Genomic DNA, 56089 nt, shown 5'->3' with positions numbered 1-56089 from the left:
ATGGAAGTGACGCCGCTGCGACGAAGGTCTTCATTGGTGATGACATAGATAGCGGCAGCGGAATCCATCAGACGCTGCTTTTTTCGGGATACCGACGTGACATCTGGAATCTCCATGGAAATCAGCTCTTCAAGGCTGAGTTCAAAAAGATCCTCGTCTTCCTGTGATTCGGCGATAGCCTGGCTGCCTGCGAAAATACATGAGGCCAGCAGTGTGGGTAGAAATTTAGTGTTCAAGGTTCCGCTCCGTGGATTTAAATCCCAACACTGCTGAAGTTGAAGATTCAAAAAAAGGTCTTCTTTAAACCCTAGCTGACCTGTAGAAATTTGAATTGGAAAAGCCGGATTCTGCACATTGGGCAGATAAAGGTGCTTTCCAGGGGATAAAGGGTGCAGGCTCGAAAGAGCCTGCGATTGGCCATTTATTCGTCTCTGGCATCCAGTACAGCAGCACCGGCATCGAGAATGCCGGCGCCACAACGACGGGTATTACAGGTACCACCAGAAAAAGAACGGGCATTGAGTTTAATGATCTCTTCCACTCTGGCCGGTGTGATATTGGGGTTGACTGAGTATATGAGCGCCGCTACTCCGGCAACATGGGGAGTGGCCATGCTGGTGCCCTGATAATACTCGTAATTATCCCGGGTAGCCGAAGTGGCACCCGCATTGGCTGTGGAAAGGATACCGTTTCCGTAATAGCGAGTCTCTCCACCAGGTGCTGAAATATCCACATGACTGCCAAAGTTTGAATACCAGCTGCGGTTGCCGCTGCGATTAATAGCACCCACTGTAATCACATTTTGACAGTTGGCTGGCGTGACATAAGCGGCGTTGGTGTTTTCATTACCCGCTGCGACAACGACGGTCACCCCGGCATTGACCACTTCATTGATGGCATTTTGATAACTGCGGGGGCAGCCGTAGGAATAACCACCGAGACTCATATTAAGGACTTTTACCGGGTTGTTATTACGAGTCATGCCGTAAACATCCAGTCCGGCTGCCCAGCGCATGGCATCAATAATATCTGAGGTGTAACCGCCGCATCGGCCCAGGGCGCGCAGAGGCATGATTTTGGCATTCCAGGCAACACCCGCCACGCCAGTGCTGTTGTTTGATTCTGCCGCAATGGTGCCGGAGACGTGGGTTCCATGCCAGCTGCTCTCGGTGGGGGACGATGGCACCGGTTCTCCATTGGCATAGCCACAGGCTCCGGCTGAAGTGACAGCATCGCCTGAATCAGTGGCATTAGTGTCACGGCCGCCACCGTCATTGGCCATCCACGCCTGTGATATGAAATCATGGCCTGACACTACATTGCCATCCAGATCCTTGTGATAGACGATGCCAGTATCTATAACGCCCACAACAACATTCGCACCTGTTGTCGTATTCCAGGCGGCGGGCAGATTAATGCCTGCTGTGGATTCAAAATAATGCCATTGCTCGTTGTAGCGTGAATCATTGGGCACGCGCATGATTTGCATAATGTAGTCTGGTTCAGCGAAGGCAATCTGAGGATCGTCTTCCAGACCCTCTGCCAGTGCCTGGACCTCATTAATGTTCAGGCTGCTGCCAATCTCAAGAATGTCTTTCTGCTTACCCGCAGCAACACCAAAGGAGCCATAACTGACTCCCTGCTTGATGAATGCCATGGCATTGCCTTCGGTGGGTTTGGGGTGATATTTAACAATGATTCGGTCGGTAACCTGACGGGGAGCTGTCGCGTTTTCTATTTCCTGGCTCGAGGCCATCAGGGGAGTGAATCCGAGAAAAGTCAGTATTAAAGCAATCCTTGCTTTCATGGCGAGATATCCTTACCTCTGGTTATTATTGGCGTGGTTAAATCAGTATGGTTGAAGATAAACAGCACGACACAGTATCTTCAAAAGAAGTGTCAGCCGGTCTGTAGTTATCTTCATCAATTTCTACTGAGCTTGGAGAGGCCGTTGATAAAGTGGCTGAAGGTTCGCCGACTATTTTTGTAGCTGCATAGATATTCGATTTAGAGATATAAATTCTCCAATAAATGGCAAAAATTACTATATAATTTAACTGAACGGTGCCAGCAGAAAAGCAGCCTTTGTCTGGGATTGCAGAAGTTCTCTCAGAGAAGTCTATCGAGTTCTTTTTATCAGTATCTACTCTTTCGACTGGGATGGCTGAATCGGTGCCAGCGATTTCGCTCAACTTTCTTCCTGGTGTTGTATCAACAATGGAAGCATGAGCGGAAGCTTTTCAGGCAATATCCGGATACGGAGTCATTGTCCGCAGGGAGGCGAGGATGATCCGCACTGCTTATTATGAAAATGCCACTGTTTCTAATCCTGAAGCTATTTTTATAGTCTGGTGTGAACGGCATTTTTTGCTCATGGCTGTATTAGCCCTGATGTTACTGTTCAGTTGCAATGCCATTGCTGACAAGAACATTTATACCGGCTGGTTCAGTAATAAAGCCGTCAGTGGTTACGATACGGTAGCTTACTTTACGGAAGCAAAAGCCGTTAAGGGCAATGCCCGGTTCAAATACAAGTACATGGGGGTAGAGTGGTACTTTTCCTCAGAAAAACACCTGAAGATTTTCAAGAAATCGCCCGATAAATATCGGCCTCAATACGGCGGTTACTGTGCCTGGGCTGTCGCCGAGAAAAAGCAAAGAGCACCGGGTGATCCGAATTATTGGAAAATTGTGGATAATAAGTTGTATCTGAATTATGACGCAGACATTCAGGGAAAGTGGCTGAAGGATATACCGGGCTTCATCAGGCTGGGGGATGCGAACTGGCCAACAATGATGGCTCATTAATCCAGGCAGCGCATGATTCAACAGCGAGGTCCTGGTATCTCGCTCATTTCTCAAATGCATATCGTCACAGTGTCTTCATATCCTGTTCACTGAATTGTCATTAACCCTTTCTAGTCTTGCTAATAAAGTTCAGCTTGTTCATTAAAAAAACAGGAAGCTGGCCAGCCTTATGAGCAGGAGCAAAGCGTTGTAGCTATCTACAGAAGAGGTATGGCTCAAATAGGCCCATAGCTAAAAAAGCGAGAAAGGGAAAATAGGATGACTCCTCAACGTTCTCCGTTCAGACTTCCACAAAAAACACGGTCTGGCTTGCCTGAGGCTGCTGCCGAGTGGCTCCTGGGCCTGAAAACCATCGACCAGATTTATAAAAGAGAGGTGAATGAAGAATACCCCTCAGATGATTTTCTCAAGCTGGTACTGAAAATATTTAATATTCAGCATCAGGTGGCTTCAGGGCATCGGGATTCAATTCCGGCGACAGGCTCATCCGTTATAGTGGCCAATCATCCTTTTGGCGGAATTGAAGGCGTAGCCCTTGCTGATTTATTGTTGCAGGTTCGTCCTGATGTAAAAGTGCTGACGAATGAATTGCTGTGTCGAATTCATGAATTGAAAGAGCTGTTCATAGGCGTGGACATCATCAGCACCGATGCCCGAATGAAAAATGTAAATGCCATCGAAGAAGCCCGAAAATGGGTGGAAGAGGGTCATCAGCTGCTGATTTTTCCTGCCGGAGAAGTGTCCAGTCTGGATCTCTCTCTGAGGCAGGTCACCGATCCCAGGTGGAGAAATACCGCTGCCCGAATTATCCGGCAAACAATGGCCAAAGTGACACCGGTATTCATCGAAGGCCAGAATGGTTGGTTATTTCAGGCCATGGGATTGATTCATCCCCGTTTGAGAACGGCCAGATTGATCAGGGAGCTTCTAAACAAAAGAGGTTCAACCCTGAGCTTTCGCATAGGTCGAACACTGGATTATTCAGACTATCAATCCATGAGTTCTGACTCGGCACTGACCAATTATCTGCGTTTGAATACATACCTGCTATCCACACATGATCCGGCACAGACAAAACGGGTTTCCATGCCTCCAAAAGAACGAAAAATGCAGCCCATTGTCGATCCTGTTTCCCCTGAAAAGGTGAAAGCCAATGTTCAACAGTTGCCAGAGGAGTGCCTGCTGCTGGAAAAGGGTGAAATGAGTGTTTATTGTGCCGGTGCGGAGCAGCTGCTTGAAGTCTTGCCGGAAATTGGCCGTCTCAGAGAGGTGACCTTCAGAGGCGTGGGAGAAGGTACCGGTAAACCCAGAGATCTTGATCAGTATGATGAGGACTATCTGCATCTGTTTCTCTGGAATCAGAAAGAAGAAAAAATTATGGGAGCTTATCGGATCGGCCAAGTTGATCAGGTCCTTCGCTCCAGAGGCATCCATGGCATTTATTCCCGCAGTTTATTCCGCTACCACGCTGAGTTTATTCACAAGCTGGGCAGTTGTCTGGAGATGGGGCGGTCGTTTGTAGTGCCTGAATATCAGAGGAGTTTGAGTGCCCTGATGATGCTCTGGAAAGGGATTGGTGCCTATGTAGTTGCCAATCCATGTTACAAGGTACTGTTTGGACCCGTCAGCATCAGCAGTGATTACAGAGAGGTTTCCCGTCAGTTAATGGCGGGCTGCCTGTCTGTGAATAACTCGGACACTGTGCTTCGTGATCTGGTTCAACCGACAACCCCTCTGAAGCCGGGTAAAGAGCGCTTTTGGAATCAGTCCGATTTGATGGGATTGACGGATTTTGAAACCCTCTCTTCTCTGGTTCAGCAAATTGAGAAAGACAAGAAAGGTATACCGATCCTGTTAAAGCACTATTTGAAACTGAGCGGTGAGCTGGCAGCTTTCAATGTTGATCGCGACTTTAACAATGCCCTGGATGGATTGATTATTGTCGATCTTCTGAAAGTGGACGAAAGAACGCTTAATAAATACATGGGAGCCGCAGGCGCTAAAGCTTTCCTCGAATATAACCGGCCTGCGGCATAAGGCCTGTACTTTCGCTCACGGGTGCTGTGAATCAGTCATTGTTTGGGTGGATTCTTCAGTGCGGGCTCGATGCTGTCTGGTGGAGGTAGCTACACCAAAATTGACGGGCAAACTGACGCCCTCCTGCGTCAGTATCAGGGCGATCAGGGCAAGATGATGGGTGGTATGATTCTGCAGAAAGAGCAGCTCTCTGATGATACTGCTGCTGGTTTCAATGGGACTTCCCGAGTTCGTGACAGCCACCACTGATACGGTTTCGGGGTAATGTGACATATTCTGGCTACCGAGCAGGATGCGGAGATTTTTCAGGTAGTCCATGGCCTGCTCTATTGATTCTTCCAGCAGCTGATTCCGGGGACGATTGTCATAATCAATAGCACCGTAATCGAGCCCTTTGAAAAAGCAATGATAGAACTCAATAATGTGCCTGACATGGGTACCTACTGAACTCGACGAAAGCGATGTGCTCTTTTTATATTGCTCTTCGGAGAGATGGAGGAGCACTGACTCCAGCTCGGAGAGCGTGTTTATATTAAACTGGCGGGCATCGGTTAGTGTCATGATGATTCCAGATTTTTTTGTCGCGGATTCAGTCAGTCTGTCACAGTGACAAGCTCTTTGTACAGGTTCCAAACATGGGTCATGCCAACAGAATGTATTCGTCTTGAATGAAACATTGGCGAAGCCATAGTTTCTGGTTAGAATGCCTACCCTGATAAAAACAACAGCCTTTTCGACTACCTTCAGATAGTTGTGCGTTGCCGTCAGTCAGTGGCCAGCCTTGTGACTGGTAGCGGCTGAGAAGAATCAAATTGTTAAGTGACCAGAGGAATTTTCGATGAGCAGCATTCCATCCGAACTGCGTTATGTACGTTCCCATGAGTGGATCCGAATCGAAGAAGACGGTACTGCCACCATCGGTATTACCGATCACGCCCAGGAAGCTCTGGGTGATGTTGTGTTCGTTGAGCTGCCAGAAGTGGGGTCTATTCTGGCTGCTGAAGATGAAGCGGGTGTGGTTGAGTCCGTAAAAGCCGCTTCTGACCTCTATGCACCCATCTCTGGTGAAGTTATTGCCATTAACGAAGCGCTGGAAGAGGCACCTGAAACAGTGAACGGCGCACCCTACGATGAAGGTTGGTTCTTCAAGGTCAAGATCACCGACGAAGGTCAGCTGAGCGAACTGTTGGATGCTGAAGCCTACTCAGAATTCGTAGAGTCCGAGGCCTGATACAGGGCCGGGTTTGACGTTTCAAAATGAATGATGATCAGCTGCTGCGCTACAGCCGACAAATACTTTTGCCTCAGATCGATATTGAGGGGCAGGAGCGCCTGCTCAACGCCCATATAGTGATTGTTGGTATTGGCGGGTTGGGCTGTCCGGCAGCCATGTATCTTGCAGCAGCCGGAATCGGAAGACTGACTCTTATTGACCCGGATGTGGTGGATGCCACCAACCTGCAAAGACAAATTGCCTTCTCTACCGATGATATCGGACAATTTAAAGTGCATGCAGCGGCGGCAAGAATCAGCGCCATGAACCCGGGTGTTGAACTAGACCTCATTCCCAAAAAGCTTACAGAGCAGGAATTACTGAGTCTGCTGGAGAACAGCGATCTGGTTCTTGATGCTACTGATAACTTTGACAGCCGATTCATGGTGAATCGTTGCAGCGTTCGTTTGGGAGTGCCACTGGTCACGGGTGCAGCTATTCGCCTTAATGGCCAGTTAACGGTATTTGATCGCTGGCAGGAAAATGCACCTTGTTATCGTTGCCTTTACCCAGAAAAGGTAGCTGAAGAACTCAGCTGTTCGGAATCAGGCATTCTGGGACCTGTAGTGGGAACGATCGGTACCATGCAGGCACTGGAGGCGGTCAAGCTTCTAACAGGAGCGGGTAAAACATTGAATGGCAGACTGTTGATGTTTGATGCTGCCAGTATGGAATGGCAAAGCCTTCAGCTGATTGCCGATCCGGATTGTCCGGTGTGTGGCCAGGGAGAGAAGAAGGGCTGAGAGTTTCAGCCCTGATAGTTTTTCACTTCACTGAGCAGACGTTTTTTGTGCTCATTGTCAAGTTCATTCCAGTGGGCCCCGATTAAAGCACCTTCCATTGCATAAAGCAGTACTTTTGATACTTTAAAGCCTCTGTCTCTGACTTTGCAGTAGGCTGCCACGGCGCCTACTTCATGAAGCTGTTCAAGAGTTCGAATACCCACAGCGTTAAGCCACTGCACTGAAGTTTTACCAAGATTTTTTAATTCGATCAGGTCAGTTGCCATACCGGTTTTCCAAATCGTCCCAAGCGTCCATGGAGGGTGTGCTTGATATTTTTCTGAAAGTCAGAGGGAAATTTCTTTTAATGAGTTTAATGATAGACGAGTCTTTGAAGCTGCTCAGAAAACGGCAGCCGAAGAAGGAAAAATAGATCAATTCAATTGCATCGTCAGGTCAGTGAGCAGTTTTTCACGCCAATGCTTACAGGCTGTATCGAGTACTATAGTGTGTTCTTTTTCCTGATCCGAGAGCGGTTCCTCCCACTGACGTTGCTGTTTGATCAGACCTATGGTCGCCTCGGAAGCATCGGTGTTGTTGAATTGACGTTTAATAATTCGGCGTTTAAGAACATCATCGGGTGCCATGCATTTGACAATAAAATAAGGGTATTGAAGTTCGATGGCAGGCTGGCAACATAACGCTCTTTCCTTAAATTTGAGAGAAGCGCCATCAATAACAACAGAAATACCCTGACTTAACAGAGAGCGAGCGGCTTCCTGAATGGTTAAATAAGTTTTTTGGGTGGCGTCCTGTGTATAAATACTCAGCCCGGCTTCATGGCTCGATGCTTCAGGCTTGAGACCAAATAATCTTTTCCGCTCGATATCTGTTCTCAGCATGATGCAGTTGGCGTGTTTCACCAGTTCCCGACCTGCTGATGTTTTTCCGGAACCCGATAGTCCCTGCATAATGGCAAGAAATGGTTTTTTAGTCTGGCAATAGCTTTCAGCCAAATTGGCATACAGGCGATATTCAGCAAGCGCTTGTGATGTCAGTTGATCGTTAAGATCATCATACGATCGGAGCAAGACGATCCTGGCTTGAACCAGTGCTTGGTAGACCCTGTAAAAACTTAATAAACCCAGGCCCCGAAAGTCCCCGCTGATATCCATATATTTATTAACGACAAAAAAAGTTAACTCACAGAGCCCTCTGGCATCCATATTCACACAGAGGAAGCCAAGATCAGCCATGGAGTCGGTGCCGCCCTCCCGTTCTCGAATCAGGGGCCGCAATGCTTGATAGCGGTCCGAGGACCACTTTTCCACTCTGGCAAGCTGCGCAATATCTTCTTCCTGATCCAGCAAAGGTCTTATCTGATCGAAGTTTTGAGCTACCGGAAACCAGACGTGCTCTTCAGAGCCAGGGTGCTGATGGGTAGTAATGACTTCAATTTCCTGATGAAAATAAGCCAGTTGCACGGCCATATCCAGCAAAGGTTCGAGAGTTAATTGTCCCGATAAGCTGAGGGCGTCCAGCCAGTTCTCCTTTAGAAATGGGGGCATCGCTATAACATTCGATAGATTGGGAATGGTCACTGAGTATAGGCAGAGGGCTTGATTAAAGCCTCAATAAAGGAAAATTAAACGCAGGGGTTGTGGTAAACATCATAACTGGAAGCAATACTTTTTACTGATTGCGCCGTGGGAAAGTAATCCGAGATAAAAACACGGCAAACCATAGAGCTATTGCGGAAAGCTATGGCGTATAATCTCGCACCATGGTCACAAAGAAAAAAACACCGTCCCGAGGCAAGCAGTCGTCAGGACGAAAGAAGAAAGCCCAGAATGCAGGGGGGCTCAGGCGCTGGTTTCCGGTTCTGGTAAAGCTGGGAGTAGTCGGCCTGATTTTGCTTGCTGCCTATTCGGTTTATCTGGACGCTGTTGTTACTCAAAAGTTTGAAGGCAAGAAATGGGCGATTCCTGCCCAGGTGTATTCTCGCCCTCTGGAGCTTTATGAGGGACAGCTCCTCAACCCGAATGAGCTGCAGGCTCAACTTCGCCGCCAGGGTTATCAGGCCGTCAGAGATGTCAGGCGACCCGGTACCTTTGCCCGCTCCGGGAATCGTTTCACTATTTACAGCAGGGGTTTTCATTTCCCGGATGGTGCTGAACCTTCCCGTTATGCCAGTGTCGTATTTTCTGGTAATGAAGTCGTCAGTCTTAGAGGAAAAGCCGCCGAAAATATTCCATTGCTAAGATTGGACCCTCAACTGATAGGAGGCATTTATCCCTCAACCTTTGAGGATCGCATTCTTATCCGAGAATCCCAGGCACCAAAGCATCTGACCAAAGCCTTGTTAGCGATAGAAGACAAGAATTTTTATGACCACTGGGGGATTTCACCGAGCTCGATAGCCAGAGCATTTCTGGTCAATCTGAGAGCAGGAGGGGTCATACAGGGTGGGAGCACACTGACTCAGCAGCTGGTCAAAAACTTTTATTTGAGCAATGAACGAACCCTGACCCGAAAAATCAATGAAGCGATCATGTCGGTGCTACTGGACTTTCATTATTCTAAAGATGACATTCTGGAAACCTATTTGAATGAAGTATACCTGGGGCAGCACGGTCGGCGGGCTATTCACGGCTTTGGTCTGGCCAGTCATTTCTACTTTGCTCAGCCCATTCAGGAGCTAAGTACTGCCCGTGTTGCTCTGCTGGTGGGGCTGGTTAAAGGTCCCTCCTATTACGATCCAAGACGTTTTCCCGGAAGAGCAAAGGAGCGCAGAAATCTGGTACTCGATGTGATGGCAGATGAAGGCGTTGTGTCTCGCTCTGAAGCTGAACGATCCAAAAAACTGCCTTTGGGCGTTGTGACCCGTGAACAGCTTAATACCAGTGCTTATCCCGCGTACATTGATATGGTGAAAAAACAGCTCAGGGAAGATTACGACGAACGTGATCTTACCTCGGAAGGCCTCAGAATTTTTACCAATATGGACCCCATTATCCAGCGTTTTGCGCAGGCAAGTATGACTGATACTGTGGATCAACTTGAAAAAGATAATCCTGATCTGCAGGGAGCCATGGTGGTGACCTCCGCCCAGACCGGCGATCTTCTGGCGGTAGTAGGCGACAAAAATCCGGGTTATGTCGGTTTTAACCGGGCTCTGGATGCACGGCGCCCTGTAGGCTCATTGCTTAAGCCAGCAATCTATCTGACGGGGCTGGAGCAGCCTTCGCGCTATACGTTAACGACACCTGTCAATGATTCTCCTATCCAGGTAGATGACGGACAGGGCGGACTCTGGAAGCCTGCCAATTACGATGGCAAGTCCAGAGGCATAGTGCCTTTGCAAGAGGCACTGGCCAGGTCTTACAATCAGGCGGCAATCCAGACCGGTATGGCTCTGGGTCTGAATAATGTTCTGAACACTATTGAGCGTTTGGGGATTGAGAAAAACCTGCCACCCTATCCCTCCGTCATGTTGGGAGCCGCATCCCTTTCCCTTATGGATGTCGCCTCCATGTACCAGACCATCGCCAGTGGCGGCTTCAGGATGCCATTGCGGGCCATTGATGCGGTAGTGGATGCCCGTGGACAACCCCTGAGGCGCTACAGTCTCTCGGTTGAGAGAGCTTTCGACTCTGCTCCTATGGAGCTTTTGCGACATGCCATGGGTCAGGTCATGAGAGAAGGTACCGGGCGTCGTGCATACTGGAGTATCAGTCAGGATATTCAGTTAGCAGGAAAGAGTGGCACCACCAATGACCTGAGAGACAGCTGGTTTGCGGGTTTTACCGGAAATCTGATGGCAGTGGCCTGGTTAGGGAATGACGACAACAGTCCGACCAACCTGACTGGCAGTAGTGGTGCTCTCAGAGTCTGGACACGTCTTATGCAACAGGTGCCAATCAAGTCGGTGCAGCCTTTGAACAGTGAACAGATTGAGTACGTCTGGACAAAACCGGCAGAAAATGTAAGAACAGGGAAGAGCTGTGAGGGAGCGGTAAAAGTCCCTTATATAAAGGGTTCAGAGCCCGAGGATTATCAGGGCTGTGGTCGAACTGTGATTGAGCCCGCCAAAACTCTGTTTGATTCTATAAAATCATGGTTTGAGTGAATGCCTGTAGCGAGACAAAAGTGAAACGATTAATACCTCTGCTCTTTGCAGTCCTCTTAACAGGGTGTTCTGGTATGGGTCATGTGACGTATATGCCACCCTCAGATGTAGAAACTACTTCTCCTCATGGGAGTCGAACGGATGCTGTTGGTATTCTGCTGGATCAGGCATCGAGTGCCATGGCGGAAAATGATCTGAACACTGCTGAAAGTTCCCTGTCCAGAGCCATGAGAATCAGTCCAACCGATCCATCGGTGTATTTCCTGTTGGCGCAACTCAGGAAAAAACAGGGACATTATGGTCAGGCCCGAGAGCTGGCAGACAGAGCTCTGAGTCTGGGGCCGGAATCAGGTCTTAGACGACAGATTAGTAGCTTTCTGACTTCACTCGATTAAAGCGAACGTATTCAGGGAAGTCGCGTGCACTTATCGTTTGAATCCACCGTTGCATAACCCTCTTTGGAGCGGAGAGGATGTCAATCAATTTTCATAGTAAAATACGGTTTGGGTTTTCATGGTAAAAGACAGTTGATGAGTACAGAAGTAAGAGAACTATTGATAGCTCTTGAAGCAGAGTTAAAAAGACTGGACTGCTGGCAGGCTTCGCCACCTTCAGCTCAGGCGCTGGCCAGTACAACGCCTTTTTGTATGGATACCATGGGATTTACTCAGTGGCTGCAATGGCTGTTTATTCCCCGGGTCCATGCCATTCTTGATCAGGGGGCTGACTTGCCGAAAGGCTCGAACATCAAGCCTTATGCAGAAGAAGCTCTGATGGTGGAGAAAATAGAAGCCACTCATTTACTGGTGCTGGTGGAGCGGTTTGACTGTTTGATGAATTGATTTGGATCGCAGGTCAGATGAATACAGACAAAGCGGCAGACAGTATTCATCTGAAGGACTTTACACCGTCATCAGTCGTCTGACTTCCTTTTCATTCATCTCACTGCCTGCTCCTGACAGTACCAGTTCACCACGATCCAGTACGGCATATTGATCTGCCAGATCCCGGGCAAATTCAAAGTATTGTTCTACCAGCAGTATGGCTATTTCTCCCCTGTCCCTGAGCATTCCTATGACGGATTGAATATCTTTGATGATGGAAGGCTGAATGCCTTCGGTTGGTTCATCAAGAATTAATAACTCCGGTTGGGTGACCAGTGCCCGGGCAATAGCCAGTTGCTGTTGTTGGCCACCCGAGAGGTCGCCTCCACGACGATGTCTCATCTCCAGCAAGGCAGGAAAAAGGTCGTATATTTCCCGATCAACTCTCCGCTGAGGACGCGGCAGACAGGCAAATCCTGTTTCCAGATTTTCCTGAACCGTGAGCAGAGGGAAAATCTGTCGACCCTGGGGTACGTAAGCAATTCCCTGACGGGCCCGCTGGTGTGAAGTCAGATTATTGATGGACTGACCCTTCCAGAGTATCTGCCCGGACGAGGCTGAAACTCGCCCGGCAACAGTATTCATTAATGTGGTTTTACCCACACCGTTGCGACCCATAATACTGGTGACCTGACCTTTATCCGCTGTCAGGGAGACAGACTTCAGTGCCTGACTGGCACCGTAAAAAACATCTATGTTCTGAACTTCAAGCATATTATTCTCCAGCACAGCGCTGCTTTTTGGCCTCAGGCTATCTCCCCAGATAGACGTCGATGACTTTTTGATCTTGCTGAACATGATCCAGCGACCCTTCTGCCAGGACACTGCCTTCGTGAAGTACCAGAACCTTACAGTCAAGCGCTTTGATAAAGGCCATGTCATGCTCGACGACCACGACGCTTCGCTCTTCAGACAATTCTCGAAGCAGGTCAGCGGTTCTGAAGGTTTCTTCATCTGTCATACCGGCTGCAGGCTCATCAATCAGAAGAAGCTCGGGGTCCTGAAGCAATAACATACCGATTTCAAGCCACTGCTTCTGACCGTGAGACAGGGATGCTCCAATAAAGTCACGGCGATCCTGAAGGCGGATTCTGCCGAGTGTTTTGTCAATCTTTCTATGACCCTCTGCAGAAAGTGCTTTGAACATAGACTCAAAAGGTGAACGACGACCTTTAAGAGCCAGCTCCAGATTTTCCCAGACCGTCAGGCTCTCGATGACAGAAGGTTTCTGAAACTTTCGGCCAATTCCCAGATTGGCCACTTCTGCTTCATCGTGTTGTGTGAGATTGATAGAACCTCTTGAAAGCCTTGAGCGGCTCTTGTTAAGCAGCCTTGAGCGGCTCTTATTAAGCAGCCCTGAGCGGTTTTTATTAAACAGCACCTCTCCGCTATCAGGTCGGGTTTTACCAGTGATGACGTCCATCATGGTGCTTTTACCGGCACCATTAGGGCCAATGATGGCCCTGAGTTCACACTGGTTGATTAAAAAAGACAGGCTGTTCAGGGCTTTGAAGCCATCAAAGCTGACTGTCACATTGTCAAGATAGAGAAGAGTGTTATCCGATATATGCTTATCAACCACGATCGGCTACCTCCTGTTCCCGAGTCCGGGCTGATGGTTTCAAAAACTTTTCACGAACTTGACTGAATAAACCAACAACGCCCTTGGGTAACCAGAGTGTTGTGACGACAAACAGTGCACCCAGTGCAAACAGCCAGGCATCGGGCATCGCTCCGGTAAACCAGGTTTTGGCATAATTAACGAGCAGTGCGCCTATGATTGCACCATAGAGTGTTCCTCTGCCACCAACGGCCACCCAGATCACCAGTTCAATAGAGTTGACGGGGGAGAACTCACCCGGATTAATAATGCCTACCTGTGGCACATAAAGTGCGCCTGCAATGCCGGCCAACACAGCAGAAACCACAAAAGCAACCAGCTTGTAATGTTCAACCCGATAACCCATAAAGCGGGTTCTGCTTTCGGCATCTCTGACAGCCATCAGAACTCTTCCGTAACGGGAATTCACCAGCCATCGACAAATCAGGTAGCCCAGTCCCAGGGCCAGCGCTGAAAACATCAACAGAGCGACACGGGTTGTATCACTTTGCAGGCTGAAGCCCAGAATATCTTTAAAGTCGGTCAGGCCATTGTTGCCACCAAAACCGAAATCATTCTGGAAGAACATCAGCATCAGGGCATAAGTCAGTGCCTGAGTAATGATGGACAGATAGACGCCGGTGACTCTGGAACGGAATGCCAGCCAGCCAAACAGGAAAGCGAGAATGCCGGGAACCACAGCCACCATCACAATAGTAAACAAGAAAGAATCAAAACCCTGCCAGTACCAGGGCAGTTCCTGCCAGCTTAAAAACACCATGAAGTCCGGCAGCTCAGGATTGCCATAGACACCACGGTCACCAATCTGACGCATCAGGTACATCCCCATGGCATAGCCACCGAGGGCAAAAAAGGCACCATGGCCGAGACTGAGGATGCCGCAATAACCCCAGACCAGATCGAGAGCCAAGGCCAGAAGGCCGAGACAGAGATATTTTCCAAGCAGTGTGACGGTATAACTGCTGACATGCAGGGCAGAGCCTTCAGGTGCCAGAAGGTTGAGCCCGGAGACCATGATGCTAATGACAAAAACCGCTATCAAAAGCCATTTGCCTGCTGGGTCGTCCAGAAGAAAACGACTGAGAGGACCTTTTCCATGCATCTTTTGCCTATGGCTGTTTTTTGGCTCATGGCTCTTTGACGACAATGTTACAGAACTCACGGATCAATCCTCCACCGCACGACCCTTGAGGGCGAACAGGCCTTTGGGTCTTTTCTGAATAAACAGAATAATGAAAATCAGTACCAGGATTTTGGCAACGACTGCACCTGCCCAGGGTTCCAGCAACTTATTGACGACACCCAGGCTCATGGCTGCCACCAGTGTGCCCCAGAGATTTCCAACACCACCAAAGACCACCACCATGAAAGAGTCGATGATGTAGTTCTGGCCGAGATTTGGACCCACATTGGTTAACTGGGACAGGGCAACACCAGCAACGCCGGCAATACCGGAACCAAGGCCAAAGGTCAGTGCGTCAATACGGTGGGTGGGAATACCCATAGAGTTGGCCATGGCGCGATTCTGGGTAACTGCCCGCACATTCAAACCAAATCGGGTGTAGCGCAGGATAAACAACAGAGTCAGAAAGACGGCCAGACTGAAGCCAATGATGTAGACTCGGTTCCAGGTCAGAGATAAAGCTTCATTGATCACCCAGGAGCCGCTTAACCATTCCGGTGTTGAGACTGCCTGGTTCAGGGGAGAGAAGACGGTTCTTACGGCCTGTTGCAGTATCAGACTGATACCAAAAGTGGCCAGAAGCGTTTCCAGTGGGCGACCATAAAGGTGACGTATGACCAGTCGCTCAATCAAAATACCGACGGTACCAGCAACAACAAAGGCGGCAGGAATGGCAATAAACAGAGATTGTTCCAATAATGATGGAAAAGCTGATTGAATGACAAAAGTCGTATAAGCGCCAAGCATCATCATTTCGCCATGGGCCATGTTGATAACCCCCATAACACCAAAAGTGATCGCCAGACCAATGGCAGCCAGAAGTAATACCGAACCCAGACTCAAGCCAAAGAAAACACTTTCTATTGCGGAGTAGTATTCCTGTCTTCGATCCATGTCGGCCAGTGCGGTGTCTATGCCCAGAAGAATTTCTTTGTTCTTAGTCTCTGTTTTCGCTGATTCCAATACTGAACCAACAAAGGGATCATCAGACTCAGACAGAATTTCAAGGCTTTGGAGCTTGAGTTCATCACTACCCTGTTGGATCTGATATAAGGCAACCGCTGTTGTCAGAGCTGAATGAACATCCTCATCGGACTCCTTCTCCAGCATGGTTTTGAGAATGGCCAATGTGTCAGCCTGAAGGTTTCTGGATGTTTCCTTAACTGCCTGAAGGCGCTTTTCCGGGTCTTCAGACTTGAGGTCCCAGAGAGCCAGAGCGGTTCTGATGGAGTTTCGCAGCCGGTTATTGATTCTGATTTTTTTCAAGCTGCGCTTTTTGACTTCACCCAGGGCTTCATCGGTAATCGGGTCAGCAATGAGATACAGTCGACCTGACTTATTGCCCGTGACCAGACGACCCGTGCTCTTTTCAATAAACAGTTGGCCAGATAACCAGAGGGTTAACAGTTTCTGGCTTTTATCATCACCTTTGGCAGAGAGATGGGTTACGGTGGTCTCCAGTTTGTCCCATGACTTCTCACTCAATTGTCTGGCCAGCTCTTCATTGCTTGTGGTGTTGCTATTGGCCAGAGCCTGTGAGGATGAGACAAAGACAAAAAGAAGACAGAGGCATACTAAAGGCAATACTTGCCAGAGTCTCCAGGTCATAAAATTTCCAGTGAATAACTATGTGTTGGCCTGTCTTGTATTGGACAGGCGTTTGGTGATGGCATGAAAAAACTAACTTCTCATGCCATGTGATACCAATCGAACTTTCTAACTCCCTATTGCGCTGAAGATTTGGGCTTTAATCCTGCGTTGGCGATCGTCGCCTTGTCTTAAGGCTCAAATCTCCATGCTCATTACGGGAGTTAGAGAGCACGATTGCTATGACTTCAACAAAAGACGACTAATCAGTAGTTCTGACCAGAGCAGACACCTGATTCCAGGTTGTAGTTGCCACACTTGATCGGGGCTGACCAGTCAGCAACAATTTTCGAGCTTTCGGGCAGATATTGAGTCCAGGCATCACCAATGACGCCCCCTTTGGTTTCCCAGACAATTTCAAACTGGCCATCGTCCTGAATTTCGCCAATCAATACCGGTTTGGTCAGGTGATGGTTGGTGTTCATCACAGCAATACCACCCGTCAGGTTGGGAACAGTGATGCCATACATGGCCGAACGGACGGCATCAACGCTGGTGGTTCCTGCTTTTTCAACGGCTTTTGTCCACATGTTGAAGCCAATATAAGTGGCTTCCATTGGATCATTGGCAACACGCTCTTCATTCTTGGTAAAGGTCTGCCAGGTTTCGATGAACTCATCGTTGATATCACTCTCGGCACTCATAAAGTAGTTCCAGGCTGCCAGGTGGCCTACCAGAGGTGCAGTATCTATACCTGACAGCTCTTCTTCACCAACAGAGAAGGCAATCACCGGAATCTGTTCAGCAGCAATGCCCTGATTAGCCAGTTCTTTATAGAAAGGTACGTTGGCGTCGCCATTAATGGTGGAAATAACCGCCGTTTTTTTACCAGCTTTACCAAACTTCTTGATATCAGAAACAATGGTCTGCCAGTCAGAGTGACCAAAAGGCGTGTAATTGATCATGATGTCCGACTCTTTGATACCCTTGCTCTTCAGGTAGGATTCCAGAATCTTGTTGGTGGTTCTCGGGTAGACGTAATCAGTACCGGCCAGAACAAAACGTTTGACGCTGCCGCCCTCTGAACTCATTAGATAATCAACCGCAGGAATAGCCTGCTGGTTAGGCGCTGCGCCGGTGTAGAAAACGTTTTTGGATGACTCTTGTCCCTCATACTGAACCGGGTAGAACATCAGGCCGTTTAACTCTTCAACCACTGGCAGAACTGATTTTCTGGATACGGAAGTCCAGCCGCCAAAAATGACATCGACTTTTTCTTTTGCCAGCAGCTCACGCGCTTTTTCTGCAAACAGAGGCCAGTCAGAGGCAGGATCAACAACAACCGCTTCGAGTTTCTTACCCAGTAGTCCACCTTTCTTATTCTGCTCGTCCACCATCATTAAAACAGTGTCTTTTAATGTGGTTTCACTGATCGCCATGGTGCCTGACAGAGAATGTAAAACACCTACCTTGATGGTATCTGCAGCCTGGGATATGACCGAAAAAGAGAGGGCGGCGGTTGCTGCAGAAGCTACAACCAGGCCCTTCGAGAGTTTTTTGAGGGAGCTCTTCATAGTTTTTATTAATCCTGTTTTTTATCCTTATGTGCGACAGTGTGACAGCAATGTGCATGCCAATATATTATGTAACTGTCGTTCATTAGGAAAAGCTCTCACTTCTAACAGTTGAGTTAGAGTTAATTTCTTAATATCGTCTTGACAGTAGATGCCTTATTTCAGAACATCCTCGATCACCAATATGGTGCCTATGTATTTTTTTGGTGCTATTTAAGCTGACTTTATGGTCAAGAATGTCAGCAGTCGTATAAAAATAAAATGGAACATCTTTTGCAGGCCAGAGATGACCTTTAACAGTAAGGGCAGAAGTATGGGGCTGGCATTCAATCGACACTCTATCCCGCGATCCAACCCGGATACTGATTCCGATCAGGGTGACGTTGCGTCCGGAGACAGCGGCTGGCGTGCCGGAATTGCTGTGGAGCTGAAATACATGGACGGCCATACCCGCATGGGCCGCACGCGCCATTATGGTCCCCTGCGGATTCAACGTCCGTTCTGGCCAGAAGGTAAAGACCTGGCGCATCTCTATATTCTTCACCCGCCAGGAGGGTTGGTGGCCGGTGATGAGCTGATTCAGAGTTTTGAAGCCCACTCTGGTGCATCCGGACTGGTGACTACTCCTGCTGCAGGGAAAGTCTACTTTAATGGTAATGGCCGTCTTCAGAAACAGCTGACGTCCATGGTCGTTCAAGACAATGCCTGTCTCGAATGGTTGCCTCAGGAAACTATTATTTTCAATGGTGCAGAAGCGGAACTGAATACATCCATTGAGTTGAACGGCAATGGCTGCTACGCAGGCTGGGATATCGTTTGTCTTGGTCGTAAAGCCAGTGGCGAAGCCTTTGAGCAGGGCAGGGTGATCCAGAATCTTCACCTCACTCGTAACGATCAGCCACTTTATCGAGAAAGGCTGGAGCTGGCAGCGGGCTCACCTCTTGCTCAGTCCGTTCTTGGTCTTAATGGCCAGCATGTATTCGGTACACTGCTCATGACCTTTGAACAAGACCCCGGTTGTGATCATCTGCATGAAAGGCTGGAAGCCTGCGGAGGCTCTAAATGTACAGCCATTACCTGGCGAAACGGGGTTTTTATTGCTCGCTATCTGGGCAGCTCACCTGAACAGGCCAGAACACTGTTTACCTGGCTTTGGAATGAGCTTCGTGGCCAATTGAATGGCCGGAAAGGTTGCAAGCCCAGAATCTGGAATACCTGATTGTTGATGCCTATAACCTACCAATAGCGCATTAAAAGACCACAAGGATAAATTGGAGGGCTCTCATGGAGCTGACCCCCAGAGAAAAAGACAAATTGCTGTTATACACAGCGGCACTGGTTGCTGAACGTCGCCTTGGCAGGGGAGTAAAGCTGAATTACCCGGAGTCCATTGCGCTGATTTCGATGCACATAATGGAGGGCGCCAGAGACGGCAAGACAGTTGCTCAGCTGATGAATGAAGGGCGTGAAATCCTGACTCGTGACCATGTCATGGAAGGCATTCCCGAGATGATTCATGAAGTTCAGGTAGAAGCCACCTTTCCGGACGGCACCAAACTGGTGACGGTTCACAATCCCATTGCGTAGAGCAGGAGGTTTTATGATTCCAGGAGAGGTCATTGCCTGCGAAGAGGCAATCGAGATTAATAAAGGGCGGGAGACCTGCGTTGTCTCCGTGGCCAATACTGGCGACAGGCCAGTACAGGTTGGTTCTCATTATCATTTCTATGAAGTGAACCCGGCACTGGCTTTTGATCGGGAATCCACTCTCGGTTTCCGGTTGAATATCCCGGCAGGAACCGCTGTCCGTTTTGAGCCTGGTCAGGATCGACAGGTTGAATTGGTGCGTTTTGCCGGAGAAGGCAAAATCTATGGTTTCCGAGGTGATGTCATGGGTGAGCTTGAGCAGGGAGATAAATAATGGCCAGAATGGAACGTCAAACCTATGTGGACATGTTTGGTCCGACCGTAGGCGACAAAGTACGTCTTGGTGACACGGATCTGTTCATCAGTCCGGAGAAAGACTTTACCGTTTATGGCGACGAAGTGAAGTTTGGAGGCGGCAAGGTTATTCGTGACGGTATGGGCCAGAGTCAGAGAACAGGTGCTGATGTTGTGGATACGGTCATCACCAATGCTCTGATTCTGGATCACTGGGGCATCGTAAAAGCGGATATTGGCATTAAAAACGGCCGGATAGAAAAGATAGGCAAGGCCGGCAACCCCGACGTGCAGGCCGGAGTCGACATCATTATTGGTCCCGGCACCGAAGTGATTGCCGGCGAAGGTCAGGTTGTCACTGCGGGGGGGATTGATGCCCATATCCACTTCATCTGCCCCCAACAGATAGAAGAAGCCCTGGCTTCCGGGGTCACCACCATGCTCGGTGGCGGCACCGGACCTGCTACAGGGAGCAATGCGACAACCTGTACACCCGGTGAGTGGCATATGAGTTCCATGCTGCAGGCTGTGGACAGTTTACCTATGAATATCGGTTTTCTTGGCAAAGGCAACGCCAGCATACCCGCAGCACTGGAAGAGCAGGTTCTGGCGGGAGCCATGGGGCTCAAGCTTCATGAAGACTGGGGGACCACTCCAGCCTCTATTGACTGTTGCCTTGGAGTGGCAGAGAAATACGACATTCAGGTAGCTATTCACACCGACACCCTGAATGAATCCGGCTTTGTTGAAGATACTATTGCCGCATTTAAGGGCAGAGTTATCCACACCTATCATACCGAGGGTGCCGGAGGCGGACATGCTCCCGATATTATCAAGGCCTGTGGTGAAGACTTTGTCCTTCCGTCGTCTACCAACCCGACACGTCCATACACCATCAACACGGTTGATGAGCATCTGGATATGCTGATGGTTTGTCACCATCTCGATCCGAACATTCCTGAAGATGTGGCTTTTGCCGACTCCCGCATTCGTCGAGAAACCATTGCAGCAGAAGATATTCTACATGACCTGGGCGCTTTCTCGATGATTGCTTCGGACTCCCAGGCCATGGGGCGGGTCGGTGAAGTGGTTTGTCGTACCTGGCAGACGGCTCATAAAATGAAAGTTCAACGGGGATTATTGCCTGAAGACTCATCGGCGGGTGTGGATAACTTCAGGGCACGCCGTTATGTGGCGAAATACACCATGAATCCGGCAATAACCCATGGTATTTCTCATGAAGTGGGCTCTGTCGAGCCGGGTAAGCTGGCTGACCTGGTGCTTTGGAAACCGGCATTCTTTGGCACTAAACCTTCTCTGGTATTAAAGGGTGGAGCGATTGCCATGGCACCTATGGGTGATCCCAATGCGTCTATCCCGACACCACAACCGGTTCATTACCGACCCATGTTTGGGGCTCTGGGTAAAACCGTTTCTGCTACCTCTCTTTCGTTTGTTTCGCAGGCCGCTTTTGAAAACGACATTGGCCGTAAATTAGGATTGAATAAAGTCGTTTCTGCGGTAAAAAATACCCGAACGATTCGCAAGAAAGATATGTTGCTGAACACCTGGCAGCCCCATATGGAAGTGAATCCAGAGACCTATGAAGTGCGTGCCGATGGCGAGCTGCTGGTCTGTGAACCGGCCAAAGTCGTACCTCTGGCACAGCGCTACTTTCTTTTTTAATCATTTTTTACCTGAACCTGCGTAAAGCATCGCCCAATCGGGCGGTGATATAAGCAACAAGCCCGTGTAGGGCTTGCAGAACCGGAATCCTTAATTATTTACAGGCGCTTATCGTTTCTGTAATATTCCTGCCATGAAAACTAAACGTGCCTACAAAGAACGATTCTACCCAACGCCGGAACAGGAAATACTTCTTGCCCAGTCGTTTGGTTGCGCCCGTTTTGTCTATAACAACACCCTCCGTTTTCGCACTGATGCCTACTACAAAGACGGGCAATCTATCTCCCATTCCGAGGCAGAAAAGCGGCTTGTGTCGCTCAAGACAGAGTTCCCATTTCTGGCAGATGTATCCAGTGTCATCCTGCAACAAACACTCAGAGATCAGCAGGAAGCCTTCAAGAACTTTTGGGCTGGCAGGGCGAAATACCCTAAGTTCAAAAAAAGACATTCAAGACAAAGTATGCGGCTGACAAAGGCTGCTTTCAGCGTTAAAAACGGCCACCTGTTTATAGCCAAAAGCAAAGAGCCTCTGAACATTCGCTGGAGCAGAGAACTGTCTTCTGAGCCTTCCAGTGTCACTATCAGCAAAGATCGGGCAGGCCGGTACTTTGTTTCTATGTTGTGCGAATTTGAAGCTAAAGCAATGCCTATTAGAAATAAGACAGTGGGCATTGATTTAGGTTTGAATGATCTGTTCATCACTTCAGACGGTGAAAAATCCGGTAATCCAAGGCACACCAAACGCTACGAGCGAAAGCTCGCCTACCTTCAGCGTCAGTTGTCGAAAAAGCAGAAAGGCAGCAGCAACAGAGCTAAAGCAAAGCTCAAGGTTGCTCGTATCCATGCAAAAATTGCCGATTGCCGGATGGATGCTACTCACAAGGCATCCCGCGAATTTATAGACGAGAACCAAGTTGTTTGCGTAGAGTCTCTGAACGTGAAGGGTATGATTCAAAATCCAAAGCTGGCCAAGCACATAGCCGATGCAAACTGGGGAGAATTTGTCCGACAGTTGCAATACAAGGCGGAGTGGGCAGAAAGAAAGGTTGTTCAGATTGACCGGTTCTTTCCAAGCTCCAAGCGTTGCTCCGGCTGTGGGTTTGTCCATGAAAGCTTGCCGTTGTCTATTCGTGAATGGGAGTGTCCAGAGTGCCGCACTCATCACGACCGGGACATTAATGCAGCAAAGAATATCAAAACCGCCGGGCTGGCGGGGTTAGCCTGTGGAGCGACTGGAACGGGGATGGCTGCGAAAGCAACCATCTAGGGAAGGCGTGACGAAGCAGGAAGGTTCTTGGAGCGATCTAAGAACCCTCGCCCGATAGGGCGGGGAGTGTCAGAATAAATAGCCCAAAGCCAATCAAGCAAAGGAAAATAAGAAATGCTGAAGTTAACCAGGCGCCTGCAGGAAACTGATGTTCAGCACAATGATGAGCTATTGCTGCCATTTGATGAGCGCAAGAGAGGTCGTTTAAAAGCGACCACCCAAGGAGGAAGAGCAGCGGGAATATTCATCGAGCGCGGCGATGTTTTAAGAGACGGCACCCTGCTTCAGGCAGACAGCGGTGAAGTCGTATTGATTCGAGCCAGCGATGAAGAGGTCACAACCGCCAGTTGTGAGAATGCCCTGACGTTTGCCAAAGCCTGCTATCACCTTGGCAATCGCCATGTTCCGTTACAGATAGGTAATAACTGGCTTCGATTCCAGAAAGATCACGTTCTGGATGAAATGGTGATGTTACTGGGGCTGACGGTAGATCACACGGAAGCTCCTTTTGAGCCCGAAAGCGGTGCTTACGCCAGGGGGCATAGTCATCACCATCATCATCACCCTGGTGAGCACAGCCATGAGCCGGTAGAAAACCATGAATACTGAGGCATTACTTGGCCTTTTGCATCTATCCAGTCCAGCCCTGCCTGTTGGGGCTTTTGCTTACTCTCAGGGTCTGGAAACCGCTATTGATCGGCAATGGTGTTTTGATCGTGAGTCCACCTGCCATTGGGTCTCTCAGTTGCTCGGGCAGGGAATGGGTCGTCTTGATGTTCCGGTATTCTTTCGACTTTACGACGCTTTCCGGTCTGACGACAGGCCATCAGTTGAGCACTGGAACCGTCAATTGCTCGCCTTTCGAGAAACTCGAGAGCTTTATGATGAAGACTGTCAGGTGGGCAGGGCATTCAAAACCTGGCTGAAGTCTTTATTCCCGCAAGAATCCAGAGCGGACTGGCTGGAGATACCCTCCCAGGCAGCTATGTTTGCTTTATCGAGTTTATGTCACGGTATGGAGAAAGACATTGCCGCTATCGGACTGCTTTGGTCATGGTGCGAAAACCAGGTGACAGCAGCAACCAAGGCGGTACCCCTGGGACAGACCGATGCCCAGAAAATTTTGCACCATCTGGCCAGTGAAATTGGCCCTGTGATCGAGAGCGCCAAGACGATTCATGATCACGAATTGGGGAATAACCTGGTGCATTTCGCCATGGCCAGCAGCTGGCATGAGCACCAGTATTCAAGATTGTTCAGATCCTAGGAAGAAGAAATATGACTAGCAAGCAGACTCAAACCCTCCGCGTTGGTGTCGGTGGTCCTGTGGGGTCCGGTAAAACAGCACTGCTTACCAAACTCTGTGCATCCATGCGCCAGCATTATAATCTGGCAGTGGTGACTAATGATATTTATACGAAAGAAGACGCGCAGTTTCTGATTCGTCATGAGGCGTTGGAAGAAGATCGCATCATTGGCGTTGAAACCGGTGGATGCCCTCATACGGCTATTCGTGAAGATGCATCCATGAATCTGGCAGCGGTGGATGAGCTTTGTCAGAGACATCCGGGACTGGAAATGGTTTTGGTGGAGTCTGGTGGCGATAACCTCAGTGCAACCTTCAGCCCTGAGCTGTCCGACCTGACCATCTACGTCATTGATGTTTCCGCAGGAGACAAGATTCCTCGTAAGGGAGGGCCGGGTATTACCCGTTCTGATCTGTTGATCATCAATAAAACCGATCTTGCACCTATCGTTGGAGCCTCTCTGGAAGTCATGGACAGGGATGCAAAAAAGATGCGCGGAGATCGTCCTTTCCTGTTCACCAACCTGAAAGCGGAGCAGGGTGTCCGTGAAGTGATCGACTTTATCGTTGACAAAGGCATGCTGGAAGCGAAAATGCCTGAAAAACAGGATCACGAACCCACTGCCGTGAGCGTATAATGTCGCATATTCACCGTTTGCGGTAATAAAAATAGACAGGAGTAGTACGATATGAAAAAACTGAGAACTGTTTCTATAGCCACTGCCGCCGTGTTGGCCTCTTCTCAGGCCTTTGCTCATCCGGGAGACCATTCAGAGGGAAGTGTTTTCTCATTGCTGATGCACTTTCTGACTGAGCCCGATCATATGGTCTTTATCGGCGTCACCGGTGCCCTGGCGTGTTTTTCCTACCGTATCTATAAAAAGATTACAGGTAAAAAACGTCAGAGTTAAATGAACGAAGCCGGGCAGTTAAGCCTGCCCGGTGGTTATTGTGGCCCTGCTCAGAAACAGAACTGTTTCATTTGCTGATGAATTCTCTCCTTCTCCCTTTCCCGGTCTTCGTCATTCAGTATTTCAAAACTGCCATCGGCTTTGTCCAGACGTACCTGATCATCACTGTCGAGTGTCTCGAGGTTGGCTGAAAGAGTCTTACAGTAAGCCAGAACTTCGGGATTTTGACGGGTTTCAGAAGGATTCTTCGGGGTGGACTCAGATTCAGCGGAAGGGGGCGGGTCTTCAGGCTCTTCTTTATGCTCGTTCACCGTTGAAATGATCTCGGTATCAACATTAACCAGTGGCGGTCTGGAGGAGTAGTGAGCTGTGCCCTTTTCATCAATCCACTTGTAAATTTTTTCTGCCTGAACGGGTAGGCTCAGGCAAGCCATCAGGAGCAGTAAAACCAGAGCTTGTATTGCTTTCATGCTGATTATCCTTAAGTGCTTGATTTATTATTGGAAACATCACCGAGCCCGGCTTTTAGCCTGATGATAGTGAGCTAAAGCTGTTTTTCTGGCTCATGATTGTTTGCAGTCATTACTCTAAATGTAAGCAATTTCTGGCAGAATATTGAAAAAGCTTTAACTTGTTGATTTATTTGAATTATTTTTATCAAGGGAAACTGTATTTCAATGAATACACCCTCTGATATACCCTAAAAACCCTCAAAATAGCCCCAAGCCATTAGAGGGGGTCGCGAAACTCTCTCCAGCGTGAGAACGAGTTGACTCCCGTTATTCACGGCTTCATTCTCGTCATTCCCGCGAAGGCGGGAATCCACACTGACTCACCACCAGAACTATACTGCCCGTTGCACCCCTGGCCTTGTCATCCCCGAGAAGGCAGAGACCCACTGTTGGCGCTGGATTCCCGCCTTCGCGGGAATGACGACTTCAGAGCGTGAGAAGGAGCTGTTGAAGTTTTGCGACAGCCTCAATAAACAGAGGACTCATAAACAGGCCAATCAGGCACCTCTGTTTTAATGGCGCCAGCCTCAACCAGGGCTTTGCTTCCCACATCCACACCTTCTCCCAGGACAGTGTTCTGACTGCCATCTCTGAGGGTCACTTTGCTGGTTCCATTACCATTTTTTGCTGTCACTGTGACGATGGTTTTTGCCCCTTCCGGGATCAGTGAGTCGCCCAGACAATCTGAAAGGTAGAGCAGGTTGTCGAATAAGGTGCATCCCGATATTGAGTAGGGTATACACTGCGGTCGGGCGTGACCGTCTAGCTGTATGAATGCCCGTCGTTTTGGGCGGGGAGGATGTCAACTGAAACTGACGGTTACTGATGATGTACTCGTCGTGTCCTTTAAGGAGCTATAGACGATGAAATGTCCAGCATGTTCTGGGGCCGATCTGGTGCGTGACACTCGTGATTTGCCTCACAGTTACAAAGGTGAAAGTACTTCTATCCCGGATGTTACCGGAGGTTATTGTCCGGCTTGTGGAGAGGTCGTTCTTGACGCCAGAGAATCAGAGCGGGTTAGTGCGGCGATGGTTGCTTTTAATAAACAGGTAAACGCTTCCATAGTCGACCCGGGCTTTATTGCGAATGTCCGTAAAAAGCTGACTCTTGACCAGAAAGAGGCCGGAGAGATTTTTGGTGGAGGGGGTAACGCATTTTCCCGATACGAAAATGGCAAAACCAAACCACCACTTTCACTGGTAAAACTGTTCAGACTGCTGAACAATCATCCAGAGCTTTTGTCTGAAATTCGTAGCTGAAATACTTTCTAGTTACTGTGAGACAGCCAAACGTCTTTGCTGGAAACAGGATTTTACCTGGTCGTCACGCAGGATCTCTTCATAGAGCTTTAGGTCACGGCCTCGTTGTTGTAAGACACTGTCAGGGTTGGGCAGTAACAATGTCGTATAAGCTTTGGCCATGCGTATGCCATGGTCGGCCTTTGCGATTTCCACGAGAGTTGCTTTCCCTGCCATGATAGTATCCTTCTTGGTACGGCTGTTAGTGATATTATACTGCGTGTGCAATATATCCCTATGTTAGGTGTCTTTGTACCAGTCTCTGCTACGCTGGTTACTCCATTCACAACGAGAGTAGTCCCGATGTCGTTAGAAGTCAGGATAGAGCAACTTGAGTCACATTTTGACTCACTGGATAGTGCAGTTCGTAGTCTCATTGAGATCACTGGTGATACACACCAAGAGATACTGGCAACAAGACGGGAGATGCGAGAGTACCAGCAGGAAAATCGGTTGCGCTTTGCACAGCATGACCGTGAACTCTCAGAAATTAAAACTGCGATTGGTGCGCTTACTGAAGCCACCTATGCAGGCTTTAAATGTAGCGACAAAAAAATAGAACGAATAAGGATAGATTGCGCGCAGCCGCAATCTTATCCGGTTGTTGAACAAGCCCGGATTTGACAGCCACTCGGAATGGTTTATGGGAAATAGCTTTTTCTCTGGCAGCCTTTATAGCTGATGCAGGTTGGTTTTGGCTTTTGTTATGAGCGCGTCCCTGCCCAAGCTATTAATTGAGCATTGTCGTAAAAATATGTATTCAGATTGTGCTGGCTCTCCCCTGTTGAGTGAATTTAAGCCCTTTTTTATCGGTCAGGTGAAACCTGTGAACCGGAATGCTATGACTTTCATATCGCAGCCACAGGTTCTGCAGGCGTGTTTTGGTCGGATGATAGGTTCCAGAGGTTTCAGCATGACTTGCAAGATCAGCTGAATCAGGTTAAGTCTGCGTTTAGCCCGACAGTGCAGGAATCCGTAGTCACGGACTCGTCTCAATCCTTTGGGCAGAACATGCTGTAAAACCAGCCAGAGAAAGCCTTCTCCTTTTATGGTTCGCTGCTCTTTTGCACCGGTTTTACTGTTCCGATAGATGAAAGTCACTTGTCCGTCATCATGACCTGTAATCTGCCGGTCAGCAATAACGCCCCGGTAGAGATATCTGGACAAGTATTTCAAAGCAGGTTCGCCTTTTCCGACGTGCTGACAATTCACCACCCAGAGTTCGGGCAGCGATTTTTTAAGCGTTGGTGTCAGTAAAGCCGCTTCATTCAGAGCTTTCAACAATCGTCCCCGGAAGACTCTGGCCAGGTTGTTACTGTTGAACAGGTAGTTACCCTTGAGCTTTCGCCATTCACGACGGCGGGTATTAATACCACCACCTGGAACTACAAAGTGCACATGAGGGTGGTAATCAAGTCGACGACTGTGGGTATGTAATACGCCGGTCATTCCGAGCTGCCCGTCCAGACTTTTGTGATTGCAGCCAAAGCTTTTCAGGGTTTCAGCTGCTTTCCTGAACAACAGGTCATAGACTTGACGCTGGTGTTGCCATGCGATTTGCCGCAATTGTGCAGGCAGAGTAAAAGTCACCATGAAATACTCAACAGGGAGCAGTTTTTGCCGCTGCCTTGCCAGCCACTCAGTGGTATCGGTATTCTGGCAGCGATTGCAGCTACGGTGACCGCAGGACATCGGACGTTGATCACGGCGCTGGCAGGCAGTGCATTCCAGCAGTGTCATTCCGGCAGCAGGTGTCCGGCAACTTCGGATGGATTTAAAGGCTTTCTGGTGGCCAGGCAGTAGTTTATGCCGGTACTTTTTCAAATCTGGCCGTAGTGATCGGCAATAACAGCGAGGGTCATGATTATTTTCCCCCAGCCCAAGGTCGTCCATCAGGTGGTTGATCATCCGGTGGCTGTTGATTTCCACGGTTTCTGTCGGGCGGGTATAAAACGCCGCCTTGCCTTCTGGTGGCGCCACCCCTTTGTTCATCGCAGTCGAGATGGGCGATGCCAACTGCGCGCAACTCCTGATCAACGCCGGGGCGAATGTCACTGCCGTCTTGTCAAATGGCGACACCCTGATGCCCATCGCAACCAGGCTGGGCTATATTGACTGCATGAACCTGCTGATCAATGCCGGGGCACTGTGGGGAGTAGAGGCGGTGGATGACCAGAATGCAGGGATAGAATGATTAAACACTCACTCTATGCAGCACCACTGTTGCTAATGGTATTGTCCGTCGTCTGTCAGGCTCAAGCGCTGACAAAACGTTTTGTTATCGAGCTTGAACAGAAAACAGGTTCTCCAAACCAGAACTTTTCTGTAACACCTGGCCTTCATACATTGTCGTGTATCATCTCAGACATTGCCCACACAAAAGGCTATGCAGGATCAGATTTATCGTCTGATGAGAAACAAGGCAGACTAAGCGGCTACGAGCTAAAAACAAAGGTCACTGAATCAATTCCGTGGCCATGGCTTTACGCCAATTATCTGCTGGTGAGTTACGAACTGATCCTGACCACCAGAAATACCCCACTGAGCTCCACCTCGCATTCATGGCTACCTGTAGAAATGGTTGTCGCTTTCGGTTCGCTTTTAAAAAGTTATTTGGATATGTACTCGCCGTCGTATAATACGATGAAACTAAAAGGGCTGCGTCAGGATCACCCGTTGGCAGCCATCATTACGGTGCCCGGCTCTGGCAATAACCAGCAACAACACCCGCCATCAGAGTCTTCTGGGCAGCAGGCTCAGGAAGCCACCGCCGATCCTACAGGCTCTTTCAGCAACTTCCTTTATTCTGATTCTGACTCTGCCGATGGTAGCGGAGGCTCACAGCAGCATCAGCATACTTTGGGTTTAGATTGTTTTGTCTCTCCCTGTCATGGCGTCTGTCAATTCCGACCATCATCCGATAGCAGTGAGTCTGCTGAATGGCCGATGAATTCCGCAGCAAATTCGACAGGCCACACAGCAGCAACGCCCGGACAAAGCTCATGCCCACATTTGGACAATGGACACTGCCCGGAGTGCGCAGGCCATGTGAATAACACAGATGTACTACTCATGGATGGCATTCCCCGCCCCGCCGTCTCCGTGGACACTGACGTACCGCCGGAGTCCGATCCCTGTCCTATTTGTATGATTCACTTCCATTACCGTGATGTAGCGCTTGTGGTCGTCAAAAGCCAATGTTGTGGCAAGCGCTTCGATCTGGACTGTATTACGAGGTGTTTTGTTCAACGCCCCATCGGCTCTCGCCGGTGTGCAATGTGCCGGCAAAATCCGATGCCTATGGTGAATGAGAACACCGGTGAATCTCACCCGGATAAATTTTTTCCCGATCCGGCGTTTTATCGTGGCTGTTTTGAGGGGGATTTGGATCAGGTGGAGAAGTCACTGGCAGAAGGAGTCAATGTCAATGCCGTTATGAATAATGGTCGTACTGCCTTGATGTTGGCATCCATCCGGGGGCACAGGGACGTCGTCGAATGCCTGATCAACGCCGGTGCGGATCTCAATGAGCGGACCATGAATGGCGCCACCCTGCTGATCATCGCTGCCAAGAGGGGCCATGCCGACATCGTGAAACTCCTGATCGAAGCCAAAGCGGATTTCAACGCCCGAAATAAAGATGGCACCTCCCCGCTGTACATCGCTGCCCAGGAAAATAACACTGACTGCGTAAAAATCCTGATCGAAGCCCGGGCGGATCTCAACGCCCGGCCTGACAATGGCGCCACCCCGCTGACCATCGCTGCCCAGTATGGCCATGGCGACATCGTGAAACTCCTGATTGAGGCCGGGGCTGATCTCAACGCCCGGAATAAGAATGGTTCCACCCCGCTGATCAATGCTGCCGGGAAGGGCTATACCGACATCGTGAAACTCCTGATCGAGGCCGAGGCTGATCTCAACGCCCGGAATAAGAATGGCACCACCGCACTGATCATTGCTGCCCAGAATGGCCATACCGACATCGTGAAACTCCTGATCGAGGCCAAAGTGGATCTCAACGCCCGGGCTAAGAATGGCGGCACCGCACTGTTCATCGCTGTCCAACAAAATAACACCGACTGTGTGAAAGTCCTGATTAACGCCGGGGCGGATCTCGACGCTGCCATGACGAATGGCACCACCCCGCTGATCATTGCTTCAGCCAAAGGCAATACCGACTGTGTGAAAGTCCTGATTAACGCCGGGGCGGATCTCGACGCTGCCATGACGAATGGCACCACCCCGCTGATCATTGCTTCAGCCAAAGGCAATACCGACTGTGTGAAAATCCTGATCGAAGCTGGAGCGGATCTCAACGCCCAGACTAACAATGGCACCACCCCGCTGTTCAAGGCTGCCCAGAATGGCCATGCCGACATCGTGAAACTCCTGATCGAAAGCCAAAGCGGATTTCAACGCCCGAAACAAAGATGGCACCTCCGCGCTGTACATCGCTGCCCAGGAAAATAACACTGACTGTGTGAAAGTCCTGATTAACGCCGGGGTGGATATTGACGCTGCCACGTCGAATGGCGCGACCCCGCTGCTCATTGCTGCTGCGGAAGGCAATACCGACTGTGTGAAAATCTTGATCGAAGCCGGAGCGGATCTCAACGCCCGGAATAAGAATGGTTCCACCCCGCTGATCATTGCTGCCGGGAAGGGCTATACCGACATCGTGAAACTCCTGATCGAGGCCGGGGAAGATCTCAACGCCCGGAATAAAAATGGCACCACCCCACTGATCATTGCTGCCCAGAATGGCCATACCGACATCGTGAAACTCCTGATCGAGGCCAAAGTGGATCTCAACGCCTGGGGTAATAGTGGCGGCACCGCACTGTTCATCGCTGCCCAGGAAAATAACACTGACTGTGTGAAAGTCCTGATTAACGCCGGGGTGGATATTGACGCTGCCACGTCGAATGGCGCGACCCCGCTGCTCATTGCTGCTGCGGAAGGCAATACCGACTGTGTGAAAATCTTGATCGAAGCCGGAGCGGATCTCAACGCCCAGAATAACAATGGCATCACCCCGCTGTTCATGGCTGCCCAGAATGGTCATACCGACATCGTGAAACTCCTGACCGAGGCCGGTGCAAGGTAGGTAACAGAGGTTATGCACTTATGATACGAATTCAGGGTCATAGAGAAAGTGAAGTTGGATCACTTTCACCTCAGCACCACAGTTTATGCGGCAGGGCTGAATGTTTCTCCGGGGCAGTTGAGAGAACGGTTAACTGCATAACTTGCGTTATTTCCTTGATCTATCCTTCCTCTCTCTATGCCAAAATGCAGGGATAGAATGATTAAACACTCACTCTATGCAGCACCACTGTTGTTAATGGTATTGTCCGTCGTCTGTCAGGCTCAAGCGCTGACAAAACGTTTTGTTGTCGAGCTTGAACAGAGAATGTGTGACAGCCAAACGTCTTTGCTGGAAACAGGATTTTACCTGGCCGTCACGCAGGATCTCTTCATAGAGCTTTAGGTCACGGCCTCGCTGCTGTATGACACTGTCAGGGTGGGCTAGCAATGTCGTATAAGCTTTGGCCATGCGTATGCTATGGTCGGCCTTTGCGATTTCTCCGAGAGTTGCTTCCCTGCCATGATAGTATGCTTCGTGGTACGGTTGTTAATGATATTATACCGAGTGTGCAGTATATCCCTCAGCTTCGGACGCCGACCGAAGGGCGGTCGGGTGGCGAAGCCACGAATTGGAAGCGTTTGGTATGTTGCGTTTGCACTGTACCCCAAATGATCGTAAGCGCCAAATAAACCAGCGTACTGGCTGCCGCCCCCAAGATTTCTTATTCTTTGCCTGTCTTAACATTCCAGGGGAGAAGCTGTTCCAGTTTCTCAACGGTATCGGCGTAAGGCAGCTCTTTTAAAATATGGTTCAGGTAATTGAAAGGCTCCAGACCATTCACCTTTGCGCTTTCAATCAGGCTGTATAAAAGGGCACTGGCTTGCGCCCCTTTTGGCGTGTCTGCAAACATCCAGTTCTTGCGGCCAATAGCGAAGGGGCGGATGGTGTTTTCCGCTGCGGCATTACTGATATCCAGGTGGCCGTTGTCACAGTAAACGACCAGTTTTGGCCATTGGTTCAATGCATAGCTCATGGCTTGGTGCGACAGGCTGCCCGGGTCTAGCCTGGTTATGTTTTTCTCCAGCCATACATGAAAGTCGTCCAGTAGTGGCTTACTCTTTTGCTGACGCAGGATGGCTTTTTCTGATGGAGGAAGATCTCCTATTTCTTTCTCAATGGCGTAAAGCTTACCGATTTTGCCTAAAGCGACATTCGCCTTGCTAACGCGGGTGTTTTTCACCTTTTTGCCCGGTTTGGCTTCGCCCTTCCTGGCATCCAGAAATTTCCTGCGAACGTGGTCGAAGCAACCCGCCTGGGTGATGCCTTCTTGTTTGCATACAGCGTCGTAACTGGCATACCCGTCAGTTTGCAGGTAACCGCTGAACCCTTCGAACAGACGCAGGGGAACCTCCTTGCCTCTTGAGGGATCGTATTCAAACACCACCGATGTTTGTCCGGGTGGCCCACCAAGGCTGACCCACATATATTTGTCAGAGTTGATGGACTTGCTGGTTTCCTTGATCACCTGAATTCGGGTTTCGTCAGCATGGATCACCGAACCGGTCTTTTGATGATCTCTCATCAAATTGATGAGTGGCCGCAGTTCTGTAGACAGCCGAATCAAAGAGTTGGCCATCGTCGTCCGGGTGACAGAGCCACCGTATCGCTTGAGGATATTCTCTTGCCTGTACAAAGGCAGTGCGTCGCAGTACTTGGAGACAATGATCCAGGCCAGTGTGCAAACAGAGAGTGAAGATTTGGGCAGTGGGTGTTTTGGCAGCTCTGCAACTTTAATGACCCGCTTCTCCTGTCCATGCTCATCGACTTCTGGAAAGACTGCTTTCTCTTGCAGAATTTCTTTCACCTGAACCTTGGTCGGAACGATATCAAGCTCTTCACGGACTTTGACAAAGAAGGTATCAATGGCTCCGGCTTTTTCTTCTTCACTGAGTTCAGAGCGTTCCTGCACTCTGGGCAGAGACTCTGAAAATGACTTGCGCCCTGTTTTCTTTTTGCGTGGTTTTGGAGGCTCTTGCTCTGGCTGACCTTCAGCTTCGTCTTGCTCTCCGGTGCAGCCTTCCAGCTCCACCTCGTTGAAAATGTCGACCTGGCTGTTGTTTTTTTCAGTGCTTCTTCCGTACAGGCGGGATCGGGAGAGCCTCAGGTACTCTTCCAGTTGCGCAATGCGTTTTTTTTGAGAATCGATGACCTCTGACTTCTTTTGAATAATGTCGTCTTTTTCAAGAAGGGCATTTTCTTTTTCAAGAAGGGCATTTTCTTTTTCAAGAAGGGCATTTTCTTTTTCAAGAATGACACTTTCCTGCGAATGGATCGCCTCAAACAAGGCGACCATTTCAGGGTTAGTCTCAGCCTGATGAAAGGGCAAATCCAGTGCGGATTTCGGCTGAAAAATCAGAGTGTCGGCGGTCGATTTCATGGTCGCTATTTTACCATAAAACCCTGAAAAACAGGACTAAAAACAGCTCTCATAATGCCTTTTTTTATGGGGTTGCATGGCATTGAGATTGTAGCCGTCCAGCAGCCAGTTTAATTGTTTCCCGGTTAATGTAACCAGCTCTTCGTCCGGTTTGGGCCAGTGGAATTTGTCCTCAGACAGGCTCTTGTAATAAAGCACAAAACCATTATCTTCCCAGAACAGGCACTTGATTTTATTACGCTGCCGGTTGGTAAACGCATATAAATAGCCGTCAAAGGGGTTGTGCCCCAGCTCTTGTTCAACCAACACAGCAAGCCCACGAAATGACTTGCGAAAGTCAATCGGCTCCCGGTAGAGAAACACCTTTGGTAATACCTCTGACGGTCGCATAACCGGGGTGTTCATAGCATATCCCTCACCAGTTGCTCACAAAGCGACAGGTTACTTTCATCAATACCGGACACTGTTACACCACTGGGTAGGGTGATGGAGAGTGGTGTTATCCGAGAAGGCGCACCAGGTTCTGGTTGGGGTGTTACCTGGACAAAGCCAGAGTTGTTCGGGGTCGGTTTTACGCTGGGGGTTGTGTCGAGTTTACGCTTCCAGTATCCGAATTTGGATACCCTTATACCATGCTGTTGGCACCACGCACTCTGAGTCAAACCTGAATCCCGCCACGACTGAACACGCTCTAGCCATTCACTGTCTGCGGGTAATTTCTTTGACATATTGGCCTCCTTATATCGGGAGGCTAATCATTTCAAATGGGGTTTTGATTCTGAAGGGCGTGGGTTTATTTGGCGTTTACAAATGATCTTCAATGACACTGTACAGAACAATATGACGCATGGGGTACTTAAAAATGAGCAAAAGCGCAATGATCCGAGCCAGAATAGAGCCTGATGTGAAGGAACATGCAGAAGCGATATTCAGGAAACTGGGGCTGAACGCAACAGATGCAATCACCTTGTTTTATAAGCAAGTAGGTTTGTGCAATGGATTACCTTTTGATGTTCGTATACCTAATGAAGAAACCCTTAAAGCCTTTGACGACACAGAGAAAGGAGTAGGTTTAACGCACTACGAAAACGCTCAGGAAATGTACGATGACTTGGATATTTAATGATGCTAAAGCCAGTCAGTACGAATCAATTCAAAAGGGACGTTAAAAAAGCAAAGAAGCAGGGTAAAGATTGCTCAAAATTAAAGAAAGTCACAGATCAGCTCATAGAAGATAGACCACTTGCAGCGAGATACAAAGACCATTCCCTGACTGGTAACTATCGCGGCTATCGAGAATGTCACATAGAGCCAGACTGGTTATTAATCTATGCAGTGGTAGAAGATAAAATATTCTTTGAGCGTCTGGAGTCAGATTCTGAATTGTTTAGGTAGCAACATAACCCTATGTTAGGTGTCTTTGTACCAGTCTCTGCTACGCTGGTTACTCCATTCACAACGAGAGTAGTCCCGATGTCGTTAGAAGTCAGGATAGAGCAACTTGAGTCACATTTTGACTCACTGGATAGTGCAGTTCGTAGTCTCATTGAGATCACTGGTGATACACACCAAGAGATACTGGCAACAAGACGGGAGATGCGAGAGTACCAGCAGGAAAATCGGTTGCGCTTTGCACAGCATGACCGTGAACTCTCAGAAATTAAAACTGCCATTGGTGCGCTTACTCAAGCCACCTATGCAGGCTTTAAACGTAGCGACGAAAAAATAGAACAACTAGAATTACTCATCCGTCAACACCTCCCAAACAACTAACACGCCACCTAACAATAAAATCCAGTGGATTGCATGTCGGCAACCACTGATTTAAGGGGTTATGCGGCTATACTGAGCCCGGCAAGTCAATCCTGATTGTTTTTCATGGCTTGTTTGTAGTTGATCAGGGCATTTATTATGAAAACTTCTTGTCTCTATGTTTTATTGCAAATTGTAATTATTAGTTCACAGGCTGTTATCTCATTGCTTGCTGATGAGTCATACCAATCTGTCAATACTACCGAAGATGGAGTTACAAAATGTCCACCTTACTTTTCATTTAGTTTTCGTAATGAAGGGGGAGGGTTTACCGAGCATAATGTTTTTATTGATTGTAAAAATCTAACGTGGTCTACCTGTAGTGAAACGTTTAATTCTGCTACATGTATTAGTCCACGCACACAGACAATATGCAGTTTAGAAACTTCTGAAGATGGCGTATCTATGTCTTGCCCGCCCGACTGTTATGATGATTGTAAGTGTAAAATTGATACTCAATATAGCAATTTTCTGCCTACGGATCCATGTGTCCCGTACGTTAATGACAAAAATTGCCCTGTATCTTTTTTATACGTTAGACATGAAAATTTGACTTGGACGTCTTGTCATGAGAGTCATGCGGTTGGCACTTTTACTAACCCAAAGAATAAAGATGTTTGTGTTATGGTTGTTGACTCTTGGGGAAGCACCGGTTCGTGTCTGTGCCCGTCTTGGGGCACCAGGAGGTGTAAATGGGATAGGGACCTCAAGGGATTTCTTGGAATACTTAGTTATGATGACTGTACCATGTTAGAGATAACTAATGACGGATCATGTGCCATTCCGCACTTTAAATACAAAGAGTTAGTATGGGACTTTTGCGCAAAAGGCGATGGTGCTGGAGAATGTACAAATGTTTTTCCAGATGTACCAGAACAATGCACTGTCAAAATAAGTACTGTTTGCGAAACTGGAGCTGAAAGTTGCGGGATAATTAACTGTGGAGAGAATAATGATTGTGTCGCCAGCTGGAATATGCCTAATAGACCGCAGTTTTACGACTTTCCGGAAGGGTGTATGGGCAAATCCATTAATTTTCCCTTTGATAATAATAAAATCATTATTCCTGCTGTAGTTGGAAGTGTCGTTTTTGTTGGAACGGCGTCAGTCATCGGAGCAGCCTGCTATTTTTATCACCGATATAAACGACAAGGTTATCAGTCTGTTCATTGATCAGAACAAACAGGGGCAATGCCGCATAATAGATACTCCCAGTTCTTTCGTTTCGCTCACCCAACGACGCCATTGGCGGCTCGGCTTAACAGGACGGACCTGACTTACGAATTCTGGCGATATACTTCGGGTCGTTCTGCTGACGATCACTATAAAAATGGGCATGGCTACGTTCTCAGACTAAAAAGATAAGACAACGTTAAAGTTGGACGTTCGCAGTCGTTCGAGTCTGGATGTTGAGCTAAAGCCAGAGGGTGAGTGACAGGGTGGTGATTATCATGACTACTTATCTTTACCACTAAAATGTAAGCAATTTCCGTAATTCTGCTCTGTCGGGCTATTGACTCTGCTTCATTGAAGGTAAAGAATGTGTCCTCCTGGGACTACCTGATCAGGTGAACTCAGGGGTTTATGCGACAATCCGGGGGACTTATCCATTCCCTGATAAGAGCATTCCTTGGAATGCTGGCAGATGAGCCTTGCCGGGCGTCATCTGTCAGATTCCTGACCCTACCCATACAGGAATGTTGAGGCCTTGAATACAGTGTGTACTGCTTTGTCCGCTGTCAAAAAAGAGAGGCCGGAGTCCCTAACCGCTCAGGCAGCATGGGCTGTATATGAGCATTAGCTCAGCGGCGTCAAGCCGATTCATTTCTAATAATTAGTACTGCCGAGGGTAAGCAAACGTGGAGCTTTTATCCGGCGCGGACATGGTAGTCCGTTCATTGGCTGATGAAGGGGTAGAGTACATCTATGGGTATCCTGGTGGAGCCCTGTTGCACGTCTATGACGCGATTTTCAGACAAAAAGCAGTCACCCATATTCTGGTGCGCCACGAACAGGCGGCTACCCATATGGCTGACGGCTATGCGCGGGCTACAGGTAAGCCCGGAGTAGCGCTGGTGACATCCGGGCCGGGCGCTACCAATACAATTACCGGTATTGCCACAGCCTACATGGACTCTATTCCCATGGTGGTAATTTCAGGTCAGGTGCCATCCGGCTTTATCGGGACTGACATGTTTCAGGAAGTGGATATGGTGGGTATTTCCAGACCTATCGTTAAACACAGCTTCCTGGTGAAGAAAGCTGAAGATATTCCGGAGGTTATCCGCAAGGCGTTTCATCTCGCCCAGACCGGACGACCCGGTCCTGTGGTGGTTGATATTCCCAAGGACATCACCGACCTGACCAAAAAATACGAATACAAGTATCCGGAAAAGGTCAAAATCCGTTCTTACAACCCGCCCGCCAAGGGTCATAACGGGCAGATCCGCAAAGCGGTTGAACTGCTTATGAAGGCTCGCAGGCCGGTTATTTATGCCGGTGGTGGTGTGGTTCTGGGTCAGGCTTCAGAGTTGCTGACAGAATTGGTCAAAAAGCTGGACGTACCGGTAACCAATACTTTGAATGGTCTGGGAAGTTTTCCGGGGTCTGATCGTCAGTTTGTCGGGATGCTGGGAATGCACGGCAGCTATTGTGCCAACAAAGCCATGCATGAGTCCGACCTGATTCTGGCGGTGGGTGCCCGTTTTGATGACCGGGTAACCAATAACACTGAAAAGTTCTGCCCGAATGCCAAGATCATCCATATCGATATTGATCCGGCCAGTATTTCCAAAAACGTTGTGGCTGACATCCCCATCGTGGGTCCGGTCGATGCTGTTCTGGAAAACATGCTTGCCCAGATAGACGAATATCAGGGCTCTCAGGACAGTGTTGCTCTTGCCGAATGGTGGGCAAGCGTTGATTCCTGGAGAGAAAAAGGTCTGTTCACTTATGAAAAAAGTGACGGCATTCTCAAGCCCCAGCAGGTCATTGAGTCCCTTTATCAAGTCACCAAAGGTGATGCCTTTGTGACCACCGACGTAGGTCAGCATCAGATGTTTGCTGCCCAGCATTATCGGTTTAACAAGCCAAATCGCTGGATCAGCTCCGGTGGTCTTGGCACCATGGGCTACGGCCTGCCAGCGGCCATGGGTATCAAACTGTCCTTCCCTGAAGAACAGGTTGCCTGTGTGACCGGTGAAGGCAGTATCCAGATGAATATTCAGGAACTGTCAACCTGCTTGCAATACGATTTACACCTGAAGGTGATCAATATCAATAATCAGGCACTGGGTATGGTACGACAGTGGCAGGATATGCAGTATGACAGCCGTTACTCTCACTCCTACATGGAGTCTCTGCCTGACTTCGTTAAACTGGCGGAGTCATACGGCCATGTGGGTATAAGAGTCACCCGCCCGGAGGAGCTGATGCCTGCGATGGAAAAAGCCTTCTCTCTGAAAGATCGTCTGGTATTCATGGATATTCAGGTAGATCCCGATGAGCATGTCTATCCGATGCAAATCAAGGATGGTGGCATGTGTGACCTCTGGCTCAGCAAGACGGAGAGAACCTGATGAGACGGATTATCTCTGTACTGGTAGAAAACGAACCGGGTGCTCTGTCACGCATTGTCGGGTTGTTTTCCCAGCGTAACTACAACATTGAAACCCTGACCGTTGCACCTACGGAAGATGCGACACTGTCTCGTCTGACAGTGACCACTTCCGGTAATCCACAGGTGATTGAACAGATTACCAAGCAGCTGAACAAGCTCATTGATGTGGTCAAGCTGGTGGATTTGACCGAAGGTCACCATGTTGAACGTGAGCTGATGCTGATCAAGGTTCGTGCAAGCGGTCCGCTGAGAGCTGAAGTGAAACGCACAGCGGATATCTTCAGAGGTCAGATAGTCGATGTCACCAGCTCGGTTTATACCATTCAGCTGGCCGGTACCCAAGAGAAACTGGATGGCTTCATTGCCGCCATCGGCCAGGCTCAGGTGCTGGAAGTGGTTCGTAGTGGTACTACGGGCATTGCCCGTGGCGAGAAAGTTTTGAGTTTGTAACCTTTCTTTTAACTCCTCTCATATTGATAGCTCTCCGGCTCTGACCGGAGAGACTTTCTCTTGTGAATGCTCCCCACCCTGTCGGGGCTGTCGCTTTAAAGATTTTTTCGGCTGTGCAGATCAGGTGACTCCTTACCTGCTGAGTCACCCCGACACAGGAAAGCAGATTCTTATATTTCATCATGGTGAGACCCTTGTCGCCTGGCATCTGGGTACACCCTTGTCATCCAAAAATAAGGTGGTTTCCAGGCGAGTAAAAAACAATCCATTTGAGCTGAACCTGACCGAAGCGTTTGACCTCGACACGACGAACTCAGCCGTTTATAACATCCCCCAGTCGGGATGGTCTGCTCAATTTCAGAGACTCTTTTTCAAGTAGCATTCTTGAACCGTATTCTTTAAACAGAAGTTGTTCTGTAATTATCTATACTGGATGGCATTCTAAATCATGCACTGGAAATATCGATGGCTGGATATCTGGTTGGACGGAAGAATATTTTAAAGGCATTCGTCGTATTTTTTGCGCTTTCCGGGCACACTCATCTTCAGGCCGGGATGAGGTTATACAAAGACACTATCGTGGGGCTGGCGATTCTGGCAGGAGTGACAATAGGAATATCGTATTATGTGTTCAGGGAAGATGAATTCATTTTTTATGTCAGTAAAAAACAGGTAGCTACGGGCCACCCTGCCCACCCTTTATTTATAGGCGTGGTAAATTATCAAACTAACCGTTGGATTGTTACCAGTAAGGTGATCGGTAATACAGAAGAACCAGAGTTCGTTAAGCTGTCTGATGTAGAGTACTGGGGGAATGGCCCTAAGGCAGTGATTGAGCAGAGACTGAATAGCCTGTTCAGTCATCTTGAAAAGGATTTTCAGAGATGGAAGAATCTCACTCAGGCCAAACCGGCAGGTGTGCCTTCTGGTTTTCTGCACTACTCATCCCTGATCGCCAGCAACTGTGAAGCCATAAATACTGGTAGCAGAACCTTCAAGGCATTCCATAAATCTGCAGACGATTATCTTGATAGCCGCGCAGTCTGTCAGAACTGGCTGGACCGCTTTATTGACTGGCATTCCTATTTTGCCGCTTACTACAATAGGTCAATCCCGGTGGTTCTGGTGCCCGACTGGCGAGAAGCAAAAGGAATTACCTCTGACGAATCGACACCAAGTACAGTGATTGGTGGTCATTTACAAAGCAGTGTCGCTTATCTATTTAATGCCAATTATGACTTTCGCATGTTGAGTTCTCTTTATGGCGACTCTGATCAGGAATTAATAGTGGTAACGGATCAACCCGGTTATAAACTGAAGAGGATTAGTTGGTGGCCGCCGCGGCAATACGACATCTTCCTGCCAGAACATCAGAAGCTTGTCTGGACTGAGCATGTACCTTGTGACTCAGTGACCGGGGGCTGTCGTTTCAAAAATTTTTCCTGGAGTGCAGGACAAGTGACTCCCTACCTTCTGAGTAACCATAATACAGGAAGCAAGATTCTTATATTTCATCACGGAGAGACCCTTGTAGCCTGGTGTCTGGGCAAGCCCTGGATTGCCGAAAATAAAGTGGTCATGAAGAAAGCAAAAAACAATCGATTTGAACTGGACCTGATGGAGGCTTTTGATCTGGACTCAGGCGGGACATCGAACTGATAGGGCTGTTCTCAGAAAATCGACTAAAGCAGCTCCCAGAAGGCCCGAATCAATGGACTTTTGAGTTTCTTGTCCAGCACACAGAGTCCCACATCATAAGCAGCCAGCCAGGGGGTGATATTCAGAATCTTAACCTTGTCAGACAGTGGGCTGTTATCCAATACAATCTGCGGTACTACGCCGACTCCAAATCCCAGGCTGACCATGCTGACAATGGCTTCATTACCAGCGACCTGGGCATATATTTTTGGCTTGATGCCTTTGGCTGAAAACCAGTAATCAACCCGCTGTCGCCCAATACCTTTTTCTGACAGGATCATGGGCGTTCTGCTCCACTCTTCAACCGTCCCTGGGGTAGAAATTTCTCCCGAAGCAGGGCCTATGAAGACCAGCGGGGAAAGTCCGATGCTGTGAAACTGAATCTCCGAGGATAAATTATCCGGGCGGGCAGAAATGGCTATATCTTCTTTTCCAGAGGTGATCAGGTCAATGGCTGAGTCAGGGTCGCCGGTATGAAGCTTTATTTCAATGCTCGGATAGCGTTGTCGAAAGCGCTTGAGAATGTCATAAAGAAAGCTGTAGCTGGCGGTTACGGAGCAATATACACTGATCTCACCCTTCAACTCTTTCGATTCGGCTATCAATTCGTTGCGAATCGCTGACCACTGAATCAGGGTTTCCCGTGCATATCTCTCGAACTTAATGCCTTCTGCGGTAAGGCTGACACTGCGATTGTCCCGTTCAAACAGGTATACCCCCAAATTATTTTCCAGATGCTGAATGCTTCGGCTCAGGGTAGATGGGCTGACATGACAGGCTGCACTGGCACGGCCGAAATGGAGCGTTTCAGCGAGACTCAGGAAATGCCTCAGTGGTTTCAGATCCATAATGATCGTTTTTCACCCTCACTTATGGCGGTTTTTCACCTTTGCTCAAGGCTGTTTCGTAATATGAAACGTTATATTGCAAATATATCATTTTACGAAATGATCTGTCTGCTTTAATCTCCAAATCAACGTTTTCAGCCCGGACAAGAAAAGATAATCCAGGGCGTTTTATTCAGGAGTCCATCATGAAAGTTTATTACGATAAAGACTGTGATCTTTCCCTCATCCGTGGTCAGAAAGTATCCATTATTGGCTATGGCTCTCAGGGTCATGCCCATGCCAATAACCTCAAGGACTCCGGGGTAGATGTCACCATTGGTCTGCGTAAGAGCTCCGCTTCTGTTGCCAAAGCCGAATCTGCAGGCCTAAAGGTAATGGACGTGGCTGCTGCAGTCGCCCAGGCTGACCTGGTCATGATCCTGACTCCGGATGAATTCCAGTCTCAGCTTTATAAGAGCGAAATTGAGCCTAACCTGAAGCAGGGTGCAACCCTGGCATTTGCTCACGGTTTCGCTATTCACTACAACCAGGTTGTTCCTCGCGCCGATCTGGACGTTGTCATGATTGCCCCTAAAGCACCGGGTCACACTGTGCGTTCCGAGTTTGTTAAAGGCGGCGGTATCCCTGATCTGGTTGCTATCTATCAGGATGCTTCCGGAAAGGCTAAAGATCTGGCCCTGTCGTACGCCTGTGGCGTAGGTGGTGGTCGTACCGGTATCATCGAAACTACTTTCAAAGATGAAACCGAAACCGATCTGTTTGGTGAGCAGGCTGTGTTGTGTGGTGGTGCGGTAGAGCTGGTTAAGGCCGGTTTCGAAACACTGACCGAAGCAGGTTATGCTCCTGAAATGGCTTACTTTGAATGTCTGCATGAGCTGAAGCTGATTGTCGACCTGATGTACGAAGGCGGGATCGCCAACATGAACTACTCCATCTCCAACAATGCCGAGTATGGTGAGTATGTAACCGGCCCAAGAGTCATCAACGATGAATCTCGTAAGGCTATGCGTGAAGCCCTGAAAGACATCCAGAACGGTGAGTACGCCAAGAAATTCATCACTGAAGGTGCAATGAACTATCCGTCCATGACTGCTTATCGTCGTAACAATGCTGCTCACCCAATCGAAAAGACCGGTGCCAAGCTGCGTGAAATGATGCCCTGGATCACCGAGAATCAGCTGGTTGATAAAGATAAGAACTGATTGTTAAAATCAACTTTTCAAAAAAGGCGCCTTGTGCGCCTTTTTTAGTTTAAAAAGCACAAGTTTTTCTGATTGATGACGCTGTTCGTAAACTAGTCTACTTCGCGACTATGGAAGCTCCCGGGAAACGAACAATGTCTGCCAGGCATAGGAAGCCAGCCATAAATCGATTCATGATCGAATTTTGAATAATGGCTAACGGATGATGATTATTTTGGGCAGAGATACAGTTAAAGCTCTAGTCTCTTTATTTCCGGAGCGCATTTTACAATAGTTGCGATGGTTGTGAATTAAGAGACAGTCGGCAAATTTTCTGGAGCGGTACCTTGAGAAAAAAAATTGCCCATTTGAAGACCCAACCTAACATTGTGGCAATACTGGGGTTGGTCTTAGCGACACTCTGTTGGGGGGGCAACCTGGTTGCGGGCCGGATTAGTGTGGGAGATATCCCTCCCGTCGCGCTGTCATTCTGGCGGTGGGTTCTGACTCTTCTGATCCTGTTTTCGTTTACCGGAAAGAAACTGATTCAGCAGAGAAAGCTGATTTTTCAGAGTCGTTATCAATTACTGATCCTGGGATTCTTCAGCATTACCTGCTTTAACACATTGCTTTATATCGCAGCTCAATCTACACAGGCGGTAAACCTGGGCCTGATACAAATAGCACTGCCCGTGATTACTATGATTCTCGCTATTCCTCTGTTGAAGACTTTTCCTAAAAAAAGGCAGTTGTTTGGTATGGGAATGGCTATTCCGGGACTGTTGACGATTTTCAGTAAGGGAGAATGGTCATCGATGGCCAGCCTGGACTTTGGCAGGGGAGATTTAATCATGCTTTTCGCTACCTGTTGCTGGGGCTCTTATACGGTTTTGCTCAAGCGTTTTGAATTGCCTTTGTCCGGGGCTCATCTGTTGACCATAATGGTCGGGATTGGGGTGGTGATCCTCTTGCCTTTTTACCTTTGGGAGCTATCGATGAGAGGTGGCTTTACCGTGAGTCCGAAAGCACTTTTTCTGATCAGTTACTCAGTTCTTTTTGCTTCATTGGTCGCCTATATGTCATGGAATTTCGGCGTGTCTTTACTCGGGGCAAATAATGCGGCTATGTTCAACTTCCTGATCCCTGTGTTTTCAGCCATGTTCGCTATTCCCATCCTTGGAGAGACGCTTTACCAGTACCACCTGATAGGGGCAGGGTTGATCTTTACAGGATTGTGGATAACCAACAGGAAATATTCTTCAACAGACAGTCCGGGTTAGACTCCCTATGTGAATAGATAAGGGCTTAAGCCAGTGCCAATGATTCAAGAGGTTTAAAAGATCACAGACATATTTTTTTGGAGCAGTAACTTGAGAGAAAAAATCGTCCATTTGATTGCTCATTCTAACATTCTGGCAATACTGGCGGTGGTGTTAGCGACTCTCTGTTGGGCGGGAGAGAATCTTGTTGCAAACCAGATGAGTGTAGAAGGCATTCCTCCCATCGCATTGTCATTCTGGCGGTGGACTCTGGCTTTTCTGATCCTGTTTTCGTTTACCGGCAAGAAACTGATTCAACAGAGAAAGGTAATCTTTCAAGGTCGCTATCAACTGCTGGTCCTGGGGTTCCTCGGCATTTTCTGCGCTAACACACTGCTTTACATCGCTGCTGAATCCACACAGGCAGTGACTTTGGCCTTGATTGAGATGATTCTGCCCGTCATTACAATGATCCTGGCGGTTCCTCTGCTGCATGTTTTTCCTAAAAAAAGGCAGCTTTTCGGTATGGGAATGGCAATTCCCGGACTACTCACGATTTTAAGTAAAGGAGAGTGGTCAATGCTGGTCAGTCTTGATTTTGGCAGAGGAGACATGATCATGTTTCTTGCTATGTGCTGCTGGGGTCTTTATACCGTTCTGCTCAAGCGTTTTGAACTGCCTTTATCCGAGGCTCAGCTGCTAACCACACTAATCGGAATTGGGGCGATGTTCCTTTTGCCCTTCTATCTCTGGGAGCCTGCATCTGAGCGCAGCTTCTCCATTAGCCAGGATGCACTTTATGTAATCATTTACGAGGTTTTGTTTGCTACTCTGGTCGCCTTTCTTTTCTGGAACTTCGGCGTGTCTGTGCTGGGACCAAGCACTGCAGCCATGTTTCACTTTTTGATACCCGTGTTTTCAGCTATGCTCGCTATTCCCATTCTTGGGCAGACGCTTTATCAGTTCCACCTGATAGGGGCAGGATTGATCTTTATGGGGTTGTGGATAAGCAGTAGGTAATACCAATCGAACTTTCTAACTCCCTATTGCGCTGAAGATTTGAGCCTTAATCCTGCGTTGGCGATCGTCGCCATAGCTAAGGCTATGACTCCTCACGCCGCCTTGTCTTAAGGCTCAAATCTCCATGCTCATCACGGGAGTTAGAAAGCACGATTGGTATAATATTCTTCAACAGACAGTCCGGGTTAGACTCCCGAGCAATCTTTCCCCACCCAAAGTGAAGCAAGATTGCTTCGATCACTCATGACTGTTGCAAGGTGGCAACGAACTTGCGTGACTCATCAATGGAGCGCTGCATATCTCTTAGCAGGCGATCAATGTCCAGCTTAATGGCACCAAATTCACCCTTGAGTGCCGCAATAGCCCGTGCATTGAGGTTGTGTTTCAGATACAAAACCTGATCCCGGAAGGCATTCAGAACCGGTTGCATGCGCTTTTCTGATTGTTCCATGCTGGCCAGCATTTTTTTGTACTGATGACGGGTTTCATTCAGCTGCAGTTGACTGGCACGACGAAGACTGCCGCTGGAATAGAGTTCCAGCTCTGCTTCCCACTCTTCAAAGAGTGCATCCGAGACATCTTTAACGTCCCGGATGCGCTTACGAACCTTATCTGCAGAAGCTTCGCTGTCCTCGAACTCAGCATTAAGCTGATCATAAAGCGCCTCCAGATCACCACCATTAAAATTGACGACGCTGCGAAACTGTTCCAACGCTGAGCTGAATTGCTCTTGAGCTTCTTCCTGAGCGGCCTGAGAGCTCTTGATGCGGTCCACCAAAATCTCGCGCTTGTAAACGCCTACCTTTTCCATGGCGCTGTAATAAGTACTCTGGCAGCCTGTCAGAAAGACCGACAAAATAAGCAGCAGGACGGGTATTCCTGCCCGGAATGCTGAGAACATAGCGCTAATCTTCCTGATTTTTAATGGCGTCAATGACTTTCTGGTTGCGCTTGTCTGCCAGGTGACTGTTAACAACAAACAGGGCATGAATGATTCCGGGAATCCAACCCAGCAGGGTCAGAATAATATTAAGGATCATCTGACCCGGCTTGCCACATAAAAGAACGGCTATCGGTGGCAAAAGTATTGCCAGAAAATAACGCATAACGTCTCCCTGAGTGTGTTTTGGTTGCAGCCAGAATATGCGAAACCAACTGGCCAGGTACTTAGTAGTTTATTGCTGAGCAAGAAGATCAAGCAGTCTCAGCACTTCTTCCTGAAGATTTCTGGAGGCCAGGGCCAGGTTGGAAGCGAATTCTTCTGCTGTGCCATGCTTACTGTCCATCAGGTCTGTCACCGATTTTACCGCAACCACTGGCGTCTGGTAATGGGAAGCTACCCAGGCAATGGCTGCGGCTTCCATCTCTTTGTTGACCATAGGTTCCTGACGCAGAATGGCTTCATCGGTCGGACTCATATCGAGAGAGTTGCCGGTGCAGACAACAGAGGTGGGCAAATCCAGTTTTCGGGCCAGATCCACTGCCACTTGGCACTGAAAATTACCGTCGCCGTAGGCTTCGTAATGTTCGCCCATGGGGATACGACGGTCAAAGAAACGAATACGCTCGCCAATATAAACGTCACCAACTTTACAGCCCTTGTCGGAAAAACCTCCACAGGTTCCGGCATTGATGACCAGGTCCGGTGACAAGAGGCGAAGTGCTTCGTATGCCGCCAGGGTTGCTGGCTGGGTACCGACATTTTCTACACCGTGAACTGAGTCGGAACCGTTGGTAATCAGATTGATGTTCAGATTCTTATACTCACCCGCAAAGGTTTTGCAGGGTAGCAGGGGATTTATGTCGTCTGTTTCGGCCAGGCCCAGTTTCTCAATGAGTGGCGCTGCTTCCTGTTTCATGGCCACAACCATTGTAATTCTTTTCATAGCTATCAATTTGGTTGGTAATGAAATTCTATAGTTTCCTGTTATAAGAAGTTAATTCCAATAAGTAAAACCTTATATTTTTATCTGCCTTTCTCCCCATGCCATTTCGGCATTAATCCTTCGCTTTAGGCATTTCACAAGCTCCCTGGGAGTCGTAATTATATGACCATAGTTTCTAGTGATATTGCTAATCTTGCAGTCACCAATTAAACGGAGTATGTCGTGTTAGGAGTACTGGGCGGAATGGGGCCTCTGGCTACCGTAGACTTTATGCAGAAAATCATTGCTTTGACACAAGCCAGTAAGGATCAGGAGCACCTGCCCATGCTGGTGCATAATGTCCCTCAGATTCCAGATCGCAGTGCCTGCATTCTTGAAGGTTGCGAGGACCCTTTTCCGGCCTTGCTGAGAGGTTTGAGAAGTCTTGAGCGAGGCGGTGCCCAGTGTGCAGTGATTCCCTGTAATACTGCACATTTCTGGTTTGATAAGCTGCAAAAACAGGCTCGGATTCCAATGATCAGTATCCTGAGTTGTGTTGAACAACATATCCGACGAAATAATCTGCGCAAAATAGGTGTTATGGCGACCAGCGCTACGGTTTCAGCCATAATGTACCAACGGCAGATAGAGAACGATAGTCGTGAATGTCTGATACCTGATCAGGGAATGCAAACGCTGATGATGGATGCCATCTACGATATTAAGGCAGGGCGTCTGGAGCAGGGCAGTCAGTGTATGAAAATGGTTTTTGATGATCTGGTTAGTCAGGGCGCTGAAGCGGTTATTCTGGGCTGCACAGAAATTCCTGTAGGTCTTGCCGACGTTATGAAAACAAATCCCGGACAGTACATTGATGCAACAGCGCTGTTAGCCGGAGCCTGTGTTGGCTGGTACAGTCAGCAGGAAGAGAAAGAAGCTGCTTGAGGAGCGGGGGTAAGTTGAACTGAAGTCTGGGAGTCGTGCTTGAATGAATCTGGAAACCAAGTGGCTGGAAGATTTTCTGGCATTGGCCGAGCTGAGAAATTTTTCCCGTGCTGCTGATTTTCGAAACATCACACAACCTGCTTTTGGTCGAAGAGTTCGTTCTCTGGAACAGACGGTCGGTTTTGAGCTGGTAGACAGGGGAACGGTTCCCATCAAACTGACTCCGGAAGGGCGTTTGTTCAGAACAACGGCCAGGAACCTGCTTCGTCAAATGGAAGAGGGTCTGGGTCAGTTACAGGGTGTCGTCTCCGGGCAGGCCATTGACTTTGCTGCAGCTCATTCCCTGTCGGTGACTTTGTTACCGGAATTGATTCAGCAGGTGAGTGAAGATGAGCAATTACTGCAAACCAGAGTAGAAAGCATTGATGTTGATCTCGCGGTAGAGGCGCTGCAGGAAGGTAATTGTGATTTTCTCCTGGCGTTCAATGTTGACGCTTTAATGCAGCCGCCCTTTGAATATCTGAAACTGGGGATGACGCGTCTTTTGCCCGTTTGTCTGCCTGATGCTCAGGGAAAACCAATGTTTTCTGATAGTGATCCTGACACTGTACCCTTACTCCGATATAGCCCCAATGCTTTTATGGGGCGCAAGGTCAATAGTCTGTTGAGTGCATCGGACGTTCCCGTACTCTTTCAGACGGTAATGGAGTCTTCCCTGACCAACCTGCTCAAGGAAATGGCTCTTAAAGGCAAAGGGGTTGCCTGGTTACCGGATTATTCCGTACAGGATGAGCTGAAGTCTGGTCAGCTGGTTCCCTATTCTGAAAGAGCTGACTGGACGGGCTCTATAGAAATTCTGCTTTACCGAAACACAGTTCGGCTGCATGCCAGAGCTGAAAGGTTATGGACTGAGTTGAGCCAGCGTTGTGAGTCAGGATGGCAACTGATGGAAGTCTATTCCCTGTCAGGCTCCTAGCGGTTATGCAGTATCCATACCTTTCATGATAGAGTGTGTTTTTTTCACCTTTATGTCGATGAGCAGATGCTGAAATGAGCGATAAACCGAAACGACCCGAAAATGAACAAGATGCAGTGGACGGTCTGTTTCCCGTCGATGAGCACTTTGAAGAGGTGGTCGAAGGTGGGGAGACAGTTCGCCACAGAGGCATTTATATACTGCCTAACCTGTTTACAACAGGTAATCTGTTCTGTGGCTTTTACGCCATTATCAGTGCCCAGGCGGGTTTTTTTACCCAGGCTTGTATTTCAGTCTTTGTTGCTATGATTCTGGATGGCCTCGATGGTCGTGTTGCCCGGATGACCAACACCCAGAGCAAGTTCGGTGCGGAGTACGACAGTCTGGCAGATATGGTGACCTTTGGTGTAACGCCTGCCATGGTCGCCTACAGTTGGGCCCTGAATGATCTGGGTAAAGTGGGCTGGATGGTTGCCTTCATTTATGCAGCCTGTGCTGCTTTGCGTCTGGCCCGTTTCAATACTCAGCTGGAAGTAACAGATAGCCGCTATTTCACCGGTCTGGCCAGCCCCGCTGCAGCAGCACTGGTCATTGGTATGGTATGGGCGCTGAGTGATTTTGGTATCGACGGCAACATGATGGGTATTGCATTGCTGGGCGCTCTGATTACAGGTCTGGCTGGTGTGCTGATGGTCAGTAATTTTCAGTACAACAGTTTCAAGAAACTGGACCTGAAAGGACGGGTGCCTTTCATTTTTATGATTGTCATGGTTTTGGCTTTTGCCGTCGTCTTTACCGATCCACCCAGAGTGCTGATGCTGATTTTTCTGAGTTATGCCTGCTCCGGACCCATTATGTTCCTGGTAGGAAAAACCAGAAAACAAACGGCTCCTGAATGACTCAAGAGCCACGCGGTTTTACTCTGGTTCCCATCCTGCAGAGTGTGGCTACAAGTTGATCAGCGCACAGTGGTTCCTTTTCTCTGTCTCTCCTGCCATTGAGTATCCAAATCGACTCGGGCAGAAGACGGAGGCAAGATATCTGCCTCCCGGATGAGGTCTGCCGCCCTCTCCGCCACCATGATCGTAGGGGCATTCAGATTGCCATTGGGAATGGTTGGGAAGATGGAGGAGTCCACTACTCTCAGTCCTTCCAGTCCTATAACTCTTGTCTTTGGATCGACCACAGACATGTTATCCGTTCCCATCTTGCAGGAGCAGGATGGATGATAGGCACTTTCAACGGATTCCCGAACAAAGGCATCAATCTGTTCATCGGTTTGAATGCTTTCTCCCGGCTGTATTTCTGAGTCACGGTATTCATCGAACGCCGGTTGGTTGATGATTTCCCGGGTCAGACGAACGCATTGTCTGAAGCCTTCCCGGTCTTCTTCGTGGGACAGATAGTTGAACCGAATACCGGGGTGAACATCTGGATTGGCTGACACCGCTCTCACCCAGCCACGGCTTTTGGGTTTGTTGTGGCCGATATGAACCTGGAAACCATGCCCGTCAAAAGCACTCCTGCCATCATAGCGCATTGCCGCTGGCAGGAAGTGGTATTGCATATCAGGCCATTCAACGCCTGCTTTTGAACGGATAAAACCACAAGATTCAAAATGATTGGTCGCACCCAGCCCGTCTCTCATGAACAACCAGCGAGCACCAATGAATAATTTACTGAGCGGGTCGAGTTTGCCGTTGAGAGTAATGGGCTTTTTGCAGCGAAACTGAAAGTAGAATTCCAGATGATCCTGCAAATTTTCACCTACACCAGGCAATTCGTGTTGAACTGCTATATCTGCGTCTTCTAATACCTTGCGAGGGCCTATTCCTGATAATTGAAGAATATGAGGTGAGCCAATAGAGCCTGCCGAAAGAATGATTTCTTTAGTGACCTGCACTTTTTTGATGAGACCTTTATGTTTATATTCGACGCCTGTAGCCTTTTTGCCTTCCAGCAGGACACGCTGAACCTGGGCATGGGTAACCACCGTTAAATGACTTCGTTTCATTGCCGGGCGAAGATAGGCGTTGGCAGTGGACCAGCGTATACCGTTCTTAACAGTCATGTGCATGGCTCCAAAACCTTCCTGTCGAGCACCGTTGCAGTCAGTGGTTTCCAGGTAGCCTGCTTCTACCCCGGCCTTTATAAAGGTGGAGTAGAGAGGGTTTTTCATTTCATTACCATTATTGACCGCTAATGGACCACTGCCTCCCCGATAGTCATCGGCACCGAAAGCCCAGGTTTCTGCTTTACGAAAATAGGGCAGGCAGTGGCGGTAATCCCAGTTGGTAGCTCCGTGCTGATGCCATTCATCAAAGTCTTTAGCATGGCCCCGAACATAGACCATGCCATTGATGGAAGAGGAACCACCCAGCACCTTACCCCGGGGGCAGTGCATACGACGGTTGTCGAGAAAGGGTTCAGGCCGGGTTATAAACTGCCAGGCATACTTTTCGGTATTCATGGGAATGGACAGAGCCGCAGGCATTCGAATAACGATGCTCTTGTCACTGCCACCGGTTTCAATTAGCAGAACACGACTTTTGCCGTCTTCTGTCAGGCGATTGGCCAGAACGCATCCGGCAGAACCGGCTCCGACTATGACATAGTCATATTTTGTCATGCTCGTGCACCTTGAATGCGAAGTTAAAAAGGACTCTCCAGAGGTGTCATACCGACATACACTGCTTTGACCTGGGTGTAATGCCTCATTGTTTCAACACCATTTTCACGACCTATACCGGACTGCTTATAACCACCTACTGGCATTTCAGCCGGTGAGGTACCGTAATGGTTGATCCAGCAGATACCTGCCTGAAGCTGCCGAATAACCCGGTGGGCACGGGTGATATCCTGAGTAAAGACTCCGGCTGCAAGGCCCAGTTCGGTGTCGTTAGCGCGGGCAATGACCTCTGCTTCATCTTCGAAGGTGAATACCGTCATTACGGGCCCGAAAATCTCCTCGCGGGCAATGGTCATATCATCGTGGCAATCGGTAAAAATGGTGGGCTCAACAAAAAGGCCATCGGCTGCTGTCGAAGGACTGACTGCTTTGCCTCCGGTCAACAAAGTGGCGCCTTCCATAATGCCCTGGTGGATGTAGTTAAGAACCCGTTGATGGTGTTTTTCTGATATTAGCGCACCCATGTTGGTGCACGGGTCCATAGGGTCGCCCAGCACAATATTGCCTTCAGTACGCTGCCGTAGTTTTTCTATAAATTCGGGATAGATACTCTTGTGAACATAAACCCGTGTAGCGTTTGTGCAGACTTCGCCCTGGGTATAGAAGTTACCGAGCATGGCTCCGGAGGTGGCATTCTCAAGATCAGCATCCTCAAAGATAATCAGAGGGGACTTTCCGCCCAGCTCCATGGTGACCTCTTTCAATGAAGAGGCCGCACCGGTCATGACTTTTTTACCGGTGCTGACCTCTCCTGTGAAAGAGACCTTGGCAATCTCCGGATGATGAGCCAGCCAGGCACCGACTTCCCCGTCGCCCTGAATGACATTGAAGACGCCAGCAGGCATGCCTGCCTCGACAAATATCTCAGCCAGTTTCAAGGCACCCAGAGGCGTCTCTTCAGAGGGTTTGAAAATCATACTGTTGCCGCAGGCCAATGCGGGTGCAGCTTTCCAGCAGGCAATTTGCAGAGGGTAGTTCCAGGCACCTATTCCGGCACAGATGCCCAGTGCTTCGCGGCGAGTGTAATAAAAGTCATCACCCAGGCACTGCTGATTGCCTTCAATGGAAGGGGCCAATCCAGCAAAAAACTCAATGGAGTCTGCGCCTGTAACCACATCAACTACGCTGGCTTCTTGCCAGGGTTTACCGGTATCGAGAACTTCAATTCGAGCCAGTTCATCGTTGCGCTCACGCAAAAGACTGACAGCACGTTTCAGGATTCGACTGCGCTCCATACCCGTCATTTCTGACCAGATTTCAAAGCCTTTTTGAGCACTGACAACCGCAGCCTGGCGAATGCTGTTATCGGCTTTCTCCACGGTATAAATGGTTTGACGAGTTGCGGGATTGATCACCGGAAATGTTTCTCCGGTCTCATTGGCCAGGTATTGGCCGTCAACAAAATTCTGATAGCAGGGTGATAACACAGCTAACTCCCTTGTTTATGCAGAGGTGCAAAGTTAAGGACTCTGTAATTCTCAGGGAACGACAGTAGAAACACCGATTTAATTTTATGTGAAAATGACAAAAAAGCTGCTAAGTGATCAAGTGGCTATGGGAATGTAATATTTGCAGCTGATATGACGTCTATATTTTCATTTTCGAAATGTGAATCTGCGCCATTGAAACCAACGTAAATGGTAAAAAAGAGAATTTCCCGGGAGAGTATCGATGCTGATCAAGACCAGAAAGTCAGGAGACATTCGCAGCAGTGAAATAACCTCAGAAAGTGTTTACAGGGAGCGTCGTCGTTTTTTGAAAATGGGTGGGCAGTTTGCCTTTGCCGGTATGGGGCTGGCTCTGACTGGCTGTACTGATGCTGCAGATCCCAGGTCAGCCAGGAAACCAGGGGGTGCAAACGATGATAAGGTTCCACAGCTCTCTGCTCCGGATTGGCTGCAAAAGAAAGTAGCCAGCTATCAATCCAGTCGTTTTACCACCGATGAAGCTTTAACCCCTTATGCCAGTGTGACTGGCTACAACAACTTTTACGAGTTTGGCTATTCAAAAGACGACCCTGCCAAACACGCTAAAAATATGAAAACTGATCCCTGGTCGTTAGTGGTTGACGGAGAGGTTGAGAAACCCGGGAAATACACGCTGGAAGATATGCTCAGACCCCATGATGTTGAAGAGAGAATCTACCGTCTTCGTTGTGTAGAAGCCTGGTCTATGGTCATTCCCTGGATCGGCGTGTCACTGGCCGACATGCTGAAGCGTTTTCAACCTACTTCCAGGGCAAAGTATGTTCAGTTCGAAACACTCTATGATCCTGAACAGATGCCGGGTCAACGCTCCCGTTTCAGTTCCATCGAATACCCCTATGTCGAAGGGCTGAGAATGGATGAAGCTATGAATCCACTGTCTTTTATGGCGATTGGTGTTTATGGCAAGACTCTGCCACCGCAAAATGGAGCCCCTCTAAGACTGGTTGTCCCCTGGAAGTATGGCTTCAAGAGTATCAAGTCCATTGTTAAAATTTGTTTTACTGAAACCATGCCACGAACCACCTGGGTTAAATCAGGCCCCAGCGAATATGGCTTTTATGCCAATGTGAATCCCGAAGTCGATCATCCGCGCTGGAGCCAGAAACAAGAGCGCAGATTGCCTAACTCCATCTGGGAGCCAAACCAGATTGAAACTCAAAAGTTCAATGGTTATGGCGAAGAAGTGGCCCAACTCTATAAGGGAATGGATCTCAGGAAGCTTTATTAAAGGTGATGTTATGGACTGGGTTGCAAAGTTAAAGTGGTTTGTTTTTCCACTCTGTCTGGCACCATTGGTCTGGCTGATCAATGCTGTTATCACTCATCAACTGGGACCCGACCCGGCAAATACAGTGACCCGTGATTTGGGTGAGTGGGCTTTAATCTTCCTTTGCATTAGTCTGGCGGTTACCCCGGCAAGAAAAATTACAGGTGTTAACAAGCTGATCCGGTTTCGGAGAATGTTCGGACTCTTCTCGCTTTTTTATGCACTGTTGCATGTGGTGGCTTATGTTGCCTTTATGCTGGGCTGGCAGTGGCAAACACTGTTGGAAGATCTATATCAGCGTCCCTATATAATAGTGGGTGCTGTTGCGATCCTGATTCTCTCAGCACTGGGTGTCACATCCACCAGGGCCATGATGCGCCGGTTAGGGAAAAAGTGGGTGAAGCTGCATAAGCTGGTCTATCTGGCTGCAGGTCTGGCGGTTCTGCATTTTGTCTGGCTTTCAAAAAGTGACTATACCGAAGCGGTAATATTTGGTTCTGTAATGGCAGGCCTGATGCTGTTTAGATTGCCCGTCAGGGGCCACCGCTAGTAGCAGGCTTTATACCTTTTATCAATGAAGAAATTTCGCACAGGTCCTTTCGCTATATTGAGAGTTACGGTTACAAAGGATACAGGTGTGATGAAACAGAAATCTCTTCTTGTGCTTCTGATGGTTCTATTCAGTCCTGTTTGTTTGAGTCA

General features: G+C 48.7%; 62 protein-coding genes and 1 pseudogene (2 of these 63 cut by a window edge). 39 read left to right on the top strand and 24 right to left on the bottom strand.

The window, feature by feature from the left end; translation table 11 throughout:
• From ACOMG9_RS21955 to ACOMG9_RS21945, 3 genes are all read right to left on the bottom strand, one after another.
• Positions 1-236: the beginning of a TonB-dependent receptor plug domain-containing protein gene (locus ACOMG9_RS21955; RefSeq protein ID WP_494529418.1), read on the bottom strand. Its footprint begins 1864 nt before the window's first position; only the first 236 of its 2100 coding nucleotides appear in the window; the start codon lies at positions 234-236; the stop codon falls past the left edge of the window.
• A 185-nt stretch (positions 237-421) separates the two neighbouring features.
• Positions 422-1807 carry a S8 family peptidase gene (locus ACOMG9_RS21950; RefSeq protein WP_448218474.1) on the bottom strand — a complete coding sequence of 462 codons (1386 nt, stop codon included), beginning with the start codon at positions 1805-1807 and terminating at the stop codon, positions 422-424.
• Between the two features lie 37 nt (positions 1808-1844).
• Complete coding sequence (locus ACOMG9_RS21945; RefSeq protein ID WP_494529417.1) at positions 1845-2192, bottom strand: hypothetical protein; 348 nt, start codon at positions 2190-2192, stop codon at positions 1845-1847.
• A gap of 94 nt (positions 2193-2286) precedes the next feature.
• On the opposite strand from ACOMG9_RS21945, the gene ACOMG9_RS21940 reads away from it, so the two are divergent.
• Together ACOMG9_RS21940 and ACOMG9_RS21935 are read left to right on the top strand one after the other, a co-directional pair.
• Positions 2287-2808 (top strand): YHS domain-containing (seleno)protein, encoded by a 522-nt coding sequence (locus ACOMG9_RS21940; protein ID WP_448218472.1) that lies wholly within the window; start codon positions 2287-2289, stop codon positions 2806-2808.
• A 258-nt stretch (positions 2809-3066) separates the two neighbouring features.
• Positions 3067-4845, top strand: a complete 1779-nt coding sequence (locus ACOMG9_RS21935; protein ID WP_448218471.1) for a bifunctional lysophospholipid acyltransferase family protein/GNAT family N-acetyltransferase — start codon at positions 3067-3069, stop codon at positions 4843-4845.
• 15 nt (positions 4846-4860) lie between these two features.
• Here ACOMG9_RS21935 and ACOMG9_RS21930 read toward each other — a convergent pair whose 3' ends face one another.
• Positions 4861-5406: a DinB family protein gene (locus tag ACOMG9_RS21930; protein ID WP_448218470.1), complete on the bottom strand. Its 546-nt coding sequence runs from the start codon at positions 5404-5406 to the stop codon at positions 4861-4863.
• Between the two features lie 277 nt (positions 5407-5683).
• Here ACOMG9_RS21930 and gcvH point away from each other — a divergent pair, with 277 nt between their 5' ends.
• Together gcvH and ACOMG9_RS21920 are read left to right on the top strand one after the other, a co-directional pair.
• Positions 5684-6076: a glycine cleavage system protein GcvH gene (gene gcvH, locus ACOMG9_RS21925; protein WP_448218469.1), complete on the top strand. Its 393-nt coding sequence runs from the start codon at positions 5684-5686 to the stop codon at positions 6074-6076.
• 26 nt (positions 6077-6102) lie between these two features.
• Positions 6103-6861: a HesA/MoeB/ThiF family protein gene (locus ACOMG9_RS21920; RefSeq protein ID WP_422412359.1), complete on the top strand. Its 759-nt coding sequence runs from the start codon at positions 6103-6105 to the stop codon at positions 6859-6861.
• Positions 6862-6866: 5 nt separating this feature from the next.
• Here ACOMG9_RS21920 and ACOMG9_RS21915 read toward each other — a convergent pair whose 3' ends face one another.
• Positions 6867-7127 carry a TfoX/Sxy family protein gene (locus ACOMG9_RS21915; protein ID WP_422135563.1) on the bottom strand — a complete coding sequence of 87 codons (261 nt, stop codon included), beginning with the start codon at positions 7125-7127 and terminating at the stop codon, positions 6867-6869.
• A 147-nt stretch (positions 7128-7274) separates the two neighbouring features.
• On the bottom strand, positions 7275-8408 hold the full coding sequence (locus ACOMG9_RS21910) for a P-loop nucleotide/nucleoside kinase family protein (RefSeq protein WP_494529416.1): 1134 nt from the start codon (positions 8406-8408) through the stop codon (positions 7275-7277).
• Positions 8409-8623: 215 nt separating this feature from the next.
• Here ACOMG9_RS21910 and mrcB point away from each other — a divergent pair, with 215 nt between their 5' ends.
• From mrcB to ACOMG9_RS21895, 3 genes are all read left to right on the top strand, one after another.
• Positions 8624-10969, top strand: coding sequence for a penicillin-binding protein 1B (gene mrcB / locus ACOMG9_RS21905; protein WP_448218467.1), 2346 nt, complete (start codon positions 8624-8626; stop codon positions 10967-10969).
• 92 nt (positions 10970-11061) lie between these two features.
• Positions 11062-11364 carry a tetratricopeptide repeat protein gene (locus ACOMG9_RS21900; protein ID WP_422135560.1) on the top strand — a complete coding sequence of 101 codons (303 nt, stop codon included), beginning with the start codon at positions 11062-11064 and terminating at the stop codon, positions 11362-11364.
• A gap of 135 nt (positions 11365-11499) precedes the next feature.
• Positions 11500-11811 (top strand): YqcC family protein, encoded by a 312-nt coding sequence (locus ACOMG9_RS21895; RefSeq protein ID WP_422135559.1) that lies wholly within the window; start codon positions 11500-11502, stop codon positions 11809-11811.
• Between the two features lie 60 nt (positions 11812-11871).
• Here the strand turns inward: ACOMG9_RS21895 and urtE are convergent, their stop codons facing one another.
• The 5 genes from urtE to urtA form a co-directional block, all read right to left on the bottom strand.
• Positions 11872-12567: an urea ABC transporter ATP-binding subunit UrtE gene (gene urtE, locus ACOMG9_RS21890; RefSeq protein WP_494529415.1), complete on the bottom strand. Its 696-nt coding sequence runs from the start codon at positions 12565-12567 to the stop codon at positions 11872-11874.
• Between the two features lie 37 nt (positions 12568-12604).
• Positions 12605-13435, bottom strand: coding sequence for an ABC transporter ATP-binding protein (locus tag ACOMG9_RS21885; protein WP_494529414.1), 831 nt, complete (start codon positions 13433-13435; stop codon positions 12605-12607).
• Positions 13428-14576 carry an urea ABC transporter permease subunit UrtC gene (urtC, locus tag ACOMG9_RS21880; RefSeq protein ID WP_448218669.1) on the bottom strand — a complete coding sequence of 383 codons (1149 nt, stop codon included), beginning with the start codon at positions 14574-14576 and terminating at the stop codon, positions 13428-13430. Before urtC ends, ACOMG9_RS21885 begins: the two co-directional genes overlap by 8 nt.
• Before the next feature lie 63 nt (positions 14577-14639).
• The gene (gene urtB / locus ACOMG9_RS21875; protein ID WP_494529413.1) at positions 14640-16265 is read right to left on the bottom strand and encodes an urea ABC transporter permease subunit UrtB; all 1626 of its coding nucleotides are present in this window, start codon (positions 16263-16265) and stop codon (positions 14640-14642) included.
• Positions 16266-16510: 245 nt separating this feature from the next.
• Complete coding sequence (urtA, locus tag ACOMG9_RS21870) at positions 16511-17818, bottom strand: urea ABC transporter substrate-binding protein (RefSeq protein WP_494529412.1); 1308 nt, start codon at positions 17816-17818, stop codon at positions 16511-16513.
• A gap of 226 nt (positions 17819-18044) precedes the next feature.
• On the opposite strand from urtA, the gene ACOMG9_RS21865 reads away from it, so the two are divergent.
• The 9 genes from ACOMG9_RS21865 to ACOMG9_RS21825 all read left to right on the top strand — a co-directional run bounded on the left by ACOMG9_RS21865 (position 18045) and on the right by ACOMG9_RS21825 (position 24929).
• A complete protein-coding gene (locus tag ACOMG9_RS21865) occupies positions 18045-19037 on the top strand; it encodes an urease accessory protein UreD (RefSeq protein WP_494529411.1) in 993 nt (330 codons plus the stop codon).
• A gap of 65 nt (positions 19038-19102) precedes the next feature.
• Positions 19103-19405: an urease subunit gamma gene (locus tag ACOMG9_RS21860; RefSeq protein WP_422135553.1), complete on the top strand. Its 303-nt coding sequence runs from the start codon at positions 19103-19105 to the stop codon at positions 19403-19405.
• 13 nt (positions 19406-19418) lie between these two features.
• On the top strand, positions 19419-19739 hold the full coding sequence (locus tag ACOMG9_RS21855; protein WP_448218461.1) for an urease subunit beta: 321 nt from the start codon (positions 19419-19421) through the stop codon (positions 19737-19739).
• On the top strand, positions 19739-21445 hold the full coding sequence (gene ureC, locus ACOMG9_RS21850) for an urease subunit alpha (RefSeq protein WP_422139067.1): 1707 nt from the start codon (positions 19739-19741) through the stop codon (positions 21443-21445). The genes ACOMG9_RS21855 and ureC overlap by 1 nt, the downstream gene beginning before the upstream one ends.
• Before the next feature lie 133 nt (positions 21446-21578).
• Complete coding sequence (locus ACOMG9_RS21845) at positions 21579-22712, top strand: RNA-guided endonuclease InsQ/TnpB family protein (RefSeq protein ID WP_422472855.1); 1134 nt, start codon at positions 21579-21581, stop codon at positions 22710-22712.
• 114 nt (positions 22713-22826) lie between these two features.
• Positions 22827-23321, top strand: a complete 495-nt coding sequence (gene ureE / locus ACOMG9_RS21840) for an urease accessory protein UreE (protein ID WP_448218459.1) — start codon at positions 22827-22829, stop codon at positions 23319-23321.
• Complete coding sequence (locus ACOMG9_RS21835; protein WP_448218458.1) at positions 23311-23979, top strand: urease accessory protein UreF; 669 nt, start codon at positions 23311-23313, stop codon at positions 23977-23979. The genes ureE and ACOMG9_RS21835 overlap by 11 nt, the downstream gene beginning before the upstream one ends.
• 11 nt (positions 23980-23990) lie before the next feature.
• A complete protein-coding gene (ureG, locus tag ACOMG9_RS21830) occupies positions 23991-24656 on the top strand; it encodes an urease accessory protein UreG (protein ID WP_422135548.1) in 666 nt (221 codons plus the stop codon).
• Positions 24657-24707: 51 nt separating this feature from the next.
• Positions 24708-24929, top strand: a complete 222-nt coding sequence (locus tag ACOMG9_RS21825) for a HupE/UreJ family protein (RefSeq protein ID WP_494529410.1) — start codon at positions 24708-24710, stop codon at positions 24927-24929.
• Between the two features lie 50 nt (positions 24930-24979).
• On the opposite strand, the gene ACOMG9_RS21820 is transcribed toward ACOMG9_RS21825, so the two are convergent.
• On the bottom strand, positions 24980-25399 hold the full coding sequence (locus tag ACOMG9_RS21820) for a DUF4124 domain-containing protein (protein WP_494529409.1): 420 nt from the start codon (positions 25397-25399) through the stop codon (positions 24980-24982).
• A gap of 508 nt (positions 25400-25907) precedes the next feature.
• Positions 25908-26075, bottom strand: coding sequence for a hypothetical protein (locus ACOMG9_RS21815; RefSeq protein WP_494529408.1), 168 nt, complete (start codon positions 26073-26075; stop codon positions 25908-25910).
• Positions 26076-26304: 229 nt separating this feature from the next.
• Here ACOMG9_RS21815 and ACOMG9_RS21810 point away from each other — a divergent pair, with 229 nt between their 5' ends.
• Positions 26305-26703: a type II toxin-antitoxin system MqsA family antitoxin gene (locus ACOMG9_RS21810; protein WP_448218454.1), complete on the top strand. Its 399-nt coding sequence runs from the start codon at positions 26305-26307 to the stop codon at positions 26701-26703.
• A gap of 12 nt (positions 26704-26715) precedes the next feature.
• Here ACOMG9_RS21810 and ACOMG9_RS21805 read toward each other — a convergent pair whose 3' ends face one another.
• On the bottom strand, positions 26716-26919 hold the full coding sequence (locus tag ACOMG9_RS21805; RefSeq protein ID WP_448218453.1) for a hypothetical protein: 204 nt from the start codon (positions 26917-26919) through the stop codon (positions 26716-26718).
• A 126-nt stretch (positions 26920-27045) separates the two neighbouring features.
• On the opposite strand from ACOMG9_RS21805, the gene ACOMG9_RS21800 reads away from it, so the two are divergent.
• Positions 27046-27366: a hypothetical protein gene (locus tag ACOMG9_RS21800; protein WP_448218452.1), complete on the top strand. Its 321-nt coding sequence runs from the start codon at positions 27046-27048 to the stop codon at positions 27364-27366.
• 189 nt (positions 27367-27555) lie between these two features.
• On the opposite strand, the gene ACOMG9_RS21795 is transcribed toward ACOMG9_RS21800, so the two are convergent.
• A complete protein-coding gene (locus ACOMG9_RS21795; RefSeq protein WP_448218668.1) occupies positions 27556-28635 on the bottom strand; it encodes an IS91 family transposase in 1080 nt (359 codons plus the stop codon).
• A 109-nt stretch (positions 28636-28744) separates the two neighbouring features.
• Here ACOMG9_RS21795 and ACOMG9_RS21790 point away from each other — a divergent pair, with 109 nt between their 5' ends.
• The 4 genes and pseudogenes from ACOMG9_RS21790 (at position 28745) to ACOMG9_RS21775 (ending at position 32236) form a co-directional block, all read left to right on the top strand.
• The gene (locus ACOMG9_RS21790) at positions 28745-28936 is read left to right on the top strand and encodes a hypothetical protein (RefSeq protein ID WP_448218451.1); all 192 of its coding nucleotides are present in this window, start codon (positions 28745-28747) and stop codon (positions 28934-28936) included.
• A pseudogene (locus ACOMG9_RS21785) lies at positions 28933-31137 on the top strand (ankyrin repeat domain-containing protein); the annotation flags it as partial. The gene ACOMG9_RS21790 and the pseudogene ACOMG9_RS21785, both read left to right, overlap by 4 nt.
• Positions 31138-31195: 58 nt before the next feature.
• The gene (locus ACOMG9_RS21780; protein WP_494530401.1) at positions 31196-31852 is read left to right on the top strand and encodes an ankyrin repeat domain-containing protein; all 657 of its coding nucleotides are present in this window, start codon (positions 31196-31198) and stop codon (positions 31850-31852) included.
• A gap of 198 nt (positions 31853-32050) precedes the next feature.
• Positions 32051-32236, top strand: a complete 186-nt coding sequence (locus tag ACOMG9_RS21775) for a hypothetical protein (protein ID WP_487247189.1) — start codon at positions 32051-32053, stop codon at positions 32234-32236.
• 319 nt (positions 32237-32555) lie between these two features.
• On the opposite strand, the gene tnpC is transcribed toward ACOMG9_RS21775, so the two are convergent.
• The 3 genes from tnpC to tnpA are packed head-to-tail and all read right to left on the bottom strand — an operon-like array spanning position 32556 to position 34999.
• Positions 32556-34271: an IS66 family transposase gene (gene tnpC, locus ACOMG9_RS21770; RefSeq protein ID WP_448215655.1), complete on the bottom strand. Its 1716-nt coding sequence runs from the start codon at positions 34269-34271 to the stop codon at positions 32556-32558.
• A 36-nt stretch (positions 34272-34307) separates the two neighbouring features.
• Entirely contained in the window at positions 34308-34676 is a 369-nt protein-coding gene (tnpB, locus tag ACOMG9_RS21765; RefSeq protein ID WP_448215654.1) for an IS66 family insertion sequence element accessory protein TnpB, read from the bottom strand.
• The gene (gene tnpA, locus ACOMG9_RS21760; protein ID WP_448215653.1) at positions 34673-34999 is read right to left on the bottom strand and encodes an IS66 family insertion sequence element accessory protein TnpA; all 327 of its coding nucleotides are present in this window, start codon (positions 34997-34999) and stop codon (positions 34673-34675) included. Before tnpA ends, tnpB begins: the two co-directional genes overlap by 4 nt.
• Before the next feature lie 134 nt (positions 35000-35133).
• Between tnpA and ACOMG9_RS21755 the strand changes: the two genes are divergently transcribed.
• The 8 genes from ACOMG9_RS21755 to ACOMG9_RS21720 all read left to right on the top strand — a co-directional run bounded on the left by ACOMG9_RS21755 (position 35134) and on the right by ACOMG9_RS21720 (position 41811).
• The gene (locus ACOMG9_RS21755; RefSeq protein WP_422135541.1) at positions 35134-35394 is read left to right on the top strand and encodes a type II toxin-antitoxin system RelB/DinJ family antitoxin; all 261 of its coding nucleotides are present in this window, start codon (positions 35134-35136) and stop codon (positions 35392-35394) included.
• Positions 35394-35666, top strand: a complete 273-nt coding sequence (locus ACOMG9_RS21750; RefSeq protein ID WP_448218448.1) for a type II toxin-antitoxin system YafQ family toxin — start codon at positions 35394-35396, stop codon at positions 35664-35666. Before ACOMG9_RS21755 ends, ACOMG9_RS21750 begins: the two co-directional genes overlap by 1 nt.
• Before the next feature lie 78 nt (positions 35667-35744).
• Positions 35745-36044, top strand: a complete 300-nt coding sequence (locus ACOMG9_RS21745) for a hypothetical protein (protein ID WP_494529407.1) — start codon at positions 35745-35747, stop codon at positions 36042-36044.
• A 786-nt stretch (positions 36045-36830) separates the two neighbouring features.
• A complete protein-coding gene (locus tag ACOMG9_RS21740) occupies positions 36831-37256 on the top strand; it encodes a hypothetical protein (RefSeq protein ID WP_494529406.1) in 426 nt (141 codons plus the stop codon).
• Between the two features lie 686 nt (positions 37257-37942).
• Positions 37943-39661, top strand: a complete 1719-nt coding sequence (locus tag ACOMG9_RS21735; protein ID WP_494529405.1) for an acetolactate synthase 3 large subunit — start codon at positions 37943-37945, stop codon at positions 39659-39661.
• Positions 39661-40152 (top strand): acetolactate synthase small subunit, encoded by a 492-nt coding sequence (gene ilvN, locus ACOMG9_RS21730; protein ID WP_422135537.1) that lies wholly within the window; start codon positions 39661-39663, stop codon positions 40150-40152. The genes ACOMG9_RS21735 and ilvN overlap by 1 nt, the downstream gene beginning before the upstream one ends.
• A 124-nt stretch (positions 40153-40276) precedes the next feature.
• A complete protein-coding gene (locus tag ACOMG9_RS21725) occupies positions 40277-40531 on the top strand; it encodes a hypothetical protein (protein WP_448218444.1) in 255 nt (84 codons plus the stop codon).
• 86 nt (positions 40532-40617) lie between these two features.
• On the top strand, positions 40618-41811 hold the full coding sequence (locus ACOMG9_RS21720; RefSeq protein WP_448218443.1) for a hypothetical protein: 1194 nt from the start codon (positions 40618-40620) through the stop codon (positions 41809-41811).
• 23 nt (positions 41812-41834) lie between these two features.
• On the opposite strand, the gene ilvY is transcribed toward ACOMG9_RS21720, so the two are convergent.
• Entirely contained in the window at positions 41835-42698 is an 864-nt protein-coding gene (gene ilvY / locus ACOMG9_RS21715) for an HTH-type transcriptional activator IlvY (protein WP_422135534.1), read from the bottom strand.
• Positions 42699-42883: 185 nt separating this feature from the next.
• Between ilvY and ilvC the strand changes: the two genes are divergently transcribed.
• From ilvC to ACOMG9_RS21700, 3 genes are all read left to right on the top strand, one after another.
• The gene (gene ilvC / locus ACOMG9_RS21710) at positions 42884-43900 is read left to right on the top strand and encodes a ketol-acid reductoisomerase (RefSeq protein WP_422135533.1); all 1017 of its coding nucleotides are present in this window, start codon (positions 42884-42886) and stop codon (positions 43898-43900) included.
• 326 nt (positions 43901-44226) lie between these two features.
• A complete protein-coding gene (locus ACOMG9_RS21705) occupies positions 44227-45159 on the top strand; it encodes a DMT family transporter (protein ID WP_422135532.1) in 933 nt (310 codons plus the stop codon).
• A 90-nt stretch (positions 45160-45249) separates the two neighbouring features.
• Positions 45250-46158 carry a DMT family transporter gene (locus ACOMG9_RS21700; protein WP_422135531.1) on the top strand — a complete coding sequence of 303 codons (909 nt, stop codon included), beginning with the start codon at positions 45250-45252 and terminating at the stop codon, positions 46156-46158.
• Positions 46159-46399: 241 nt separating this feature from the next.
• On the opposite strand, the gene ACOMG9_RS21695 is transcribed toward ACOMG9_RS21700, so the two are convergent.
• From ACOMG9_RS21695 to ACOMG9_RS21685, 3 genes are all read right to left on the bottom strand, one after another.
• Positions 46400-47059 (bottom strand): DUF2959 domain-containing protein, encoded by a 660-nt coding sequence (locus tag ACOMG9_RS21695; RefSeq protein WP_448218441.1) that lies wholly within the window; start codon positions 47057-47059, stop codon positions 46400-46402.
• 4 nt (positions 47060-47063) lie between these two features.
• On the bottom strand, positions 47064-47264 hold the full coding sequence (locus ACOMG9_RS21690) for a YqaE/Pmp3 family membrane protein (RefSeq protein WP_448218440.1): 201 nt from the start codon (positions 47262-47264) through the stop codon (positions 47064-47066).
• Positions 47265-47333: 69 nt separating this feature from the next.
• Entirely contained in the window at positions 47334-48044 is a 711-nt protein-coding gene (locus ACOMG9_RS21685; RefSeq protein ID WP_448218439.1) for a phosphorylase family protein, read from the bottom strand.
• A gap of 222 nt (positions 48045-48266) precedes the next feature.
• Between ACOMG9_RS21685 and cuyB the strand changes: the two genes are divergently transcribed.
• The 3 genes from cuyB to pssA all read left to right on the top strand — a co-directional run bounded on the left by cuyB (position 48267) and on the right by pssA (position 50843).
• The gene (gene cuyB, locus ACOMG9_RS21680) at positions 48267-48968 is read left to right on the top strand and encodes a cysteate racemase (protein WP_494529404.1); all 702 of its coding nucleotides are present in this window, start codon (positions 48267-48269) and stop codon (positions 48966-48968) included.
• A gap of 43 nt (positions 48969-49011) precedes the next feature.
• Positions 49012-49944: a LysR substrate-binding domain-containing protein gene (locus ACOMG9_RS21675; protein WP_448218437.1), complete on the top strand. Its 933-nt coding sequence runs from the start codon at positions 49012-49014 to the stop codon at positions 49942-49944.
• 74 nt (positions 49945-50018) lie between these two features.
• Positions 50019-50843: a CDP-diacylglycerol--serine O-phosphatidyltransferase gene (pssA, locus tag ACOMG9_RS21670; RefSeq protein WP_422135526.1), complete on the top strand. Its 825-nt coding sequence runs from the start codon at positions 50019-50021 to the stop codon at positions 50841-50843.
• A gap of 59 nt (positions 50844-50902) precedes the next feature.
• Here the strand turns inward: pssA and betA are convergent, their stop codons facing one another.
• Both betA and betB read right to left on the bottom strand, forming a co-directional pair.
• On the bottom strand, positions 50903-52573 hold the full coding sequence (gene betA, locus ACOMG9_RS21665; protein WP_448218436.1) for a choline dehydrogenase: 1671 nt from the start codon (positions 52571-52573) through the stop codon (positions 50903-50905).
• 23 nt (positions 52574-52596) lie between these two features.
• Entirely contained in the window at positions 52597-54060 is a 1464-nt protein-coding gene (gene betB / locus ACOMG9_RS21660; RefSeq protein WP_448218435.1) for a betaine-aldehyde dehydrogenase, read from the bottom strand.
• 244 nt (positions 54061-54304) lie between these two features.
• On the opposite strand from betB, the gene msrP reads away from it, so the two are divergent.
• The 3 genes from msrP to ACOMG9_RS21645 form a co-directional block, all read left to right on the top strand.
• On the top strand, positions 54305-55348 hold the full coding sequence (msrP, locus tag ACOMG9_RS21655; RefSeq protein ID WP_448218434.1) for a protein-methionine-sulfoxide reductase catalytic subunit MsrP: 1044 nt from the start codon (positions 54305-54307) through the stop codon (positions 55346-55348).
• A gap of 10 nt (positions 55349-55358) precedes the next feature.
• A complete protein-coding gene (gene msrQ / locus ACOMG9_RS21650) occupies positions 55359-55937 on the top strand; it encodes a protein-methionine-sulfoxide reductase heme-binding subunit MsrQ (RefSeq protein ID WP_448218433.1) in 579 nt (192 codons plus the stop codon).
• A gap of 90 nt (positions 55938-56027) precedes the next feature.
• On the top strand, positions 56028-56089 hold the start of the coding sequence (locus ACOMG9_RS21645) for a hypothetical protein (RefSeq protein ID WP_422135521.1). It continues 517 nt past the right edge of the window; 62 of the gene's 579 nt are visible here — the first part of the coding sequence; it begins with the start codon at positions 56028-56030; its stop codon lies beyond the right edge, outside the window.

The sequence above is a fragment of the Endozoicomonas sp. PH6C genome, from assembly GCF_059322965.1.
Note: the sequence above shows the minus strand (reverse complement) of the source record. Positions and strands in the feature narration are given on the sequence as shown.

Bases quoted from the DNA above. Each gene is read 5' to 3' on its own strand.
- gcvH (WP_448218469.1), top strand. From the start codon at position 5,684: ATGAGCAGCATTCCATCCGAACTGCGTTATGTACGTTCCCATGAGTGG.
- urtC (WP_448218669.1), bottom strand. From the start codon at position 14,576: ATGCATGGAAAAGGTCCTCTCAGTCGTTTTCTTCTGGACGACCCAGCA.
- ACOMG9_RS21855 (WP_448218461.1), top strand. From the start codon at position 19,419: ATGATTCCAGGAGAGGTCATTGCCTGCGAAGAGGCAATCGAGATTAAT.
- ACOMG9_RS21800 (WP_448218452.1), top strand. From the start codon at position 27,046: ATGTCGTTAGAAGTCAGGATAGAGCAACTTGAGTCACATTTTGACTCA.
- ACOMG9_RS21790 (WP_448218451.1), top strand. From the start codon at position 28,745: ATGGGCGATGCCAACTGCGCGCAACTCCTGATCAACGCCGGGGCGAAT.
- ilvN (WP_422135537.1), top strand. From the start codon at position 39,661: ATGAGACGGATTATCTCTGTACTGGTAGAAAACGAACCGGGTGCTCTG.
- ACOMG9_RS21695 (WP_448218441.1), bottom strand. From the start codon at position 47,059: ATGTTCTCAGCATTCCGGGCAGGAATACCCGTCCTGCTGCTTATTTTG.
- ACOMG9_RS21835 (WP_448218458.1), top strand. From the start codon at position 23,311: ATGAATACTGAGGCATTACTTGGCCTTTTGCATCTATCCAGTCCAGCC.
- ureG (WP_422135548.1), top strand. From the start codon at position 23,991: ATGACTAGCAAGCAGACTCAAACCCTCCGCGTTGGTGTCGGTGGTCCT.
- ACOMG9_RS21950 (WP_448218474.1), bottom strand. From the start codon at position 1,807: ATGAAAGCAAGGATTGCTTTAATACTGACTTTTCTCGGATTCACTCCC.
- ACOMG9_RS21910 (WP_494529416.1), bottom strand. From the start codon at position 8,408: ATGCCCCCATTTCTAAAGGAGAACTGGCTGGACGCCCTCAGCTTATCG.
- tnpC (WP_448215655.1), bottom strand. From the start codon at position 34,271: ATGAAATCGACCGCCGACACTCTGATTTTTCAGCCGAAATCCGCACTG.
- ACOMG9_RS21900 (WP_422135560.1), top strand. From the start codon at position 11,062: ATGCCACCCTCAGATGTAGAAACTACTTCTCCTCATGGGAGTCGAACG.
- ACOMG9_RS21825 (WP_494529410.1), top strand. From the start codon at position 24,708: ATGAAAAAACTGAGAACTGTTTCTATAGCCACTGCCGCCGTGTTGGCC.
- msrP (WP_448218434.1), top strand. From the start codon at position 54,305: ATGCTGATCAAGACCAGAAAGTCAGGAGACATTCGCAGCAGTGAAATA.
- ACOMG9_RS21915 (WP_422135563.1), bottom strand. From the start codon at position 7,127: ATGGCAACTGACCTGATCGAATTAAAAAATCTTGGTAAAACTTCAGTG.
- ACOMG9_RS21810 (WP_448218454.1), top strand. From the start codon at position 26,305: ATGAAATGTCCAGCATGTTCTGGGGCCGATCTGGTGCGTGACACTCGT.
- betA (WP_448218436.1), bottom strand. From the start codon at position 52,573: ATGACAAAATATGACTATGTCATAGTCGGAGCCGGTTCTGCCGGATGC.
- ACOMG9_RS21860 (WP_422135553.1), top strand. From the start codon at position 19,103: ATGGAGCTGACCCCCAGAGAAAAAGACAAATTGCTGTTATACACAGCG.
- ACOMG9_RS21690 (WP_448218440.1), bottom strand. From the start codon at position 47,264: ATGCGTTATTTTCTGGCAATACTTTTGCCACCGATAGCCGTTCTTTTA.
- ureE (WP_448218459.1), top strand. From the start codon at position 22,827: ATGCTGAAGTTAACCAGGCGCCTGCAGGAAACTGATGTTCAGCACAAT.
- ACOMG9_RS21675 (WP_448218437.1), top strand. From the start codon at position 49,012: ATGAATCTGGAAACCAAGTGGCTGGAAGATTTTCTGGCATTGGCCGAG.
- ilvY (WP_422135534.1), bottom strand. From the start codon at position 42,698: ATGGATCTGAAACCACTGAGGCATTTCCTGAGTCTCGCTGAAACGCTC.
- ACOMG9_RS21820 (WP_494529409.1), bottom strand. From the start codon at position 25,399: ATGAAAGCAATACAAGCTCTGGTTTTACTGCTCCTGATGGCTTGCCTG.
- ACOMG9_RS21745 (WP_494529407.1), top strand. From the start codon at position 35,745: ATGTCGTTAGAAGTCAGGATAGAGCAACTTGAGTCACATTTTGACTCA.
- ACOMG9_RS21940 (WP_448218472.1), top strand. From the start codon at position 2,287: ATGATCCGCACTGCTTATTATGAAAATGCCACTGTTTCTAATCCTGAA.
- ACOMG9_RS21720 (WP_448218443.1), top strand. From the start codon at position 40,618: ATGGCTGGATATCTGGTTGGACGGAAGAATATTTTAAAGGCATTCGTC.
- ilvC (WP_422135533.1), top strand. From the start codon at position 42,884: ATGAAAGTTTATTACGATAAAGACTGTGATCTTTCCCTCATCCGTGGT.
- ACOMG9_RS21685 (WP_448218439.1), bottom strand. From the start codon at position 48,044: ATGAAAAGAATTACAATGGTTGTGGCCATGAAACAGGAAGCAGCGCCA.
- mrcB (WP_448218467.1), top strand. From the start codon at position 8,624: ATGGTCACAAAGAAAAAAACACCGTCCCGAGGCAAGCAGTCGTCAGGA.
- tnpB (WP_448215654.1), bottom strand. From the start codon at position 34,676: ATGAACACCCCGGTTATGCGACCGTCAGAGGTATTACCAAAGGTGTTT.
- pssA (WP_422135526.1), top strand. From the start codon at position 50,019: ATGAGCGATAAACCGAAACGACCCGAAAATGAACAAGATGCAGTGGAC.
- ACOMG9_RS21805 (WP_448218453.1), bottom strand. From the start codon at position 26,919: ATGGCAGGGAAAGCAACTCTCGTGGAAATCGCAAAGGCCGACCATGGC.
- ACOMG9_RS21750 (WP_448218448.1), top strand. From the start codon at position 35,394: ATGATGCTAAAGCCAGTCAGTACGAATCAATTCAAAAGGGACGTTAAA.
- ureC (WP_422139067.1), top strand. From the start codon at position 19,739: ATGGCCAGAATGGAACGTCAAACCTATGTGGACATGTTTGGTCCGACC.
- ACOMG9_RS21845 (WP_422472855.1), top strand. From the start codon at position 21,579: ATGAAAACTAAACGTGCCTACAAAGAACGATTCTACCCAACGCCGGAA.
- urtA (WP_494529412.1), bottom strand. From the start codon at position 17,818: ATGAAGAGCTCCCTCAAAAAACTCTCGAAGGGCCTGGTTGTAGCTTCT.
- ACOMG9_RS21930 (WP_448218470.1), bottom strand. From the start codon at position 5,406: ATGACACTAACCGATGCCCGCCAGTTTAATATAAACACGCTCTCCGAG.
- urtB (WP_494529413.1), bottom strand. From the start codon at position 16,265: ATGACCTGGAGACTCTGGCAAGTATTGCCTTTAGTATGCCTCTGTCTT.
- urtE (WP_494529415.1), bottom strand. From the start codon at position 12,567: ATGCTTGAAGTTCAGAACATAGATGTTTTTTACGGTGCCAGTCAGGCA.
- ACOMG9_RS21920 (WP_422412359.1), top strand. From the start codon at position 6,103: ATGAATGATGATCAGCTGCTGCGCTACAGCCGACAAATACTTTTGCCT.
- ACOMG9_RS21775 (WP_487247189.1), top strand. From the start codon at position 32,051: ATGATTAAACACTCACTCTATGCAGCACCACTGTTGTTAATGGTATTG.
- ACOMG9_RS21795 (WP_448218668.1), bottom strand. From the start codon at position 28,635: ATGGACGACCTTGGGCTGGGGGAAAATAATCATGACCCTCGCTGTTAT.
- ACOMG9_RS21895 (WP_422135559.1), top strand. From the start codon at position 11,500: ATGAGTACAGAAGTAAGAGAACTATTGATAGCTCTTGAAGCAGAGTTA.
- ACOMG9_RS21935 (WP_448218471.1), top strand. From the start codon at position 3,067: ATGACTCCTCAACGTTCTCCGTTCAGACTTCCACAAAAAACACGGTCT.
- ACOMG9_RS21865 (WP_494529411.1), top strand. From the start codon at position 18,045: ATGGTCAAGAATGTCAGCAGTCGTATAAAAATAAAATGGAACATCTTT.
- ACOMG9_RS21755 (WP_422135541.1), top strand. From the start codon at position 35,134: ATGAGCAAAAGCGCAATGATCCGAGCCAGAATAGAGCCTGATGTGAAG.
- ACOMG9_RS21740 (WP_494529406.1), top strand. From the start codon at position 36,831: ATGTTAGAGATAACTAATGACGGATCATGTGCCATTCCGCACTTTAAA.
- tnpA (WP_448215653.1), bottom strand. From the start codon at position 34,999: ATGTCAAAGAAATTACCCGCAGACAGTGAATGGCTAGAGCGTGTTCAG.
- msrQ (WP_448218433.1), top strand. From the start codon at position 55,359: ATGGACTGGGTTGCAAAGTTAAAGTGGTTTGTTTTTCCACTCTGTCTG.